We start from the raw sequence: 56412 nt of genomic DNA, 5'->3' as shown, positions 1-56412 counted from the left end.
AATCTTGATCGCCGCAGGCACCCGGCCCGCAGAGTTGGTTAATCCGTTTGCCTAGGCCATTGGGAATCAGGCGAAGAAAACGTTATTTAACGCAACAAAATTTCGCGGCGAAATCAACAACCCCCAAGTGCAATCCGCCTGCCATAAATATCCTGACGCAACGTAAGCCCCCTTCACGTACGGCGCCGAACACATTGAATACATTAGCAAACGCAAACAGTAATATAAATCGCAAAAAGTAGCCGTTGTGACACTTTTTTGACGAAGGCGGCGATCGTGCGGCGACGCTCCAATTTCCTGTTGAGCGGTTCGAAAAAAATTGATGCCGTGTCAGCTTTCGCTATTTAGCATCAGCTAAAATCTGTGGATAAGTGACGGAGGAAGGCAGGTGTGTTGCTTTCGCCACGCTTTTCGGCCGTTGCCGGAAGCACGCGTGACCACCGCCGATGAGCCAGTTTGGGACGGATCGAAGGTAAGGTGGAGCTTTTGTAGAACGATCGGGCTGCCTGCGATCACGCGGCGGCGGCCACGACCCGGTTCCGCCCGCCGCGCTTGGCCTCATAGAGCGCATTGTCGGCGCGCTTCAGCAGCGCCTCCGGACTGTCGCCCTGCGGCGATAGCGACGCGATACCCATCGATGCCGTTACCTGCAAGGGTACGGTGACATCGCCCAGGCGAAACGGTACCTGCTCGATCGCCATGCGCAGTCGCTCGGCCACGCCGGCTGCCGTTTCGGGCGGGGTATCCGGCATCACGAGCACGAATTCCTCGCCGCCGTAGCGGCAGGCAAGATCGGCGCCGCGCACGGCCGAACGCAGCCTGCTGGCGAATTCGCGCAACACCGCATCGCCGATATCGTGGCCATAGGTATCGTTGATCAGCTTGAACCGGTCGATATCGGTCATGCAGACCGACATCGACCTCCCCCGGGCGACGGAGCGGTCGATCAACAGCTTGAGGTGGCTGTCGAGGTAACGTCGATTGTGAAGCCCGGTCAGACCGTCGGTCACGGCAAGCTCGATCGACTGCTTGACGCTGGAGCGCAGGCGGTCGTTGTAGCGCTTGCGGCGGATCTGGGTGAGGCTGCGGGCCAGAAGCTCGTTGGGGTCGATCGGGCGGACGAGGTAGTCCGTCACGCCGAGGTCGAGTGCGCGGACGATCATGTCGTCATGGCCCTGCTCGGCGATCAGAAGGATCGGCAGATAGCGGGTGCGCTCAAGCGAACGCAGTTGCGAGCAGAGACGAAGCGGATCGTATTCGGCAAAATTCGCGTTGACGATCACCAGTTCGAACGGCTTCTCCGCGGCCTCGAAGAGCGCTGCCTGGGGATCCGACATGCAGGTGACGTCAGCGACGGGCTTCAGGGCGCGGACGATGCGTTCCTGCGAGCTGCCGCGCCCGTCCACCAACAGGATCGAGCCGGGTTCGTCCCCGAGTGCCCCGCCGAGCGAGGGGTCCATGCCGAGCGCTTCGGCGGCGGCGGCGCGCACGCGAAGCTCATCCGTGAGGGTCTTCAGCCGCACGAGGCTCTTGACGCGCGACATCAGCTGGAGGTCGTTGACGGGCTTAGTCAGGAAATCGTCCGCTCCGGCCTTCAGCCCCCGCACCCGGTCCGAAGGCTGGTCGAGCGCTGTGACCATCACCACGGGGATATGCGCCGTGCGCGGATTTTCCTTCAGCCGCTCGCAGACCTCGAAGCCGTCGATCCCCGGCATCATCACGTCGAGCAGGATGAGATCCACCTGTGTGCGCTCGCAGATCGCCAGCGCGTCGAAACCGTTTGCCGCCGTCAGCACGTCGAAATATTCCGCCAGGAGCCGCGCTTCCAGCAGCTTCACGTTTGCAGGAATATCATCGACGACGAGAATGCGTGCTGTCATGGGTGCGGATCCGGCCTCATGCGTCGCCCAGATAGGTCTTGATGGTCTCGATGAACTTCGGCACCGAGATCGGCTTGGAGACATAGGCCTCGCATCCCCCCTGGCGGATGCGCTCCTCGTCGCCCTTCATCGCGAATGCGGTAACGGCGATCACGGGGATGACATGAAGTTCGTCGTCCTCCTTCAGCCACTTCGTGACCTCGAGGCCCGACACTTCCGGCAGCTGGATGTCCATCAGGATCAGATCGGGGCGATAGCGGCGGGCAAGCTCAAGCGCCTCCATCCCGTTCCGGGTCTGGATGGTGCTGTAGCCGGAGGCCTCGATGAGGTCCCGGAAGAGCTTCATGTTCAGCTCGTTGTCCTCGACTATCATCACCTGTTTCGGCATCAGACGTCCTTGCCCCTCACTCCAGCTTTGCAACGCCCCTCGAGACATATAAGTTGCGACAATGCCGTATTCGCCCAGCGCGATCCCTGCGATAGTAGCGGCATTTGGTTGACTAAAAGGTAACTTTTCCGGGAAACTTCCATGCAAAGCCAAAAAGATACAACGGTTAACGACGCCGAATCGACGGCCGTGTCCGTTCTTGCCTGGCTGGCTGGCGAGCCCGAACATTTCTCGCGCTTCCTGTCGCTCACCGGCATGGCGCCGGCCGATCTGCGCGCGGCTGCGGGAAATCGCAGTTTTCTCGCCGGGCTCGTCGAATTCCTCATGGGCCACGAGCCGACGCTGATGGCCTTCTGCGCGGCGACGGAAACGAAGCCGGAAACGGTGGTGCGCGCCCATGCCATGCTCACGGGCGGTGCAAATGCAGGCGGCTGGTGATGAACGCGCCCGATTTCATGCCCCTTGAAAAGCTCCGCCTGGCGGACCGGCCGCTCATCGTCTGCGATGTCGACGAGGTCGTTCTGGAATATCTGACGCCCTTTACCGCCTTCCTGCGTTCGCGCGACCACGACCTCTTGCCGCGCTCCTTCCGCCTGCACGGCAATATCGTCGAGCGCGGCACGGGTAGCGTCGCCCTCGATGCCGTCGTCGATGCGCTGCAGGAGGAGTTCTTTGCGGCACAGGAGCATTGGCAAACGCCGGCGGCACTGGCCGTCGAGACGCTGATGGCGCTCGGGCGCGACGCGGACATCGTCTTCCTCACCGCCATGCCGCCGCGCCATGCCGAAGCGCGGCGCCGGTTGCTGCAGCGGATCGGCCTGACGTTCCCGATGGTGGCGACGGAGGCGGCGAAGGGACCCGTTGTCCAGGCCCTGCATGGCGACCGTCCGCTGCCGGTCGCCTTCATCGACGACATCCACTACAACCACCGCTCCGTCGGCGAGAGCGTGCCCGACGCCCTGCTCGTGCGCTTGATGGCGAACCAGGTCTTTCTCGCCATGGCGCCGGACCCGGGCGAACGGGTCCGCTGCGCCACGTGCTGGAACGAGGCTAATCGCCTGATCCGCACGCACTTCCAGGGCGTGCACCACTCCTGATGGGCGCACTGTGCGGGCGGGGAAGCGGAATGCGGCTGTGGCAGGCATGAGCTTCTCTTCTCGACGGGCTTGAGACTCGCAATCTTAGAAGCTAATGTGCAAATGTTCAACGTTTGTTCCGATCGATGCAGGCTGACGAGATACACCATCCGGGATTTTGTCGCGATTGCCTGGTCGGGCAGCCGCCAGCGCAGCGCCGTTGCCGGAAATGCGGCAGCCCCCGGCTGATCTATCACGACGAACTCTATGGCCTGACACTGGCGCATATCGACTGCGACGCCTTCTATGCCTCGATCGAGAAGCGGGACAACCCGGAACTCGCCGACAAGCCGGTGATCATCGGCGGGGGAAAACGCGGCGTCGTTTCCACCGCCTGCTATATCGCCCGCATTCATGGCGTGCGGTCGGCGATGCCCATGTTCAAGGCGCTCGAGGCCTGTCCGCAGGCCGTGGTCGTCAAGCCCGACATGGAAAAATACGTGCGCGTCGGCCGCCAGATCCGGACCATGATGGGGGATCTGACGCCGCTGGTGCAACCCCTTTCCATCGATGAGGCCTTCCTGGAGCTGAAAGGAACCGAACGCCTGCACCATGACCCGCCCGCCCGCGTGCTGGCGCGGTTTGCTCAGCGCGTCGAAAAGGAGGTGGGCATCACCATTTCCGTGGGCCTTTCCTACTGCAAGTTCCTTGCAAAGGTCGCATCCGACCTGCAGAAGCCGCGCGGCTTTTCCGTGATCGGTCAGGCGGAGGCGCTGGAATTCCTGCGGCCTCGCTCGGTGCGGCTGATCTGGGGCGTGGGCAAGGCGTTCGCCGAGACGCTCGAGCGGGACGGCATCCGTGAAATCGGCCAGTTGCAGACGATGGAGGAGACCGAGCTGATGCGCCGCTACGGCGTCATGGGCAAGCGGCTCTACAACCTCTCGCGTGGACAGGACGACCGGGAAGTGCACCTGAACGACGCAGCGAAGAGCGTGTCCTCCGAGACGACGTTTTTCGACGACATCTCCGCCTATGACGACCTCGTCACGCACCTGCGGCGCCTGGCCGAACAGGTGGCAGCGCGGCTGCGCAAGGCCGACATCGCCGGACAGACCGTGGTGCTGAAACTGAAGACGGCGGACTTCAAGAGCCGTACCCGCAATCGCAAGCTGGAAGATCCGACCATGCTGGCCGACCGCATCTTCCGCATCGGCATGGAGCTTCTGAAGAAGGAAGCGGACGGTACCAAGTTCCGTCTCATCGGCATCGGCGTCTCCGACCTCTGCGATCCGCAGCGCGCCGATCCACCCGACCTCGTCGATCCGCTGGCAAGCCGGCGGGCGGCCGCCGAGGCCGCCGTCAACGTTCTGCGCGACAAGTTCGGCAAGAAGAGCGTGGAGACCGGCTACACCTTCGGCAAGGACAGGCGATAGCAACCCAAAGCGCAGTGGCAACATGCGGAACTATGCAAATGCCACCAACCTGAAGCGATGCGGCGCCGGCAGCTTTGGGCCATTGGCGTATGTCGATCCATGTACCGCCTTAGTCGGCGCGGCACGGGTATGCTATGCTGGTCGGGAACGATCGGATCGCGTGAAGATTTGGTGAATGGCCAAGCCGTGAGGCCGTGGACGGATACAATCGCTATCGAGAGGAGAACGTCAAATGAACAGCTTCATCTCCAGCATCGCAGCCTGCACCCTGCTCGTCGCAATTTCCGCTGCAACGCCAATACATGCGGAAGACATGATGAAGTCCGACCTCCTGCCTGCCGAAACCACGAACGCCGACACGATGACGACGGCAGGAACGAAGGCCGATTGCGTGCACAAGGCCGAAATGGAGCAGGACGGCGTGAAGAAGGAAGAGATGCTGAAGGCTTGCGACGCAATGCAGTGAGCCATGCGGTGCCATCACCAGCGCAGCGAGTGCGACAACCACAGCGACGTGCGGGGAATGTCCGCTTTGCGCCAGAATCAGACACTGGTCGCATCTGCTAAATAATTCCGGAAATATGCAGTTACGCCCCCGAGCGGGCCTGCGCTTCCGCCGCGCGGCGGCGCTCGTCCATTTCGGCGAGCCAGCGTTTGCGCAGCACGGGCGGCCGCTCCGGGATAGGCTCTTCCTCGAAGACCGCAGCGCCGATCCGGTCCGTCCTGAAATGACGGAAGCCCTGGCGCAGCTCGCACCAGCCGACGAGAATGCGCGCTGTCTCCAGGAAGCCGAGCGTTATCGGCCAGATGGTGCGGCGGCTGCCGCGGCCCTGCTCGTCGCTGTAGCTGATCGTAATTTTCCGCCCCTCCCGGATCGCCTTTCGCACTGCTGTCAGATCGATGCGGTCCTGCGGCCCGCGGAAATCGGGTCTGGCGCGTGTCACCGGGTCTTCGATATAGCTGCGCAGCCGCGCCGGCACGGTGGCGTTGATCTTCGAGACCAGATCGCGCGCGGCTCTCGAAAGCGTGGGGTCGCCGCGGCTTGCCACCCACTGCGCGCCGAGCACGGCCGCCTCGACCTCGTCTTGGGTCAGCATCAGCGGCGGCATGTCGTAGCCGCCTTCCATGACGTAGCCGACACCGGCTTCACCGCGGATCGGCACCCGCTGGGCCATCAGGTCGGCGATGTCGCGATAGACCGTGCGCACGGAGGTTTCGAGTTCGGCGGCGATTTCGCCTGCCGTCAACGGTCGACGGTGGCGGCGAAATATCTGGATGATCTGGAACAGCCTGTCGGCCCGCCGCATGTCATCCCCCTTCCGAACCCGATCGATGCTGACACCATGTTGTCAGCAGGCTGGCAGTAGTCAAGCCCATCCGACAGGTTCGAAACGCAAGGAGACAATGATGATCACGCTTTATTCCGGCGGCCCGCAATTCGGCCTTCCCGAGGTCAGCCCCTACGTCACCAAGACGGAAGTCCAGCTCAGGATGGCCGGGCTGGCCTACGAGAAGAAACGGGCGATACCGGCGACTTCGCCCAAGGGGCAACTGCCCTACATTCTCGACGACGGTGAACTGATTGCCGACAGCACCTTCATACGGCTGCATCTGGAAAAGAAGTACGGGTTTGACTTCGACGCCGGCCTTTCTGCGCGCGAACGCGCCGAAGCCTGGGCGATCGAGCGCATGATCGAAAACCAGCTCGGCTGGGTTTCGTCCTACTACCGGTTTCTCGTTGCGGAGAATTTCGAGAAGGGCCCCGGCCGCTGGTTCGACCATATGGAGAGCGATCAGCGCGAGACAATGCGCGAATACCTCCGCAGCGAGGTGGCAACGAACATCAAGGCCGTGGGCGTCGGGCGACATGCGCCGGAGGAAATCCTGCTGCTCGGCAAGCGGTCGGTTGCAGCCCTCGCCGCCCTGCTCGGCGGCAACCGCTATCTGATGGGTAATCGCGCGAGCGGTGCGGATGCCATCGCGTTTTCGATGATCGCGGCAATTCGTGCACCGCTCTTCGATACGCCGTTGAAGCGGGTGGTCGAGCAAGACCGCACGCTCTGCAGCTATTGCGATCGGATGATGGCGGAGTTCTATCCGGACCATCCCTGGCCCGGCACGGCTTGCACGCAAGAACTCATCGACGCATGATCCTCGCAAGGTGCTGCCGCCGCTGCAAACGGCGGCGGCGCTTCCTTACTAAAACCTTCTTTACAATCTCCGTTATAAACTCGGCGCTTCCCATGTATTGCGTAAGGACGGGAACATGCTTTTGCGTTTCGCCGCCGGGTTCGGCCTCTTTGCCCTCACCACGACGACCGCACTTGCCGGCGCTATCGAAGGCCCGTTGCAGATCATCGTCTCGCGGGACCTCCAGACGCTGAGGGTCTATGACGGCGATACGGTCGTTGCCAGTTCCAACGTGTCCAGCGGCAAGGAAGGGCATACGACGCCGACCGGCATCTTCTCCATCCTGGAGAAGAAGCGCATGCACCATTCCAATCTCTATGACGACGCGCCCATGCCGTTCATGCAGCGGCTGACCTGGTCCGGCATCGCCCTGCACGCCTCCAACCACGTGCCGGCCTACCCGGCCTCGCATGGCTGCGTACGTATGCCCGACGCATTCGCCAAGACGCTCTACCGCCTGACCCAGCGCGGGGGCCATGTCCTGATCACCGGTGGCGATGCGGCGCCGCGCCGGATCGACCATCCCGGACTGTTTCGGCCGGAAGCGGCACCTGCGGACGAGCGAGAATTCCTCTCCGACGCCTCGCTGCGGCCGACGATCCCCAACGCATCCGAAGGCGCGGTCGAGGTTGCCATGCACATGCCGAAGCAGCCTTCGCCGCAGCCGCTGCTGCAACGGCCGGCAGGCGATCCGATCCGCATCCTGATCACGCGCGCGACGCCGCGCGACGCAATGAAGGACCTGCAGGCCGCACTGAACACGCTCGGTTTCGACGCGGGCATTGCCGATGGCGTGGCCGGCCAGAAGACGTCCGAGGCCATCCGTGCCTTCCAGACGGCGGAAGGGTTGCCGGTGGACGGCAAGGGGAGCACCGCCCTGATGGATACGGTATTGAAGAAGGCGGGGCGGGATGCGCCGTCCAATGGCAGGATCTCGGTGCGCAAGGAGTTCCAGACCATTCTGGAAGCGCCGGTCACGATCAAGGACCCCGCGGCGGAACTGGGAACCCAGTTCCTTCTCGCGCGCACAGCCGAGGGCGGCGACGATATCGAATGGTTTGCCGTCACGCTGGACAACCGGCTTCCCGCCGCGACGCGCAAGCGGCTGGGCATTGCCGAGGAAGGTTCGATTGCACAGCCATCGTCCGATCCCGTCGCAAGCGTTCTCGACCGCATCGAGGTGCCGGACGACATACGCGAGAAGATCGGCGCGATGATCGGCGACGGCGCATCGGTGACGATCGCTGACACGGGCTACGAAAGCGAGACCGGCAAGGGCACGGACTTCATCACCCTGACGCGGCCCGGCCCACCCGGCGCCTACTCCACTTCGAGCGTCCTGCGGAAGAAGGAATCCTCGATCGTCAGGATCGAGTGAGCCTATCCGCTCGTCAGCACTCCTCCAGCGCTGACATAACAGCCTCCTGGCCGCGTTCGTCTTGTCCGCACGGGACGCCGGTGCTACGCCACGGCCAGACATTCGCCATGGGAGAGAACCAGAGATGAGACACCGCCACTTCGGGCGTACCGCCTTCACCACCACCGATATCGGCTTCGGCGCCTGGCAGATTGGCGGTGCCTGGGGCGATGTCAGCGAAGCCGACGGGCGTGCGGCGCTGAACGCAGCGCTCGACGCCGGCATGACCTTCATCGACACTGCCGACGTCTATGGCGACGGCCGTTCGGAAAAGATCATCGCCGACGTGCTGAAGGCGCGCGGCGGCGTACGACCGATGGTCGCGACCAAGGCCGGCCGGCGGCTTTCGCCGCATGTGGCCGACGGCTACAACAAGGCCAACCTCGAAGCCTTCATCGACCGCAGCCTGAAGAACCTCGAAGTCGATTGCCTCGATCTCGTGCAGCTTCATTGCCCGCCGACCGAGGTCCTTTACAGGCCGGAAGTGTTTGCCGGGCTGGAGGAACTGAAGACCGCCGGCAAGATCGCCAACTACGGCGTCAGCGTCGAGAAGGTCGAGGAAGCGCTGAAGGCGATCGAGTATCCCGGCGTCGTCAGCATCCAGATCATCTACAATATCTTCCGGCAGCGTCCCGCCGACCTGTTCTTCAAGGAAGCGCAGAGGCGCAACGTTGCCGTCATCGCGCGCGTGCCGCTGGCAAGCGGCCTTCTGTCCGGCAAGATCACGCGCGACACCACATTCGCGGCCGACGACCACCGCAATTTCAACCGGCACGGCGAATCCTTCGACGTCGGCGAGACCTTTGCGGGTGTGCCGTTCGACGTCGGCCTGCAGGCGGTCGAGGAAATCCGCAAGCTGGTGCCGGCCGGCGTCGGCATGGCGGCGTTCGCGCTGCGCTGGATCCTGATGAACGACGCCGTCAGCGTCGTGATTCCCGGTGCCCGCAACGCCGCGCAGGCGCAGGCCAACGCGAAGGCCGCCGAGCTTGCACCGCTTTCGGCAGACGTGATGGCAGCCACCGCCGAGATCTACGGCCGCCTGATCGCGCCCCACGTGCACCAGCGCTGGTAGGCCGTTCCCCGCGCCTTTGCGGCATCGGCGCCTCGCCCGGTTGCGAGGCGCCGAACCTCGCATTATTCCGTCGACGATGCTCCCCTGAAACGGGAGGGGAATCGTCATGCGCGAACAATATCGCACATCAACCACAATGATATTCGCTATCACGCCTATCTATTTCGTTTATACTGAGTGCAGCGCTAGGCTTCCCATCAGCTTTCTCAGACAGCTCAAGATAAGGGGAACGACCATGAAAAAGAGCATTGCCGCACTGGCGTTTACGGTTGCGGGCCTGCTTGCCGCTTCCGCATCCGCGGAAACCTTGAAGATCGGCACCGAGGGGGCCTACCCGCCCTTCAACTACCAGGAGACCACCGGCAAGCTCGGCGGCTTCGACGTCGAGATCGGCCTTGCCCTGTGCGAGAAGATGAAGGTCGAATGCGAGGTCGTGGCGCAGGACTGGGACGGCATCATTCCGGGATTGCAGGCGAAGAAGTACGACATGATCATCGCTTCGATGTTCATCACCGAGGATCGCAAGAAGCAGGTGTCCTTCACCGACCCCTACTATCTCGCCGCGATGACGCACGCCGCCCCCAAGGGCGCCAACATCACCGATTTCACCAATGAAGGCATGAAGGGCAAGGCGATCGGTGCCCAATCCGGCACGACGCAGGCGGACTATGTCGCCGCCGTTTATCCGGACGCCGACATCAAGCTCTATCCGACCCAGGACGAGGTCAATCTCGACATGGCCAACGGCCGTCTCGACCTGCAGGTGGGCGACATGATCCCGCTTTTGGACTGGGTGACGAAGAACGATGACGGCAAGGCCTGCTGCGAACTGATCGGCGCCCCGATCACCGATCCGAAATTTGTCGGCGAAGGCGTCGGCATTGCCGTCCGCCAGGACGACAATGCGCTGCGCGAGCGCCTGAACCAGGCCCTGAAGGAAATCCGCGCAGACGGCACCTACCAGAAGATCAACGACAAGTACTTCTCGATCGACATCTACACGATGAAGTAAGTTACCCGGTCGTGCTTACAAGCTTGCTCGGCGGCGGGACCACGTGCCTTGCCGCCGGCGCGCGAGCCCCTGCAGATCGCGGCGACCTTCCCGCCAGAAGGTTCGCGCGAGATGCAGGCGGCCTGCCGGCCGCCAAAGCCGCCAATAGCGCTGCAGCCAGCACCTTGCCTTCTCCGCAGAAGCCGTCATAGCTGGTGCCATGCCCACCAATCGCCTCGAACGCTTCGCCCACAATCTCGACTGGAACCTGCTGCGCACCTTCGTGGTCGTGGTCGAGGAAGGCAGTATCACCAAGGCGGCGAACCGGCTCCTGCTGCAGCAACCGGCCGTCAGCATGGCACTGAAACGGCTGGAGCAGACCGTCGGCCACAAGCTGATCGACAGGCGGCCGGGGCGGTTCGATCTCACCGAGGCCGGCGCGCGGCTGCATGCGCTTTGCCGCGACATCTTCACCTCAGTCGTCCGACTGCCCGAAGCGATGGAATCGAGCGGCGAAGAGATTTCCGGCCACATTACCATCCACACAGTCAGCCACGCGCTGAACCCGGACTGGGACCGGGCACTGGCAAGCTTCTTCCGCCTTCATCCCCGGGTGACCGCCGGCGTCAAGGTCGAGACGACCTCCGACGTGATCCGTTCGGTCGAACGCGGCGTCGCAACGCTGGGCATCTCCGACGGCATCATCCCGGCAGGGCTCGATTGCGCCCCGTTCTGCATCGAGACCTATGCGCTCTACTGCGGCCGCGGCCACCGGCTGTTCGGTGCCGAAGGTATCCGCATCGAGGAACTGCGCGGCGAACCCTATGTCAGTTTCATTTCCGACGTGCTGGGTGGTCCGCACATGGGGCCGGTCACGGCGGTCCGTGCGATCGGCTCGTTCGGCCAGCAGGTGCGCGCCATCGCATTCAACGTCGAGGAAGTCCTTCGGCTGGTCATCGCGGATGCCGGTATCGGCATGCTGCCCGTGCATCTTGCCGCGATGTCGGCGGCCTCCGGCGACCTCTGGCAACTGCCGCCCTATGACAGCCTGCCGCAGACCGAAACTTTTCGCATCACCAATCCGGGTGCTGCCCTCAACCCCGCCGAACGCGCCTTCCTCGCACACATGGCAGACGTCCCGCTCTGGCAGCATCCGAGCGCATAAACCGCATTTATAGTCGCCTTCATGACTATAAATTTGAGCGACGGTGCCGTCTCCCCTACAAGATGCCGGCAACGCGGCCTGCCAAGCACGGCCGGATAGCGGACGGGGCAGACGAACATGCAGCACTACGACGTGGCCATTGTCGGTGGCGGAATTGCAGGATTGTCGCTTGCCTATTTCCTGGCGCCGCACCGCTCGATCGTCGTGCTGGAGCGCGAAAGCGCACATGGCTATCACAGCACAGGGCGTTCGGCCGCCGAGTTCACCCTGCGCGACAACGCGCCCGCCGTGAACGCGCTGGCCCGAATCAGCCACGCCTTCATGTCGGATCCGCCTGCGGAATTTGCCGCAGTCCCGCTGCTGACCCGGCGGGGCAGCCTCTGGATCGGAGAGGCCGGCAAGGCGACGGCCGTCGAAAACGCACGGCAAAAGGCGCAGGCGAGCGGGGCCGCCGTGGTCGCGCTCACCGTCGAAGAGGCAATCGCGCGCGCGCCTTTCCTCGATCCAGCCTATGTGGCGGCTGCCTATTTCGATCCGGACTACTGGGATATCGACGTCGACGCCCTGCTGCAGGGCTATGCGCGCGGCGCGCGGCGATCGGGAGCGGAGTTCCTGACCGGATCGGAACTCGTCCATGCCCGCCATGAAGACGGCCGCTGGCAGATCGAAACCACAGCGGGTCATCTGTCGGCAGGACTGCTGGTGAATGCCGGCGGCGGCTGGGCGGACGCGGTCGCGCAAATCTGCGGTGTGGCACCCGCCGGCATCGTCCCCCACCGGCGCACCGCGATTACCGTCGGCCTGCCGGATGGCATCGAAGCCTCGACGTTGCCGGAGATCAACGAGATCGACGAGACCTACTATTTCAAGCCGGATGCCGGACGCCTGCTCGCATCACCGGCGGACGAGACGCCCTGCGAGCCGGCCGACGTGCAGCCCGAAGAGATCGACATCGCCTATGCGGCGCACTACCTGCAGGAAGCGACGACGCTGACCATCGGCCGGATCGCCAGCAGTTGGGCGGGCATGCGCAGCTTCTCCGCCGACCGGCTGCCGGTGATCGGTCCGGCAAACGACAATCCCGCCTTTTTCTGGCTTGCCGGACAGGGCGGATACGGCATCCTGACCTCGCCTGCCCTCGGACGGCTTGCAGCCCATCTGCTGACCGGCATTCCGCTGCCGCCGGACTTTGCCCGCGAGGGCGTCGAGCCCGCCGCGTTTTCTCCCGCGCGCTTCGGCTGAGGCCGGACCGGCCACGGCAACGGGGAACGCCCTTCCCTCCCCGCGCGGCGTCATCCCCGCCTCGTGCCGGCGCCGCCGGCTTTTCCATGTGCCTTCGAGGCAGCGCTCAGCGTTCCAGCAGGTCGATCAGCTACGGCAGTAAAGCGAAAGGGGCGCCGTAGCGCCCCTTTCCTCATTTCTGTTCGATGACCTGGCCTTCCGGCGAAGCCGTCGGCAGGCGGCTGCCTTCGCGGTCCGTCCACCAGCGCGACAGGAACAGCAGGATCGGGCCGCCGATGTAGATCGACGAGGACGTGGCGACGATGACGCCGAAGACCATCGGCCAGGCGAACGGCTTGACCGTGTCCCCGCCCCAGATCGCCATCGGCAGCAGGGCCGCGGCCACCGCAACCGAGGTGAAGATGCATCGCATGATCACCTGGTTGATCGACAGGTCGATCAGCTCGGCAAACGGCATCGACTTGTACTTGCGCAGGTTCTCGCGCATGCGGTCGTAGACCACCACCTTGTCGTTGACCGAGTAACCGATCATCGTCAGCACGGCTGCGATGGCCGTCAGGTTGAAGTCGATCTGCATCAGCGCGAAGAAGCCGATCATCTTGGTGACGTCGAGGATCAGCGTCGCGATGGCGCCGACGGCGAAGTGCCATTCGAAACGCCACCAGATGTAGATCAGGATCGCCAGCATGCCGAGACCTACGGCGATGAAGCCGGAACGGGCGAGCTCGGTGCTGACGGTCGGGCCGACAACTTCGGTGCGCTCGAAGCTCGCGTCAGGAATGACCTCGAGCACGCCCTTCTGCATCTGCTCGAGCGCTGCCGTCTGCGCCTCTTCGCCGCCGGGCTGGCGCTGGACGCGAATGAGGACCGAGGTCCCCTGGCCGAATTCCTGCAGCGCGACCTCGCCGAGGTTCAGCCCTTCCATCTTCTCGCGCAGGGGCGCCAGCTCGATCGGCGTCTTGGACGTCGCCTCGACCTGGATACCGCCGATGAAGTCGATGCCGTAGTTGAGGCCCGGCTTGAGGAACAGGATGACCGAACTGATCGAAAGGAAGGCCGAGACGGCGATGGCGATGTAGCGCCGCCGCATGTAGGAGAAGTTCGGAATGCCCCACACCGCACCGAAGATCGAATGGATCTCGATCTTCTTCATCTTGCGGCGAATGACGACCTCACGCATCAGCAGTCGAACGACGGTGATGGAGGTGAACATGGAAATCGCCAGGCCGAGGATCATGGTGATCGCGAAGCCGCGCACCGGGCCGCTGCCGAACATGAACAGCAGGATCATGCCGACCATCGTCGTCATGTTGCCGTCGACGATGGTCGCGTAGGCCTTGTTGAAGCCGACATCGAGCGCCTTCATCGCACCGGAACCGGTGGCCGTTTCCTCGCGGATACGGGCGTTGATCAGGATGTTGGCATCCACCGCCATGCCGATGCCGAGGATGATGCCGGCGATGCCGGGCAGGGTCAGCGTCGAGCCGAGCAGGCCGAGAAAACCGATTGTCATGACCGTGTGCAGGACCAGACCGACGACGGCGATCAGGCCCCAGGCGCTATAGAGGCCGACCATCATGACGACGACGAGAGCGAGACCGGCAAGACCGGTGTAGAGGCCCATGCGGATCGAGTCGCTGCCGAGGTTCGGGCCTACGGTACGCTCCTCGATGATCGTCAGCGGCGCGGGCAGAGCGCCCGAACGCAGCAGCGCGGAGAGAACGGTGGCTTCCTGCGGGGTGAAGTTCCCGCTGATCTGTCCCTGGCCGCCGAGGATCGGCTCACGGATCACAGGCGCAGTCAGCACCTTGCCGTCAAGGACGATCGCAAAGGGACGGCCGACATTGGCCTTGGTGATTTCGCCGAACTGGCGCGCACCGGTCGAATCAAAGGTGAAGGAGACGATCGGCTCGTTGGTGCGCTGGTCGAAGCCGGCCTTGGCATCGGCAAGCCGGTCGCCGGAAATGGCGACGCGGTCCTCGATTGCATATTTGTTGCCGTCGTTGGCACCCGGCAGGATCGTCACGCCGCGCGGCGCTACCCCGTTGGGATCGACCGACGAATCCAGCATATGGAAGCTCATCTGTGCGGTGGAGCCGAGAAGCTGGCGCAACCGGGTAGGATCCTGCAGGCCGGGAAGCTGGACGAGGATGCGGTCGCTGCCGACGCGCTGGATCAGCGGCTCGGCCACGCCCACCTGGTCGACGCGGCGCCGGATGATCTCGAGGCTCTGGTCCACGGCCGCCGTCATCCGGTCGTTGAGGCCCGCCTCGGTGAGCTTGACGGTGATCGTCGTGCCGGACGTCTGGACGTCGATGTCGGACGTTCCGCCACCGAAGCCAAGCGTCCCCGTGGGGGCGGCGAGCTTGCGCACTTCGGGCAGGACCTTGTCGAAGGCCGCCTGGTCGGTAAGCGTGATGACCAGCGCGTCGCCGTTCAGGCGCGCCGCGGAGGCACGTTCGCCGGCGGTGCGCAAGATGCCGCGAACATCGTTCAGCAGCACGTCCATGCGCGCCTTCGTCAGCGCCGCCGAATCCACTTCCAGAACGAGGTGCGAGCCGCCCTTCAGGTCGAGGCCGAGGGTAACGGGCTTTGCCGGCAGGTATCCGCCGAAACGCTCAAGCTGCGATGGCGTCAGGATATTGGGTACGGCGGTCAGGACGCCGAAAAGGATGATGGCAATATAGGCCAGGAGGGCCCATTTGGATGTGCGCATGGAATAATCCGCTTCATGTGCGATGGAGCGCCGAGCCCTTGGCCGTTCCGCTCCGGTAACTGATGGAAAAATCGGCGCGCGCGCCGAAGCCGGCCTCAGAAGGCCGTCACAGGATCAGGGCTGGAGGCGCCCTGCCCTCGAACTGATGCCGCGGCGTGCCTGCCGGCACCGGACCGACGCGCGCCAGCACCTTGGCTTCTCCGGTCTTCGATAGACCGATGCCCGGGGCGTCCGTGGCCAGAAGGGCGACATCAGGGAAAGGATCCCCGCCAGTACCCGTCGGCTTCACCTTGAAGACGCGCCGATCCGTGCTGCTGCCGGCCATGTGCCAGTTGTCGCCGCTGCTCGTTCCGCCGCCGGCCGAACGCGGCAGCGGCGCGTTGCGTTGCGCCAGCTTTTCGGCTGCCGAGCGCGAAACGGACGGATCGGCCGATGACCGGAAGGAGATCTTGCGTTCCAGCGTGACGAACTGGCCGACGACGAGGGCAAGCATGAGGAGCAACGCACCGAGGAAACCCCGCTGCCGTTCCGTCACGCCGCTGTACTGCCCATTGGTCATGCCGTTCGCCCGTTGCCGCTTCGGTTCGGACCGAAGCACCGTGCCAAGAACCATCGGCGGTCCGTCAAGTCAACCCCGGCGCCTATCTCCGAGAGACGAAGGACCATGTTTCGGCCATCTGCATGTCGACAGCCATGCGGACAACACAAACGCCTGCGACAGAATCGCGCCACAGCCGGAGAAACGCAACTGTGATTTTGCGATTTGCGGAACAGGCCCCATATGCGGACCTCCGCAATCGACCGCCATCAGCCGTTACATTGCGGTCACTTCGCCGGCGTAACCTCGCAGCCGGCGCTGCCAGTACAAGGGTACCGATGATCGACGAAACGCCCGGAGACGAGTTCTCGAACGAGGCAGCAGGGGCCTCCGAACCGCCACGACGCCGTTTCTCGACCATCCTGAGCGAGCTTGCCGACGACACTGCACGCGAGAGGATATCCGTTGGCGACATCCTCGCCGCCATGGGCGATCGCGCCTTCGGCGCATTGATGCTGATCTTTGCGCTGCCGAACATCCTGCCGACGCCGCCCGGCACCTCGGCCATTCTCGGTGCTCCGCTGGTCGTGCTGACCGCGCAGATGACGGTCGGCCTGAAGCCCTGGCTGCCGCAAGTGATCTCCAACCGGTCGATGCTGACGAAGGACTTCGCAGCGATCGTCGGGCGGCTCCAGCCCTGGCTGCAGCGCGCCGAGCGCCTGCTTCGCCCGAGAATGAGCTATTTGACGACACCGCCCGCCGAGTATTTCGTCGGCGCGGTCTGTCTTGTGCTTGCGGTGATCCTCTTCCTGCCGATGCCGCTCGGCAACATCCTGCCGGCGCTGGCGATTTCGCTTGCCGCCTTCGGCATTCTGGAGCGCGACGGGGCGTGGGTGATCGCGGGCCTCATCTTCGCGGTCGTCGCGATCATCGTCGTGGGCGGCGCGATCGTTGCCGCAACCCTGGCGTTCCTGCTGCTCCTGCGGCAATTCATGCTCTGAGACGAGACGACGCCGACATGAACGCGAAGCGGCGAGTTCAAAGCTCGTGTATGACGACGTCCGGGCAAGCCTCACGGGCAATGTCGCGCAGATGCTGGTGGTGCGTGAGGTAGATCACCTGCCCCACCTTCGACATCTCCGCCATCAGACGGAAGGTGTTAAGCGACCGGCCGTCGTCGAAGGTCTCCATGATATCGTCGGCCACGAAGGGCAGGATCTCGCGATTGGCGGCGATCTCGTGATAGCCGGCGACACGCAGCGCCAGATAGAGCTGGAAGCGCGTCCCCTTGGAAAGCTCGCGCGCAAGCTTTGTGCCTCCGGCGGCTGCCGTCGCCACCAGAATTTCGTGATCCTTCTCCACGACGGTGGCGAGACCTGCATATTCCCCGCCGCTGATCGTGCGGAACGCGTCCGAGGCATGGCGCATCATCGCGCTGCGATGACGTTCGCGGTAGAGCCGCAGCGCGGCTTCGGCCGCAAGGATACCGGCGCGGCTTGCAAGGTAGCCCTTGGCTCTTTCTGCGAGGTCCTCAAGGAGTGTGCGGCGCTGTTCTTCCAGCATGGCCGCCGTGCCGTCGGCACCGATCGCGGCCAGCTGCTCATTCGCCTTGATCCTTGCGGCATGCGCCTCGCTAACCTCTGCATCCCTGTCCTCGTGGACGGCGCGCAGGCGATCCTTCTCGGCAAGGAGTTCAGCTTCGTCGGTGGCGATCAACGCCGCTTCGGCTTCCTCCGCGCTTCCCGCCAGCATCTGTCGGGCGAGATCGTGGGCGGTATCGTCGACGCGCTGCCTCAGTTCCTCGCGCTCCCTGTAGCGCTCCAGTGCAAACGAGGCCTCCGAAAGCGTCTCGCAACCGAGCGCGCCGCAGATATCGCGCGTACGCTGGTCATGGATCGCGCTTCGGTCCTCCACGGCCGCATGCTCCTTCTCCAGCCGCTCGAGCTCGGCATCGAGGGCCTTGCGGCGCGCCTGCATGTCCCGGGCGCGCTGGAGGCGATCGGAAAGCGCCTTGACCGTGCCGAGCGGATCGGCGGCCGGCTCGTCACCGGCCCGCGCCGCCAGATCGGTTGCACGGCGGCGATAGTCCGCCTCGTCGCGGCGCATGCCGTCGATGCGGCGGTCGAGATCGCGGCGCGCCTCCACCAGGCGCGAGAGCGCATGAATGAGCGGGAGGCGCTCGCCCGCGCGTGCGGCATCACCCTTGATGCCCGCCGCGGAAAGCCAGGTGTCCTCGCAGGCGGCGTCCCATGCCGCGCGCCAGTCCTCGACCGCAGCCTGCGCCACCCTCAGGGCCGCCGTGCGCTCCGCAAGACGCTGCTTCGCCGATCGATGTGCCTCGGCGGCCGCCTGCCTACGGGCGGTGCTGTCGGCAAGCGCATCGGCGCGTTCCTGCGCGAGATCGAGAAGCTCGTCCAGCACTGCCGTTGAGACCGCATCAGGCTCACGCACCCCGAGCGCGGCGGCAAGGCGATGCGCAAGCACCCTTGCCTCCCGCTCGGCGAGCTCGAAACCCGCCTCCCGCTCGGACGCGAGTTCGGCATCCGCCAGAGCAACGGCGCGGCGTTCAAGCCAGCGTTCGATCCTCTCCAGTTCACCAAGAGCGGTTTCCAGCGCACCGGCGACGGCATCCGGTTCCTCATCGACACTGTCTTCCGATCGGGAGACGGCGGCGGCACCGAGCGATGCGGTGGCAAGCCTGCCCGCACGGTTGCCCGCCGATGCTCCCCGGGTCAGATGTGTAACTGCGACCGGCAGGCCGCAGCGCGATATGATCGCTTCGGTCCGCGCAATTGCCGCGAAACCGTCGCTGGCGACGCGCCTAAGTTCGTCCTGCAGTGCTTCCAGCCGCGCCTCGCCCTCGGCAATCGTCTTTTCGGCCAGCCGCATCTCCGAAAGCCTGCCGGCCTGCGCCAGGCGTTGCGCGGCGGCGCGATCATCGTCCAGCATCACCGTCTCGAAGTGATGGGCCGAGGTCGCATCCAGGGCTGCACGATGCGCCCGCCAGGCCGCGTCGCGCCGCGCGCGCAAAACCATGGCATCCTCATCGCCGATCAGCGGCTCCGAGCGGCGCATGCGCTCCAGGCCCGCGCGTCGGCCGGACTGATCCCGCTCGGTCAAACGGATCTGCTCGTCAATCTGGGCGACCGTTTCGATATGGCGGCGGATCGCCTGCCGCAGGGTATCGATCATCTCGCGCCCCGGTACGTCGAGCGCGCGCAATGCCTCCAGATCAGCACGCCACGACAGATTGGCAAGCGCGGAAGATGACGCCTGCCTCGCGGCTGCGACGTCGCGTTCGGCCTCGCGCAGGCGCGCGGCATTCTGGCGCCCCAGCCGGATCAGCCTTGTCAGGCCGTCGCGCGCCGCGTCGCCGTCAGGCGCTTCATCGGAAGCGCCGGCATGTTCGGCCTTTTCCTCCGTCACCGCGAGGGCGCGAACTGCCTCCTCTTCCTCCCGCCTTGCCGCCGCGAGCCGTTCGTCGATGCCCGAGCGGGATGCGGCAAGGCTCGACAGCGCCTCCGCGCGATCCGCCGGCAGCATGAGGGAGAGCGTGTCGAGCCCCGAGGGAATGCCGAGCAGGATGCGCTTCTCGGCGATTTCCGCATCGATGCGTTCGCGTTCGCCGATCCGCCCGTCGAGATCGATGCGGGCGGTGCGGTAGCGCGCCTCCAGATCCGAACCCGCGAGATCGACGATATCGGCCTCGAGCAGCAGGACCGGCGGATCCGGAGGAAAGCCTTCCAGAGCCTGTCGCCGCTGTGCAAGCTCGGCAAGGAGGCTTTCGCGGCGGGCGGCCAATTCGGCCTCCTGCAGCATCAGCTGATTGACGGCCGCCGTCCACTCCCGCGGCGGCGTTTCTCCAAGATCGTAGGCATCCAGCTGGGCGCGAAAGGCGCGAAGCCGGTGCAGCAGCGGCATCGCGGCCAGCTTGCGCTCAATCTCGTCGAGCTGCCGCCTGGCCTCGCCGCGCTTTTGAAACGCATCGTCATAGGCTGCGGTGGAGGCTTCCAGCTGGCGGGTCAGGGCGCCGTATTCCCGCGCGGCGACATCGACGTGCCTGCGCTTTTCCTTGAGTTCCTCGATTTCCGCCTTCATCGCCGAAAGCCGGTGCTTGCGGCCCTGCGGCCGGAAAAAGGCGTCGGCCTCGGCCTTCAGGCGTTCCAGCCCCGCGCCGACGCCCGAAAGGCCGGAACTTGCCGAGAAGAGCAGCGCCCCCAGTTCGCCCTCGCTCTTGAGGATGCTTTCGCCACCCCGCTCGATGCTGTCGTCATCGAGCGAGAACATCAGCTGGTAGGCCTGACGGTCCATGCCCCCCAGCGCCGCGGCGAAGAGCGCGTCCGGCAAGGGCCTGTCATCCGCGGCGACGAGCGAGCCCTGCCGCCGCTTCAGCCGCGCCACCTCGTGGCGTTCCGTGCCGATCGTGAGGTCGCCGCCGACCCGCATCGTCGGATAGGGATGAAGGAAGCCGTAGGCGCTTTGCGTCTCGATGCCGAAGAGAAGATCGAGATAGGCGGAAAACAGCGTCGACTTGCCGGCCTCGTTCGGTCCGTAGACCAGGTGAAAATCGGATATCCCCGGTCGCGCCGGGCCGAAGTCCAGGCTCTTGTCGGTAAACTTGCCATAGCGGGCAAGATCGAGGCGGTTCAGGCGCATCAGGCGGTTTCCCCATCGCCGCCGGACGCCAGCTTCGGCAGGATCTCGGCCGCACCGCGCGCCGAGACGAGTGCCAGCAGCGCCTCTTCCCCTTCCTCGTCCGCCCCCAAGAGGTCGCGCACCTCCCGCGGCAGCTGCGCCATCAGGCCGGTCAGCGTCTCGCGCAACTCTGTCCTGTAAGCGTGCGTGGGAAGGATATCGCGCTCGATGATCGCCCCGAGTTCGGCAAGCGCGCCGACGTCCTCGCCGGATCGCTCTTCAATAGCGCGGCCTACGGCAAGCTCCACGGATTCGATCCAGCAGCCGCCGATACCGTCTGCGACCGCCTGCAATTCCGCCGCCAGCAGGTCCTGATCGCGCTGCAGGCGCCAGGCGAGCGGCGTCGTACCGGCAAGGGTCAGGCGGCAGACGAGGTGGTCCGCATGCACATCGTGCTTTGCCTGCGCCAGTTGCTGGCGCACCGCCCGCAACATGGCCTGCCATTCTTCGATACCGGCAATGTCCACCGTCACGCGCTCGAAGGCGGCGATCGCCAGAAAGCGCTCATCGAGAGAAAACGTGCCCTCCTCGTCTATCGTGACGAGGGTGACGGATTTCGAGCCGGCCTCGTTGATGTCACGTCCCTGCGGAATGCCTGGCATGACGACAAATGGTCGTTCCATATGGACGGCCCGCTGGTGGATATGCCCGAGTGCCCAGTAGTCGAAGCCGTGCGCCGCAAGGTCGGCGATGCTGGCGGGCGCATAGTTGTCGTGGCGGGCGGAACCGGCAAGGCTCGTATGCATCAGGCCGATATTGATCGCATCCGCGACCGGCGCGCGATAGGACGGCAGCAGGCTTGCGGGAGCGTGCGGCTGGCCGAAGCTGATACCGTGCATGTGGACCTCGCGGCCGTTCGCAAGCATGCCTGCCTTCACGGGCCGCCCTCGCCCATCGAAGACATGGACATTGTCCGGAAACGTCAGCTCCCGGGTGATTTGCGACTGGGCATCGTGATTGCCACGGATGATGAAGACGCGAATGCCCGCAGCCTGCAGCCGCCGCATCTGCGCGACGAGGAAAAGGGCTGTGGACATCGATGTCTGCGCACCGTCATAGAGATCGCCGGCGACGACGAGGGCATCAGCCTCCTCGCTGATGGCAAGGTCGACGATCCGTTCAAGCGTCCGCCGCGTCGCCCCCCGCACAAGCTCGGCCAGTTCGGCGTTGCGCAAGGCGAGCGAAGCGATCGGCGAATCCAGATGCAGGTCGGCGGTGTGCACGAAACGAAAGGGCATGACCGACCTTCCCGCAGGCATTGGCCGATGGTCAATGGCCTGCCGGAACAGTCACCAGCTTATTCACGCCCGAATATTGCAACACGCCGAGTCGCGATCTGAACCATTGTTCAATAAATCGATCCATTCTTCACGAAAGGCGCTTCAATTCTTTTGACATGGTCCCTCACTATATATACAGTGTCGCCATGACAGATACGCTGGAAATCTCGCAGGGAATGTTCAAGCTCTACCATCAGGTCAGCCGCCTGGTGAACGAATGCATGATGGATGAAGGCGTATCACTTGCGCGCAGCAAGTTTCTCTTCCTTCTCTCCTGCGAAGGCCCGCAGCGTTCCACCGATATCGCGGCTGCGCTGGGCTTTGCGCCGCGCACCGTGACAGAGGCGATCGACGGGCTGGAGCGGGACAAGCTGGTGGTGAGGGAGCCCGATCCGAAAGACCGGCGCGCGAAGATCGTGTCGATCACAGAGACGGGACGCACCGTGATGAACGCGGCGCTGGAACCCAAGCAGAAGATCATCCACTGCATCTTCGACGTTCTCAACGAGGATCAGAAAAGTCAGCTCGCCGAGATTCTCGAGTGTCTCAGCGCCCGGACGGTGGAACTGCAGCGCGAACGCGACGAGACGGCGAGCCAGATCCTCGAGCCACGTGTAGCCACAAACCCCTGATTGAATAAGCCACGACATCGGCAGACTCCAAATGCGAAGAGGCCGGAAGCGATGCTTCCGGCCTCTTGCCTATTCAACCCTGCAGGAGTTGATCACATCGCATTGACCGGGCCGACACCGAAGAACAGTGTCTCGCCGGACGAGCCATCCACCCCGTCATTGTCGGTCACGACATAGCCATTACCAGCCGCGTCGATGGTGAAGCCTTCGACCTTGTCGACGACATAACCGTTGAGCGCCTTCAGATCAGGAATGAGGTCGCGCACCTCTTCCTTCTTCACCACGGGCAATTCGCCGCCGAGCTTGGCCGGCTTGAGATCGGCCAGGGCGACGCGGTAAAGCTTCTTCAGCTTCGCATCCTTGCCGACCAGGTTGTCCCGCTCGATGACATAGGCATAGTCGCCGTTCACGGTGATTTCCGAGAGGCCGACCCAGCCGCCATCGGCCTTCTCCAGCGGATAGCGGACGGCGCCCCATTCCTCGGTCGAAGGCTTGTAGGAAACGAGCTTCACGGAGCCCTTCTCGTCGTCCTTCCACTCGCGCTGCACCGCCATCCAGAGAACCATGTCGTCGCCTTCGCCGACGGTGGTGACACCCTCGAAGCCAAAACGGGTTTCGCCGGCGCGAAGTTCGGCCGGAATGGCGATCTCCTTCTTGATCTCGCCCTTCTTGTTCACGTTGATGATGGCATGCGCATAAAGCTTGTCGGCATTGCCCTCGGAGGCGAGCCAGAAGCCGCCCTCTCCGTCATTGGCAATACCTTCGAGGTCCAGCTTCTGGGCCGGCGCACCGTCGCGGGTGATCGTCAGCTTCTCGGTGATGAGTGCCGGTGTCTGCGTGGCGTCGATCGTGAAGATTGCCGGATCGGACGAATAGAACGAGTCGCTGACGGCAAAGAGCTTGCCCGGCTCGTCCTTCGCGGCGGCAAGGCCCGACAGCGCGCCGAAGCCGACCGGCAGCCCGTCCTTGTCAGCGGAGCGGATCTGCGGATAGGCGGCGGTACCTTCGCCGCGCTCATAGATCATGACGTGAGAGCGGGGGCCACCGTCCTCGCCCAGATCGGTCTCGTTCGCCGTCACGAACAGGTTGCGGCCGGGAATGGCGACAGCGCCTTCCGGGCCGACGCCGGACGGCAGCAGTTGCAGCAGTTCCGGCTCGCCGCCGGTATCCTTGTAGACGCCGACGATCGAGGCCCGCTCCGACAGGACGAAGAACAGGTTATCGTCGCCGAACTTCGCTGCTTCCAGGCCTTCCGGCTCGACGCCCTTGGAGTTGCGCTTGTCGGGATAGTGGCCGATGGAGGCGATCGCATACTCCAAGGACGGGCCACTTTCGTAGAGCATCTTGCCGGTCTGGTCGAAGATGGTGAAGCCGCGGCTGCCGCCTTCCCAGTCGCCCTCATTGGCAATCACGAGGCGATCATCGTCGAGCCACTTGACCGCGTCGGGCTCGCGCTTCTGTGCATCCTTCTTGCCGGTGAAGGCGATTGCGCCGTCCTTCTTCGTGTCGATGTTCTTCAGATCGACCGTGCCGGCGGAGAAATGCGACTTCACCGTGCCGGACTTGCCGTCGACGATCACGATATGGTTGTTTTCCTGCAGCGTGACGACGATCTCGTCGCGGCTGTTGAAGGAGACGAATTCGGGCTCCGGGTCCTCCGGCGCGATTTCGGTCAGGCCGGTCAGCGCGACATGCTTGATCGAGGCGCAGTCGGGAGCACCGTCCTTCAGCGACACGATCACCAGTTCGCCGGCCGGCATCTGCGGCAGGGCACCGTCGTTGACATCCTCGTCGCGCTCGTTCTCGATGGCGATGGCGGCAAGCGTCGCGTCCTTGTTGATGGCGATGGAGTCCGGCTGACCGCCGAGATCGCAGCTCGCGTCGATCTTCCTGCCGGCGATATCGACGGTTGCCAGAATGCCGGACGGCTTGACGTAGCTCTCGCGTGTATTGACGGCGACCAGCGCCTTGCCACCGACGATGGCAACGGAGGTCGGCTCGCCCTCGAACGAAACCGTACCGCCGGCCTTCGGCGCACGGGCATCGGTGATGTCGATGAAGCCGATCGCCTTCAGCGGGCTGTCGGAATAGACGAGCGTGTTTCCGTCGGCCGTGGCAGCGATGATCTCGGACGACGTCGGCGCCTTCCGGTCAACGCCGTCGGGGAGATTGTCAGCCACGGCGAAGGAAGCAATGCGATTGAAGACTTGCTCGGCATGGGCGGCAGGCGCCACCGATGCAGCGAGCGCGGCGGCGAGGCCGGCTATGAGAGAATGCGATTTCATCTGAACCTCCGAAGTGTGCGTCAACGAATTCCGGGGTTCTGATGGCTCACCGTTACAGCGCGATGACGATCGGATGACAGATTGACGACGGTCCGCAGCAAAGAAAAAGGGCCCGGAAAACCGGGCCCCATTACGCCGACCGAAATCGGAACTAGCTTGCGCAATCAGCCGTTGACGGCGTCCTTCAGACCCTTGCCGGCCGAGAACTTCGGCACGTTGCGCGCCGGAATGTCGATCTCTGCGCCGGTCGAAAGGTTACGGCCCTTCGAAGCTTCGCGACGCGATACGGAAAAATTGCCAAAACCGACGAGGCGAACGTCACCGCCGCTCTTCAGTTCGCCCTGGATCGTCTCGAATACAGCATCGACAGCCGATGCGGCATCCGTCTTCGACAGGCCGGACTTCTCAGCTACTGCGGAGACCAGTTCGTTCTTGTTCATGTTTCCACCCCTTTCATACGGTTCGAAACGACTCATACCAAGTCGAGGGCAGAATACGCATCGACCTTCCCGCCGCAACCGGATTTCACCGGCAAACGCTGAAATTCCGGGCTTTTCACAGGCTTTTACATGAAAAAGGCCGGCATCGCTGCCGGCCTTCCGCTTCATTTAGCTGCGAGAAGACGAATCTCCCGCGCTGGCTCCAACGTCAATGAGCGACGGCGGAACCGGCGTCGTCGGTCGATTCGACCGGTGCGACCGCCTTCGTATCGGCGGTCGTCGGATCCCATTCGATCGGCTCCGGCTTGCGAACGAGGGCGTGTTCGATCACCTCGCCCATCCGCGAGACCGGAATGATCTCCATGTTGTTCTTCACGTTGTCCGGAATCTCCGCCAGATCCTTGGCGTTTTCTTCCGGGATCAGCACCTTCTTGATGCCGCCGCGAAGGGCCGCGAGCAGCTTTTCCTTCAGGCCGCCGATCGGCAGCACCCGGCCGCGCAGCGTTACCTCGCCCGTCATCGCCACATCCTTCGAGACCGGGATGCCGGTCATGATGGAGACGATGGCGGTTGCCATGGCTATACCGGCCGACGGACCGTCCTTCGGCGTCGCACCTTCCGGCACGTGCACGTGGATGTCGGTCTTGTCGAAGCGCGGCGGCTCGATGCCGAAATCGATGGCGCGCGAGCGAACATAGGATGCCGCCGCCGAAATCGATTCCTTCATGACGTCCTTCAGGTTGCCCGTGACCGTCATGCGGCCCTTGCCACCCGGCAGGCTCACGCCTTCGATCGTCAGCAGTTCGCCGCCGACCTCGGTCCAGGCAAGCCCAGTGACCACGCCGACCTGGTCGTCGCGTTCGGCCTCGCCGTGACGGAAGCGCGGTACACCCAGGAAATCGTGGATGTTGTCCGCCGTCACCTCGACCTTGGTCGTCTTGCCCTTGATGATCTCGGTGACCGCCTTGCGGGCGAGCTTCATCAATTCGCGCTCGAAGTTACGGACACCGGCCTCGCGGGTGTACTGCTGGATCACCGCCATCAGCGCGCCGTCGGTAACGGAGAATTCCTTCTCCTGCAGCGCATGATCGCGGATCGCCTTCGGCAGAAGGTGACGCTTGGCGATCTCCCGTTTCTCGTCTTCAGTATAGCCGGCGATACGGATGACTTCCATGCGGTCCATTAGCGGCGCAGGGATGTTCAGCGTATTCGCCGTCGTCACGAACATCACGTTCGACAGGTCGTATTCGACCTCGAGGTAATGGTCCATGAAGGTCGAGTTCTGTTCCGGATCGAGCACCTCGAGCAGGGCCGAAGACGGATCGCCACGGAAATCCATGCCCATCTTGTCGATCTCGTCGAGCAGGAAGAGCGGGTTGGACTTCTTCGCCTTCTTCATCGACTGGATGACCTTGCCGGGCATCGAGCCGATGTAGGTGCGGCGGTGACCGCGGATCTCGGCCTCGTCACGCACGCCGCCGAGCGCCATGCGGATATATTCGCGGCCGGTTGCCTTGGCGATCGACTTGGCGAGCGAGGTCTTGCCGACGCCCGGAGGACCGACGAGGCACAGGATTGGCCCCTTGATCTTGGTCGAACGGGCCTGCACGGCGAGATATTCGACGATGCGTTCCTTGACCTTGTCGAGACCGAAATGATCCTCGTCGAGAATCTTTTCCGCGGCGTTGAGGTCGGTCTTGATCTTCGACTTCTTGCCCCACGGAATTCCGGTCAGCCAGTCGAGATAGTTGCGCACGACGGTGGCTTCCGCCGACATCGGGCTCATCTGCCGCAGCTTCTTCAGCTCGGCATCCGCCTTCTCGCGGGCTTCCTTGGAGAGCTTGGCCTTGGCGATCTTCTCTTCCAGTTCGGCCATCTCGTCGCGGCCGTCCTCGCCGTCGCCGAGTTCCTTCTGGATCGCCTTCATCTGTTCGTTCAGATAGTACTCGCGCTGGGTCTTCTCCATCTGGCGCTTTACGCGCGAGCGGATGCGCTTTTCGACCTGCAGAACGGAAATCTCGCCTTCCATGAAGCCGAGCGCCTTCTCCAGACGCAGCTTGACGCTGGTCGTCTCGAGCATCTCCTGCTTCTCGGTGATCTTGATCGAAAGGTGCGAGGCAACCGTATCGGCCAGCTTCGAGTAATCCTCGATCTGGCTTGCAGCGCCAACAACTTCCGGCGAGATCTTCTTGTTCAGCTTTACGTAGTTCTCGAACTCGGAGACGACCGAGCGCGACAGCGCCTCGATCTCGACCGGATCCTCTTCGGGTTCCGGCAGCACATGCGCCATCGCCTCGTAGAAGTCCTCGCGGTCGGTGTAGCTTTCGATTTCGGCGCGTGCGCGGCCCTCGACCAGCACCTTCACGGTACCGTCGGGAAGCTTGAGCAGCTGCAATACGTTCGCAACCGTGCCGACCTTGTAGATCGCATCGGGCTCCGGATCGTCGTCACCGGCGTTGATCTGGGTGGCAAGCATGATCTGCTTGTCCGTCCCCATCACCTCTTCCAGCGCGCGGATGGACTTCTCGCGGCCAACGAACAGCGGCACGATCATGTGCGGAAACACCACGATGTCGCGCAGCGGCAGGACCGGGAATGCCATGTTTTCGTTCGCGCCAGACGTTTTCTTCGTCATGTCATGTCCTTTCCAACTTCCCGTTGCCGGGAGCTGATGCCGGAGCGCCCTGTTGCGCCAATCCGGCTAACTTTTCTTCCACCAACAAGTGGACTTCGATCGACTGCTTTTCAAGGCTGCAGCCAGGCCCGATGGATTTCCTCACCCTAGGGAAGTCACGGTAGAACCGGCACCTGTCGCGGGGCTTGCGTCCGCGTCCGCGCACCAGCCTTGGTACGGCAACTTCCTGATATCGTACACATTCGGGCGGCGGTCACAATTGCCAAGGTGTAGCCGGGACGCTTTTCGCGACGGCCGGGAGCGTTGTCCCGGGCGAGACCGGCAATTGCTGCAGCCGTGCCATGCGATAATGCTGCATCTTGCCGGACCGCGTCTTGGACGCCAATCGCGAATAGTCACTACAACCCAAAGACTGCGGTCGAGCGAACGGCTTCAAACCCTTCGCCTTGGCGCAGGCCCGCAAGGTGCGGGCCCACGGTCTTGCGATCGGCATCAGGCCGATACGTTCGCCTTCTCCTCCGAACGATCGGAGTAGATGTAGAGCGGACGGGCGGCACCCTTGACCACCTCGTCGGAGATGACGACCTCGCGCACGCCTTCCAGCGTCGGCAGTTCGAACATGGTATCGAGCAGGATCTTTTCCATGATCGAGCGCAGGCCGCGCGCACCGGTCTTGCGGATGATGGCACGCTTGGCGATCTCGCGCAGCGCGTCCTCGTGGAAGGTCAGTTCTACGTCCTCCATCTCGAACAGGCGCTGGTACTGCTTGACGAGCGCGTTCTTCGGCTCCGAAAGGATCTGGATCAGCGCGTCCTCGTCCAGGTCCTCCAGCGTCGCCAGAACCGGCAGACGGCCGATGAATTCCGGGATCAGGCCGAACTTGACGAGATCCTCCGGCTCCAGCTCGCGCAGCACTTCGCCGACGCGACGGTCTTCCGGCGCACGCACCATCGCGCCGAAGCCGATCGAGGTCTTCTCGCCGCGGGCGGAGATGATCTTGTCGAGACCGGCAAACGCGCCGCCGCAGATGAACAGGATGTTCGTCGTGTCGACCTGCAGGAATTCCTGCTGCGGGTGCTTGCGGCCGCCCTGCGGTGGAACCGAGGCAACCGTGCCTTCCATGATCTTCAGAAGCGCCTGCTGCACGCCCTCGCCCGACACGTCGCGGGTGATCGACGGGTTGTCGGACTTGCGCGAGATCTTGTCGACCTCGTCGATATAGACGATGCCGCGCTGGGCGCGCTCGACGTTGTAGTCGGCAGCCTGCAAAAGCTTCAGGATGATGTTCTCGACGTCCTCACCGACATAGCCGGCTTCGGTCAGCGTCGTGGCGTCGGCCATCGTGAAAGGTACGTCGATGATGCGGGCGAGCGTCTGGGCGAGATAGGTCTTGCCGCAACCGGTCGGACCGACGAGCATGATGTTGGACTTCGCCAGTTCGACGTCGGAGCCCTTTGCCGCATGCGCCAGGCGCTTGTAGTGATTGTGCACGGCGACCGAAAGGATGCGCTTGGCCTGCTGCTGGCCGATGACGTATTCGTCGAGAACCTTGATGATGTCCTGGGGCGTGGGAACGCCGTCGCGGGACTTGACCATCGAGGTCTTGTTCTCCTCGCGGATGATGTCCATGCACAATTCGACGCATTCATCGCAGATGAACACGGTCGGCCCCGCAATCAGCTTGCGGACCTCGTGCTGGCTCTTGCCGCAGAATGAACAATAGAGAGTGTTCTTGGAGTCGCCGCCGTTGCTGCCGCTGACCTTGCTCATATCACTTTCCTTCCGGCACGCCGCACGAACCATCAGGTCGCGCGGACCACTCAACCCGCCCCGCGGTCCGGCTTCCACGCCGGCCCATCCGGGCCCTTCGGGGTACTGACCGGCCGAAACGATCTCTTTCGACCGGTGGCAACGAATCCCCCACCAAACCGACTGTCACGTGGTTCAAGCCCAGCATGACTGGCGGTCATTATTAACGTCTTTGGCGCGCGGATAAAGCCCTTGGACCATTACAATTCCGTCACAACGGAGTTGATCCACCGCCAAAGCCCTCGGATCAGCCGGCCTGCGGCCCTTCGACCGCCTCGCGCGTCGTGATCACCTTGTCGATCAGGCCCCAATCCAGAGCCTCGTCCGAGCTCATGAAATGGTCGCGATCGAGCGTCTGCTCCACCTCTTCATAGGTGCGGCCGCAATGCTTCACATAGACCTCGTTGAGGCGGCGCTTCATCTTGATGATGTCCTTGGCGTGGCGCTCGATGTCCGAGGCCTGGCCCTGGAAGCCGCCCGAGGGCTGGTGCACCATGATGCGCGAATTCGGCGTGGCGAAGCGCATGTCCTTGTGGCCGGCGGCGAGCAACAGCGAGCCCATCGAGGCGGCCTGGCCGATGCACAGCGTCGAAACGGCCGGCTTGATGAACTGCATGGTGTCGTAGATCGCCATGCCGGACGTGACGACGCCACCCGGGGAGTTGATGTAGAGTGCGATCTCCTTCTTCGGGTTTTCGGCCTCGAGGAAGAGAAGCTGTGCGCAGACGAGGGTAGCCATCGAGTCTTCCACCGGCCCGGTCAGGAAGATGATGCGTTCCTTGAGCAGGCGGGAAAAGATGTCGTAGGAGCGCTCGCCGCGGTTGGTCTGTTCGACGACCATGGGCACGAGGCCCAGTGCGGTATCAACGGGATTTCTCATATCCACCCTTTTCAATGTGCCCGAAACCTTTGCGAAGCGCCGGGAATCAACAATTCTTCATATTCCCTACATAGAGTGTCCCAGTGCCCTACTTCAAGACGCACAGGAACTTTGAGCCCGGTCAATGGCAGATTGCAGTTAACCGGCGAAGCAGCGGACCCGATATCCACAACGCAATGGGCCACGAGCGTAAAGGAAGGGTGAAAACCACCTCACCCGCATCGCTTTGCGACCGTCCCCTGCCTGCCGATTGCCAGCCCGGGCGCAGCCAGCCATAGTATTGCGGCCATTTCGAGGGAGGTCCTATGCAAAGGAACCTTTTCGCCTGCGCGCTTGCGGCACTCGTGCTCGCCACGCCCGCATGGTCACAACAGGCCTCGGACGCGACGGCGCCCGAAGCTTCCACCGCGACGTCGACCGCCCGGCTGGTGACGGCAAAATCCTACATGGTGGCGGCCGCAAACCCGATCGCGGCCGCCACCGGCGCCGAGGTTCTCAAGCAGGGCGGCAGCGCCATCGATGCCGCGGTCGTCGTGCAGACGATGCTGGGCCTGGTAGAGCCGCAGTCCTCCGGACTGGGCGGCGGCGCCTTCCTCGTCTACTACGACGCCGGCAGGAAGCGGCTGACCACGCTCGACGGCCGCGAGACCGCACCGCAAATGGCGACGCCGAAGCTGTTCCTGGACAAGGACGGGCAACCGCTGAAGTTCATGGATGCCGTCATCGGCGGGCGTTCGGTCGGCACGCCGGGCACGGTGCGCCTGCTGCAGGAGGCCCACAACCGATGGGGCCGGCAGGACTGGAACCGCCTGCTGGAACCCGCCGCGGCGCTTGCCGATGCCGGTTTCGCCGTATCGCCACGGCTCGCCGCGCTGATCGCCGAGGCGGGCGACGGTCTGAAGAAATACGAGGCAACAAGGAACTACTTCTTCGACACGTCCGGTGCGCCGCTCAAGGCGGGCGCGCTCCTGAAGAACGCGGCCTACGCCGAAACACTGCGGCTGATCGGAGAACGGGGCGCGGACGCCTTCTACACCGGCAGGATCGCCGAGGCGATCGTCGACACGGTACGGATGGCCGCCGGCAATCCGGGCGTACTGGTTCTGAACGATCTGGCCGACTACCGGGTGCGCGAGCGGCAGCCGGTCTGCATCAGCTACCGCGCGCTCGATGTCTGCGGCATGGGGTCGCCGTCTTCCGGCGCCGTCGCGGTCGGCCAGACGCTCGGCATGATCGAGAACTTCGACATCAAGGGGCTCGGACCGGACAATCCGCAGAGCTGGCGGATCATCGGCGATGCGCAGCGGCTCGCGTTTGCCGATCGCGGCCGCTACCTTGCCGACACCGACTTCGTGCCTGCGCCGATCAAGGGGCTGATGGAGAAAGACTACCTCGGCAAGCGCGCAGCGCTACTGGACGGCGACAAGGCGCTTGCCGATGATGCGGTGAAGGCGGGCGAACCGGAATGGGACCACGCGCTCCTGTTCGGCCGCGACAAGGCGCTGGAACTTCCCTCCACCAGCCACTTCGTCATCGTCGACCGCGACGGCAACGTCGTGTCGATGACGACGACGATCGAGAACGGCTTCGGCTCGCGGCTGATGACGAACGGCTTTCTGCTCAACAACGAGCTCACCGACTTCTCCTTCGAGACGCACGACAACGGCGTGCCGATCGCAAACCGCGTCGAGCCCGGCAAGCGGCCACGATCCTCCATGTCACCGACGATCGTGATGAAGGACGGCAAGCCGCTGCTTGCGATCGGCTCGCCGGGTGGCAGCCAGATCATCGGCTACGTCACCCAGGCGCTGATCGCCTATATCGACTGGGGCAAGGACGTCAGCCAGATCGTCGCCATGCCGCACCTTCTCAACCGCTTCGGCACCTTCGAGATCGAGGCCGGGACGCAAGCGGAAAAGCTTGCCGATCCGCTGAAGGCGCTCGGCTACGAGGTGAAGATCGGCGACATGAACTCCGGACTGCAGGCCATCGAGATCACCGCAGACGGGTTGAAGGGCAGTGCCGATCCGCGGCGGGAAGGCGTTGCGATCGGAGAGTGAGGCGCGGTTCGCGAACGGCGATGCAGGCGTAGCAGCGGGGAGCGCCCGCGTGCCGCATCGACGCCGTCTGACAGGCTGGCAGGCTGGCAGGCACGGCACACGCATCACCCATAGATGAAGCCGGTCTTCGTTGCGCCGAGCGGGTCGCCCCATGGGCTTGCAGCGACGTCCCTCAGCGCGCGCCATGCGCCTCGCGCGACCTTCGGATTTGTCCTCCCCTCCTCCAGTTCGAAACGGAAGCTGAATTCCGCGGCGACCGGCATCTTCGGCTCGCCGTCGCGCCACCACAGGATCAACGCACACGGTGCCGTAACAGTATCGGAAAACACGATGCTCAAGCCTTCGAATACGTGTTCCACGATCATGTTGCCGCCGACCGCGAGTACTTCCGTTTCAAGGCTCGGGAGGTTCAAGTCACCGATATCGTCGAACAGAGCCAGGCAATCGCCGAGCGTGCGCAAGTCGTCTGCGCTCTTGACCTTCGCCTGCGCGGAGCGGCTGAACAGCGCCCAGAACGAGGCGCCCATCGCGCCCGGAACCGGTTTCACGTCCTCCTCGAATTTCAGTTCGCCCTTGCCCGATGGCCGGAAATCTTCCGCATCGGCCAGCAGCCTGTCTCCGTGACGGAATTTCAGCGTCGCCGACCAGTCACCCTTGCTCGCGATCGGCCGGCGCAGGCGAAACAACAGCCCCCGTCCGCCGAAGAGATCCAGATCCCTGGTATCGAGAAAGTGAAGGTTTCGTTGCTTGGCCGGATCCGTGGTCTTTGCCGCACCCTGCACCGGCAGTCCGCCCTCCTGGAGAATCTGCGCCAGATCTCGCCAGCACTCCGCGACTGCCGCCGTCGACGTTTCGCCGATCGCGCCGAAGCGACCCGCCTGCAGACCGACCTTGTATTCGCGGGACGTTATCTCCACGGCACCGCCTCATGCAATCCATAGATACACAAACAGGATACGCTCCACCTATAGGTGAGTCAATTCAAGCTGCACTTTTCACCTTCGGCGAAATCGAATAGGTCTGGCCGCATGAGCCAGCATTTCCCATTTTTGTCCATCGACGCCGCCGCCCGGCGCGTCTCTCTCGATGCCCGCGATCCCGCCTTCTATAGCGATCCGAATCCGGTCTATGCGGAGCTGCACGCCCACGCGCCCACCTTCTACTGGGAACAGCAGAAGCAATGGTATTTCACCGGCTACGACCAGGTGAACGCGCTTTTGCGCGACCGCCGCTTCGGCCGGCAGATCCTGCACGTGGTCAGCCGCGAGGAGCTTGGCATGCCCGCACCGCTGCCGCATCTGAAGCATTTCGACGCCGCGGAAGCCTGGTCGCTGCTGGAGATCGAACCGCCGGAGCACACGCGGCTGCGCACGCTCGTCAACCGCGCCTTCGTCTCACGCCAGATCGATCGCCTGCGGCCGGAGATCACCGAACTGACCGACCGGCTGATCGACGGCTTCGAGAAGGACGGACAGGTGGAGTTGCTGTCGGCGCTCGCCGATATCGTGCCGGTGACGATGATCGCGCGGATGATCGGCATTCCCGACGACATGGGGCCGCAACTCCTGAAATGGAGCCACGCCTATGTGCGCATGTACATGTTCGGGCGGACCGAAGCCGACGAGCATGCCGCCGACAAGGCGGCCGCCGAATTCGCCGACTACGTGCGCTCGATCATCGCCGAACGCCGCGCAGAACCCCGCGACGACCTTCTGACCCACATGATCCACACGGAGCACAAGGGGCAGCTGCTGAGCGATGACGAGCTGATCTCGACGACGATCGTGCTCTTGAATGCCGGCCACGAGGCGACCGTGCACCAGATCGGCAACGCCGTGCGCGTGATCCTGGACAGCAGAATCCCGGCCGAGACGATGTTTTCCGACGAGAAGGCGATCGAACGGACGGTGGAGGAATGTCTGCGCATCTGTGCGCCGGTCCACATCTTCCAGCGCTATGCGCTAGACGACATCAATTTCGACGGCCTTTCGTTCAAGCGCGGCGACAAGGTCGCACTGATCCTTGCGGCCGCCAACCTCGACCCGAAGAAGTTCAGCGATCCCCTCGCCTTCCGGCCGGATCGCGACGAAGGCCCGAACCTTTCGTTCGGCGCCGGCATCCACTTCTGCATCGGGGCGCCGCTGGCGCGCCTGGAGCTCAACATCGTCCTGCCGATCCTGTTCAGGCGACTGGCGGGCATGCGGCTTGCCGGGACACCTGTTGTGAAGGACGTCTACCATTTCCACGGGCTGGAGCGCCTGGATCTGGAATGGTGAGAAGACGAGGCTTCTGAAACGCGCTGGCTCAGAGCCGGATCACATAGTCCTTGCGAGTCGTTTCAACGACTTCCCAGGTTCCCTTGAAGCCGGGCCTGAGGACGAGCCGGTCGCCGGCCTTCAGATCAAACACCTCTCCTTCGTCCGAGGTGACGATCGAATGGCCGGAGAGAATGTTGAAATATTCCCACTCGTCATAGACGATCCGCCACCTGCCCGGCGTCGCCTCCCAGACGCCGCAATAGATCCCACCTTCGGCCTCCTCCAGATTCCAGGTGCGAAACTGAGGATCGCCGGAAATCAGGCGATCCTCCGCCGGCCGGCCGATTTCCGGGGCGATGGCTGCGAAGTCGAAACGAAGGGCTTTTGTCATATCCCACCCTGTTGGAAGTTTGCGCCCGCGGGCGCCGCCATTGGTAAGGTTCGGCAGCAACCGCCGCGCCGTGAGATCGCGATGCGCGCCAGGCGCAATTTCCCAGGTCCATCCGCGATCCGCGCAGAGCAGTATCGAATTCGCTGCACGATTCGACAAGCGTCGCCGGACGGGCCTGACATTTTCTGTACCCTGGCACGGGCTGCCTGTGAGACCCCGTCAGGTCCCATCGCGTTGTCACGGATCAGCCCCACAATCGAGCGCGGAGAACTGAGCAGCCTCGACCTCGGTCGAGGAAGGGGCGGACATCCGCGCGAGATGACGGTTTTGTCCAAACGGCACTTGCCATCCTGCCGTTCTGCACCTATCCTTCATTTCAATATTTATAGGATTATTGCAATATGGATGATCATCAGGCCCTCGCTTCCTTCGCCGCGCTATCCCAGGAAACCCGGCTCGCCATCGTAAGGACCCTGGTCGTCGCCGGTCCTGAAGGGCTGGCTGCTGGTGCTATTGCGGAACGCATGGGCGTCTCTCCGTCGAACGTTTCGTTCCACCTCAAGGAACTCGAACGCTCCGGACTCATTTGCCAGCGGCGGGAGTCACGCTCCATCGTCTACAGCGCAAGCTACGACACACTGGCCGACCTCGTGACGTTCCTGATGGAGGATTGCTGCGCGGGACATCCCGGCATCCGGGGCGCGGTCGAGCGATCCGCGGGTTGCTGCCCGAGCGACGCATAGGTGGCCTGAGGAAACCGTGTTGCATACGACCAAGGTTCCGGCGGGAATTGTCTCCGCCCTCGGTGTCACGCAGATCATCGGCTACGGCACCCTCTACTATTCCTTCAGCATCCTGGCGCCCGGCATGGCCAAGGACCTGGGCATCAGCCTGGAGCGGGTCTTCGCCGTCTTCTCCGTCTCGCTGTTCATCGGCGGCCTGTCCGCTCCATTCATCGGCAGGCATATGGACAGGATCGGCGCGGCGACGGTGATGACGCTGGGATCGGCCCTGGCGGCGTTCACCCTCGCGATGTGTGCGTGGTCGCCGTCCGTAGCCCTCTTCGCCCTTGCGATCGTCCTGCTGGAGGTGTCATCCGGGATGGTCCAGTACCAGGCAGCCTTCGCCACGCTGGTCGAAAGCGAACCCCGGACGGCCTCGCGCAGCATCACCTTTCTGACGCTGATCGGCGGCTTTGCCTCCACCATCTTCTGGCCGATCGCCGCGAGCCTGACCGGGTATCTGTCCTGGCGGGAAATCTATCTGGTGTTCGCCGCGCTGAACCTTCTCGTCTGCATGCCATTGCACTACTGGATCATGCGAACCGGAAGGGTCGCTTCCAAGCCGGACGAGACAAGAGGCCGCGAGGTCGTCATCGGCGCTCTCGAGCCGCAGGCGCGCCGGCGCGGCATGCTGCTGGTCTCCTTTGCCTTCGCTCTTTCGGGCTTCACTCTCGCCGCGATCCTTGCCCACATGGTGCCGATGCTGGGCGCGATCGGCCTTGGCAGTGCGGCGGTGGTGATCGGCTCCTTGTTCGGTCCGGCGCAGGTCATGAGCCGCCTGATCAACATGGTCTTCGGAAAGAGCCTGTCTCCGCCCGCGCTTGCGATTGTCTCCGCAGCGCTCATGGTCCTCGGTGCGGTGATACTAGGGTTGTCGGGTGATTGGTTGCCTGGTGCGGTGGCCTTCGCGGTCTGCCTTGGCCTCGGGTCAGGGATCAACAGCATCGCTCAGGGGAGCCTGCCGCTCTATCTCTTCGGGTCCGCTGGCTACGGCGCGATCACGGGCAAGATGGCTGCGGCAAGGTTGGCGACTGGCGCGGCCGCCCCGTTTGCGTTCGCGGCCGCGATGAACCAGTTCGGGCCAACCATTTCGCTTTTCGTCATCGCCGCGCTGGGTACGCTCGGAATCGTGGCGTTCGTCGCGGTCGCCTCATTGGTGCGTCGCGACCGCGTTGCCTGATGATGGAAGAGCGTACAGAAGAGTGCGCGGATCACCGTCATGAAAGCCAAGCCTCCGTGAACACTCCGATCAAATCCACGACGTCACGCAGTCACCTGGCCGGTTTCGGCGGCGGAGCCATCATCGGCACACTCGGCGGGTTGATCGGGCTTGGCGGCGCGGAATTCCGTCTGCCGCTGCTCATCGGCGCATTCAATTTCGTGGCTCTTGAGGCAGTGATCCTGAACAAGGCAATGAGCCCTGTCGTCGTGTCTTCCCCCCTGCCGTTTCGAGCCGGCACGATCCCTTTCACCCAGATCGCATCGAATTGGCCAATCATACTGAACCTTCTAGCAGGAAGCCTAATCGGTGCCTGGTTCGGCGCAGGATGGGCGACACGGTTGAAATCTAAGACGCTCTACAGGGTGATATCCGTTCTTCTTGTCGCGATCGCCGTCGTGCTGGTGCTTGGCCATGGCACGTCGGCGGGGCAATCGCTTCTGACCGGAAACTGGCAGATTGTCGGCGGAATATCCGCCGGCCTCGTGATCGGCATCGTTGCGTCGCTATTGGGCGTCGCCGGGGGGCGAGTTGCTCATTCCGACGCTTGTTCTGCTCTTCGGCGCGGACATCAAGCTCGCCGGTAGCCTTTCACTGGCGGTGAGCCTTCCCACCATGCTCCTAGGCTTTACCCGCTACAGCCGCGACCAAAGCTTTTCGGTTCTGGGGCGCAACAGGGTGTTCGTCCTCATAATGGCCGCGGGATCGGTCGTAGGGACGTTTGTTGGTGGATTGCTACTCGGCATTGTCCTGAATTCGGTCCTTCTCCCCGCGCTGGCCGTGATCTTGTTGCTGTCAGCCGTAAAAGTTTGGCGGCACGGCTGACAGCATTTCTCGTCAGATCGACTTGAGGTGAACCCGCTTTTCCAGTTCGGCCGCCTGTTCCTTTCGCTCGCTGTAGCGGTCTGTCAGGTGGGCCGAGGCGTCCCTCGTCAGCAGCGTGAACTTCACCAGTTCCTCGCAGACGTCCACGACGCGGTCATAGTAGGAAGAGGGCTTCATCCTGCCGTCGGCATCAAATTCCTGGTAGGCCTTGGCGACGGACGACTGGTTGGGGATCGTGATCATCCGCATCCAGCGGCCGAGCACGCGCATCTGGTTCAAAGCGTTGAAGGACTGGCTGCCGCCGGAGACCTCCATGACGGCCAGCGTCTTTCCCTGCGTCGGGCGGATTGATCCGAGCGACAGGGGAATCCAGTCGATCTGGGCCTTCATGATACCCGTCATCGCACCGTGCCGCTCGGGGCTGACCCACACCTGGCCTTCAGACCATTGCGATAGCTCGCGCAGCTCCTGCACTTTCGGATGGCTGGCGGGAGCTTCGTCGGGCAGCGGCAATCCTCTCGGGTCGAACATCCGCACCTCGCACCCCAGACGCTCCAGAAGACGTCTGGCTTCGTGCGCGAGCAGCCGGCTGTAGGACACCTCCCGAAGCGAGCCGTGGAGGATCAGGATGCGCGGCTTGTGCGTCGAAAAGGCTGGGCGCAACGCGTCGAGTTCAGGCTGGCGAAGATGCCGCTCCTGCAAGGCGGGGAAGGTCTCAGACAATCCGCTTGCCCTCCTGATCGAGGACCTGCTCGCCGTCCTCCTTGAAGAAGGCGCCCTTGAAGGCATCGGGCAGGATGGCGAGTACAACCTCCGAGGGGCGCGCGAGTCTGGTGCCGAGCGGCGTGACGACGAACGGACGGTTGATGAGGATCGGGTCCTTCAGCATCGCGTCGAGCAACTGCTCGTCGGTCAGCTTCGGATCGTCGAGGCCCAGATCCGCATATGGCGTCCCCTTCTCGCGGATCGCCTGCCGGACGGACAATCCCGCATCGGCGATCATCTTCGCCAGCTCCCCGCGCGAGGGCGGAGTAGCAAGATACTCGATCACGGTCGGCTCGATCCCGGCGGCGCGGATCATTTCCAGCGTGTTGCGGGACGTGCCGCAGGCGGGGTTGTGATAGATGGTGACGTCCATTGTCATGTCCTTTCGGTGATGGTGTTCCGGGAGACGGCGGGGGCCGCCTCGTACCAGCCCTTGGTGCGGTTCACGGCCCAGACGACCGTGAGCATCACGGGAACCTCGATGAGCACGCCCACGACCGTCGCCAGTGCTGCGCCGGACTGGAAGCCGAACAGGCTGATGGCAGCCGCGACCGCGAGTTCGAAGAAGTTGCTGGCGCCGATCAGTGCCGAGGGCCCGGCGACGCAATGGCGCTCGCCCGACATCCGGTTCAGGAGATAGGCGAGCCCCGAGTTGAAATAGACCTGGATCAGGATAGGAACCGCCAGCAACGCGATGATCGTCGGCTGCGCGATGATCTGCTCGCCCTGGAAGCCGAAGAGGAGGATGAGCGTCGCCAGCAGCGCCACAAGCGAAAGCGGCTGCAGTTTCGCAAGCATGGCGTCCAGCGCCTTCGTCGTCCCGTCGGCGGTCAGGCGCCTTCTCAGGACCTGCGCGATGATGACGGGGACGACGATGTAGAGGACGACCGACAGAACGAGCGTGTCCCACGGCACGGTGATCGCCGACAGCCCGAGCAGCAGCCCGACGATCGGCGCGAAGGCGACGACCATGATCGCATCGTTGAGGGCGACCTGCGACAGCGTGAACAGCGGCTCGCCGCGCGTCAGGTTGCTCCAGACGAACACCATCGCGGTACAGGGTGCAGCCGCAAGGATGATCAGGCCCGCGATGTAGGAGTCGATCTGGTCGGCAGGCAGATAGGGACGAAACAGCCATCCGATGAACAGCCATCCGAGCAGCGCCATGGAAAACGGCTTGACCGCCCAGTTGATGAACAGGGTGACGCCGATGCCACGCCAATAGGTGCTCACCTGCGAAAGCGAGCGGAAATCGATCCTGACGAGCATCGGGATGATCATCAGCCAGATCAGGATGGCGACGGGCAAGTTGACCTTCGCGATCTCGGCCGCGCCGATGAGCTGGAAAACACCGGGCATCAAATGGCCGAGGGCGACGCCGACGACGATGCAGAGAAAGACCCAGATGGTCAGGTAGCGTTCAAACGCGGACATCAGGCGGACTTCCCCTGGCTTGTCGTCGAGCCTTCCATAGTGCCGATCTGGCGGAGCTTCGTTTCGAGCGCCAGGCGGTCGATCGAAGCCAGCGGAAGGCTCAAGAAGACCATGATGCGGTTCTTCAGGAAGCGCGCGGTTTGGGCGAAGGCCCGCTGGATTTCCACTTCCGAGCCGGTAACGGCGGCGGGATCTTCGACACCCCAGTGCGCCGTCATCGGATGCCCGATCCAGACCGGGCAGGCCTCGCCGTGCGCGCTGTCACAGACGGTGAAGATGAAATCCATTTCGGGCGCGCCGGGCTTGGCAAAGACGTCCCAGCTCTTGGAGGAGAAACCTTCGGCCGGATAGCCAAGGGCCTTCAGTTCCTTCAGCGCGTGAGGATTGACTTCGCCCTTCGGCTGGCTGCCTGCCGAATAGGCTTTGAACCGTCCGCCGCCTTCCTTGGTGCGGATGGATTCGGCGAGAATGGAGCGAGCGGAGTTGCCCGTGCACAAGAAGAGCTCGTTGTAGGTCTTGTCGATCATGGTCGTGGTCCGTGGTTAGATCGGAGGTCTGCTGAGCTTCATGATGGTGGCCGATGCCGGACAGATGGCTGAAAGCTGCCGGGTTGCGAGAACGGCAGGTGGGACATCGCCTCGCTCGACCACGACAAAGCCGAGCTTTTTGAAGAACGCGACTGCGGTCGTCGTCGCCAGAAAGACTGCCGCGCCGTCCGTGACGGCTTTCAGCGTTTCCCTCGTCAGCGATCTGCCGAATGCCTTGCGGCGATGTTCGGGTAGGATGACCATCGACCTGATCAGGACCGCGTCGCCGCATCCCTCCATGCCCGCGTAGCCAACCGTGCCGCCGTCGGAGGAAACCGCCCTGAAAAACGTGCGCCCCGGAAACTCGAGGTCTTCCGTCGGCAGACCGGAAATCGACAGCGCCAGCTTCAGTCCGACATCGCTACCCGGGACTGGCTCCAGCCGGATCTCGCTCATGACGGCTTTACCTCGGGCGCACAGCAAGGCGTGAGTTCAGCGATCAGGGGCGCACAGAGTTCGGTCGAGCCGCCGCAACAGTCCTTCAAAAGGAAGAGCGTCAGCTCGCGCAATCCCTGGAGGTCCGCCCGGTAGATGATCGAGCGGCTGTGCCGCTCGCTTGTCACGAGGCCCGAGCGCGACAGCGTCGCAAGATGCGCGGACATCGTGTTCTGCGGAACGTCGAGAAGCCGGGCGAGTTCGCCGGCAGGCACGCCTTCGGGCTCGTGCCGGACGAGAAGCCGGAACGTCTCGAGTCTCGTGGACTGGGCGAGTGCGGCGAGCGCCGCGATTGCTGTGATGCTATCCATATATCCAGAATAACGGATATTAAATCGCTGTCAATGGTCACCTCGATCAACCCGCTGGATGGGCTGTTCGGAGAACGGAGGCTGAATGAACCGTTCGTTCGCACCTTGAAACCGGACGACGGCGGCCATACCCCGGAAGCCTTCGCTGGCAGGTGGATACCCCGACAAGACGACGCTTGTCGGGGTAAGGACGCCAACGATCTCCGGCTGCGTCCAGAGCGTCGGCATAACGAGATGGATCGCCTCAAATGCCGACGTTATTGGCGAATTGCATCAGGCCTTCGCCAGGGCCTGCTCGATATCCGCGATGATGTCGGCCGCGTCCTCGATGCCGATCGACAAGCGGACGACATCGGGGCCGGCGCCGGCTGCCGTCTGCTGTTCCGGCGAGAGCTGGCGGTGGGTGGTGGAGGCCGGATGGATCACAAGGGAGCGGGTATCACCGATATTGGCGAGATGCGAGATCATCTCCAGCCCCTCGACGAAGCGCTTGCCCGCGTCGTAGCCGCCCTTCAGACCGAAGGTGAAGACGGCGCCGGCGCCGTTCGGCGCGTAGCGCTTCTGCAGGGCGTGGTTGGGGTCGCTCTCAAGGCCGGAATAGTTGACCCAGGAGACCTTGTCGTTCGTCTTCAACCATTTCGCCACGGCCAGCGCGTTGTCGCAGTGGCGCTGCATGCGCAGCGGCAGCGTCTCAATGCCGGTGATGATCTGGAAGGCGTTGAAGGGCGAGATCGCCGGGCCGAGATCGCGCAGGCCGAGCACGCGGCAGGCGATGGCAAACGCGAAATTGCCGAAGGTCTGGTGCAGCACGATGCCGGCATATTCTGGGCGCGGTTCGGAAAGGGCCGGATACTTACCCGAAGTCGACCAGTCGAAGGTGCCGCCATCGACTATGATGCCGCCCATCGAATTACCGTGGCCGCCGAGGAACTTGGTCAGCGAATGAACGACGATGTCGGCCCCGTGTTCGAACGGGCGGACGAGATACGGCGTCGCCATGGTGTTGTCGACCACCAGCGGCAGGCCATGCCTGTGAGCGATTTCGGCAATCGCCGCGATATCGACGAAGGTGCCGCCCGGATTTGCGAGGCTCTCGATGAAGATCGCCTTCGTCCGTTCGTCGATCTGGCTCTCGAAGGTCTCGAGCTTGTCGGTATCGGCCCAGCGCACGTGCCAGTCGAAGTTTGCGAAGGAATGGCCGAACTGGTTGATGGAGCCGCCATAGAGCTTGCGGGCGGCGACGAAATTGTCACCCGGACGCATCAGCGTGTGGAAGACCAGCAGTTGCGCGGCATGGCCGGATGCGACGGCGAGCGCTGCAGTGCCGCCCTCGAGCGCGGCGACGCGCTCCTCCAGAACCGCCTGCGTCGGGTTCATGATGCGCGTATAGATATTGCCGAACGCCTGCAGGCCGAAGAGCGAGGCGGCATGATCGGTATCGTTGAAGACGAAGCTCGTGGTCTGGTAGATCGGCGTCGCACGTGCACCGGTCGTGGGATCTGGTGCTGCACCTGCATGGATTGCGAGCGTCGAGAAGCCCGGCTTGTTCTTCGTCATGTAAACCTCCCGTATGGCGCGATCCTCCACCGGTAAAACGCGCCTTTTTCAAAACCTTAGCCAGCGCCCGGAGCATACTTGGCCAGCAACCCGGGCGTCCGGACCGGCACTATTCCAGAGCAATCAATGGCGGTCAAAGAAAGAATTTGTCGAATGTGGGCCGCAACCGGAAACAGCTTTCCGCTCCACATCCACAACCCGCACGCACCGGAGCGAGCCTCGAGCGATTTACGTTGGCCGCTCCGCCGCAGCGTCAGCCGATCAGCCGATCAGCCGGGGATATTCGATGGCCGGGCAGCGGTCCATGACCACCTTGATGCCGGCAGCCTCCGCGCGTTCGGCAGCACGGTCGTCGCGAACGGACAACTGCCCCCAGATGACCTTCGGCAGCGGGTTCAAGGCCAGCACTTCATCGACGAGGGCGGGCAGCGCGCTCGCGGCCCGGAAGACGTCCACCATGTCGATCGGCTCGGAAATATCCGCAAGGCGCGCATGGACCAGCTGGCCGTGAATCTCCTTGCCGGCCTGGCCCGGATTGACGGGAATCACCCGATAGCCCTTGCGCAGAAGGAAGGCCATGACGCGGTTGCTGGGGCGCTCCGGATTGGGTGAGGCGCCGACCAGCGCAATCACGCGCATGTCACGCAGGATATCGGCCAGGTAGTAGTCGGCGTAGCTGTCGTGATTCATCCGGCCTCCGTCATGCTGACAGCAACATGGAACGGCAGGCGGACTTGTCAATACGCGATTGACGTCGGGTCAGGCGGACATCGCTGCGACGCGCGTCCGCGCCGGAAACTCGGCGACCGGCGAACGATCCATCACCACCTGCAGGCCGGCAGCCTCCGCCTTTTCGGCCGCCGCATCGTCGCGAACGCCAAACTCGCCCCATATCACCGCCGGGCGACGATCAAGCGCAAGCACCTCGTCCACCACCGCGGAAAGTTGCGAGGGAGCGCGGAAGACGTCGACCATGTCGACGGGCTCCTCGATGTCGCACAGGTGCGCCACCACCGTCTGGCCGAGGATTTCCTTGCCGGCATGCCCGGGGTTGACCGGTATCACGCGGTACCCCTTGGCGATCAGGAAATCCATGGCACTGTGGCTTGGGCGCGACCGGTTGGGCGAGGCACCGACGACGGCGATCGTGTGCACCGAGCGCAAGATCTTGCGGGTGTAGCCGCTTGCGTAATGATCGTGGTTCATCGAAGCCTCCCGGGGCTATCGTGACGGCGAGGCGCCCCGTGCCCGCACTCCCGATCCGTTTCGTCCGTACATGATACGTTATTTCCGCCACGATTGCGACCGTGCGGCGCAACCACGCGCACCAGCCCGTCCCGGTGCGGAGAGGTGGGCATTTTTTCTGCGGCATCGGCTGCGCACTCCGTTGCAAATGCGTCCGTTTCGGCAGATGAAGTGTCTGCCGCCCGTCGCCTTTCCAGCCCCAACCGAACAGACCGAGGTTCTTCCGTGCCGATAGACGTGATTGCGCTTGTGCTGCTCGGCGCGGCGCTCCATGCGACCTGGAATGCGATGGTCAAGGCTGGTACCGACAAGTCGCTGGATGCGGCGATGATCGCCCTCGGCGCTGGCGTCTTCGGCCTTGCCTTCCTGCCCTTCGTTCCGCTGCCGGCCCCGGCCTCCTGGCCCTTCATCGCCGTTTCGGCAGTCTTCCAGTTCGCCTATTTCCAGCTGGTTGCTGCGGCATACCGGGCCGGCGACATCGGCCTCGTCTACCCGCTGATGCGCGGTGCTGCCCCGCTGATCGTCGCCTCGACCAGCGGCTTCGTGCTCGGCGAACATCTCTCCCCCGGCGCGATGACAGGAATCCTCATCATCTGCGGCGGGGTGCTGACGCTGGCCTTCGAAAGCCGTCACGGCGGAAAGCATGCCTTCATCCTGGCGCTGGCCAATGCCTGCGTCATCGCCTGCTACACCTTCGTCGACGGCGCGGGCGCGCGCGCCTCCGGCAACGCGATCTCCTATACGCTGTGGATGGCGCTCCTGCCGCCGGTGCTTCTGTTTTCGTGGGCAATCTGGAAGCGCGGGCTCGACGTCGTGACGAACCATGTCCGGCGGAACTGGAAACGCGGGCTGATCGGCGGCGGCGGGTCGATCGCCTCCTACGGCCTGGCGCTCTGGGCGATGACGAAGGCGCCGGTGGCGACGGTCGCAGCACTACGCGAGACCGCGATCCTCTTCGCCCTCATCATCTCCGTCGTCTTCCTGAAGGAAAAGGCGAGCATCTGGCGCTACATTGCCGGAGCGACGATCGCCGCCGGCGTGCTGGTGCTGCGGCTGGGCTAGTCGTTGCACCTGGAACCCAATCCCTGCATGTACAAAGATACGTACAGGATCCGCGACATGAAAATCGTCAGCCTTTCCGAGCTGCGCGCCAACATCGCCAAGCACTTCGACCAGATCGAAAACGACCACGACGAACTGATCGTCACCCGACAGAACCGCGAACCCATGGTCGTGATGTCGCTCGCCGATTTCGAGAGCTGGAAAGAAACGATGCACCTGCTCGCCAGTCCGGCAAACCGCGACCGGCTTCTACAATCGGTGAAGGAGCTCGATTACGACAGGGGAACGCCCCGGACCATGGACGTGCTTGTGGCGGCCGCGCGCCGGTGAAGCCCTGCTTTTCGACGCGGGGATGGGAAGACCTCACGAACACGATCGAAAGACGCTTGGAAAGCTCCTCGTATTGATCCGCGAGTGCCAACGAACGCCGTTCTCCGGCCTTGGCAAGCCAGAACCGCTAAGCGGCGAACTGAAAGGGTTCTGGTCACGCCGGATCACGCAGGAGCACCGGCTCGTCTATCGTATCACCTGCTCCGAAGCGAACCAGCAAATCGAAATTGCCGCCTGCCGGTACCGCTACGGGTAGTCAGGTCACCTTCCAGTCCGGCATCCGCTTTTCCAGAAACGCGCCGATGCCTTCCCGGGCGTCGTCGCGCAGCATGTTGTCGACCATGATGGAAATGGCCTTGTCGTAGGCCTCGGGCAAGGGCAAACCGGCCTGAGCGCGGTAGGCGGCTTTGCCGATCCGCAGCGCCTCGGGCGACTTCGAGGCGATGACAGCCGCATATTTGTCGACCACCTGGCGCAGATACTGTTTCGGCACGATGCGATTGACGAGACCGAAATCCTTTGCGGTCGACGCGTCGATCGTCTCCCCGGTCAAAAGCATCTCCATCGCCTGCTTGGGATGGGCCGCGCGTGTCACCGCCACCATCGGGGTCGAGCAGAAAAGGCCGATATTGACGCCGGGCGTGCAGAAGGTGGATGTGTCGGTGCAGATCGCCAGATCGGCCGTTGCCACAAGCTGGCAACCGGCCGCCGTGGCCAGCCCGTCGATTTCGGCGATCACCGGCTGCGGCAGCCCGGCGATCTTCAGCATCAGGTCGGCGCACATGCGCATCGTCTTTTCGAAGAAGGCCCGGCCGCCGTCGGCATCCGCGCGATGCGCCGTCATTTCCTTCAGATCGTGGCCGGCGGAGAAGAGGCTGCCTGTCGCCGCCAGCACCACCACGCGAATGCCATCGTCGGTCGCAGCCTTGTCCAGCGCGCCTGAAAGGGCCTCCATCAGGGCAATCGAGAGAGCATTTGCCGGCGGATTGGCAAGCGTCAGGCGCAGGACCGCGTCATGGCGCTCCTCCGACAGCAAGCTGTTGCCCTCGGATTTGTGCAACTGGACCACATCAGCCATGGCGACACTCCCATCCTGTTTCATCTGCATTCCGGAATCTTGTCTTCGTCCGCCTCGTGGTACGCGCGCCGCAGGCCAGTTTCAAGACTGTGGCCGCACCATGCGCGACCTTAGACTTTCCGGCAATTGCACTGCCAAGCCTTTCGGCTCTATCACATTTGCCGTGGCGGAGGACGGATGAGATCACGATGGCGAACGAACATATCCCGGTCATGACCGTCGAAGAGCTGAACCGGTTTTTGGAGACCGATTTCCCCGAGATTCATACCGACGGCAAGGTGTTCGAGGTGACCGCCGTCGCGCCCGGCACCGTCGCCATGCGGCTGGCGCCTTCGGAAAAACATCTGCGCCCCGGCGGCACCGTTTCCGGGCCGACCATGTTCGCCCTTGCCGACGTGACCGCCTATTGTACGGTGCTGGCGCATGTCGGACCGGTGGCGCTGGCGGTGACGACCAACCTCAACATCAACTTCCTGCGAAAGCCACAGCCCGGCCCGCTGACCTGCGACTGCCGGCTTCTGAAACTCGGCAAGCGGCTGGCCGTGATCGAAGCGTCGATCTCGGCGGGGACGGAAGGCGATCTGGTCGCCCATGCGACTGCGACCTATTCGATTCCGCCGCGATAAATTGTGGTATTATACCACCACAAAAACAAATAATTGATTTTACAGCGTTTTTATTCTCGCCGCTCGAAACACGTCGCTTGACGCCCTGAAAGCCCTCCCTTATAAGCCGGCACAGATCGCGGTCCGTTCGGGCCGCTTTCGTTTTTGGCCGGCTTACGCCTGCCAAACCAAGCAACAAGAAACGCCCCGGGCGCCTGGCGCCTCGGGTCCAAACGAAAAGAGTTTTACCATGGCAACCTTCTCTCAGAAGCCCGCCGAGGTGGAAAAGAAGTGGATCCTCATCGACGCCGAAGGCCTCGTTGTCGGTCGTCTCGCTTCCATCATCGCAAACCACCTGCGCGGCAAGCATAAGGCTACCTACACCCCCCACGTCGACGACGGCGACAACGTCATCGTCATCAACGCCGAGAAGGTCGCTCTGACCGGCAAGAAGTACTCCGACAAGAAGTACTACTGGCACACCGGCTACCCGGGCGGCATCAAGGAGCGCACCGCGCGCCAGATCATCGAAGGCCGCTTCCCGGAGCGCGTCATCGAGAAGGCAGTCGAACGCATGGTTCCGCGCGGCCCGCTCGGCCGTCGCCAGATGAAGAACCTGCGCGTCTACGCCGGTGCCAACCATCCGCATGAAGCACAGCAGCCGACCGTCCTCGACGTCGCCAAGCTGAACAGCAAGAACGTAAGGAGCGCCTGATAATGGCTGACCTCTCTTCCCTGAAGGATCTGGGTACGGCTGCTGCCGCTCCGGCTTCCTCCGCCCCGGTTCACGTCAAGAAGGTTGACGCCCAGGGCCGCTCCTACGCCACCGGCAAGCGCAAGGACGCCGTCGCCCGCGTATGGCTCAAGCCGGGCTCCGGCAAGATCACCGTCAACGGCAAGTCGTTCGAAGCCTATTTCGCCCGTCCGGTCCTGCAGATGATCCTGCAGCAGCCGATCGTCGCTGCTGCCCGCGAAGGCCAGTTCGACATCGTCGCCACCGTTGCCGGCGGCGGTCTCTCCGGCCAGGCCGGTGCCGTCCGTCACGGTCTGTCCAAGGCGCTCACCTACTTCGAGCCGGGCCTGCGCCCGGTCCTGAAGAAGGGCGGCTTCCTGACCCGCGACTCGCGCGTCGTCGAACGCAAGAAGTACGGCAAGGCAAAGGCCCGCCGTTCGTTCCAGTTCTCGAAGCGCTAATCGCTTCACGAACTCTGCGGAATATCTGGAAGGCCGGGCTCGTCCCGGCCTTTTCTCGTTTCAGCTGCCTCGACGGTCAACGTTCCGCACTTTTGCGCGCAAGGACTTGCGCGCGCTGGATGCCGGATCAAGTCCGGCATGACGGACCCGGTGGACCTCATTGCGACGGTAAAGCGCTCGGTGCAGCACGCAGCCAGGTGTTAGCCGACGACAATGGGGGGGGCGACAAGGTTTGAATAGCCGCAGTCCTACTCAGGCACATACCATTCCCCGTCATGCCGGACTTGATCCGGTATCCAGCCGCGTCGAGTCCGCCGCGCAGAAAAGCCCTTTTCCCGACTTTTATCGCGACTGCGCCGGGAAGCCCTTCAGATCGGCAGTTCCGTCGAGGCCTTCATCTCGCGCAGGACGAAGCTGGAGACGACGTTGCGGACGTGGGGGTTGCGCAGCAGGTGGCGCGTCATGAAGGCCTCGTAGCTTTCGACGTCGGCAGCGCGGATCTTCAGCATGTAGTCGAAGGCCCCCGACAGGGCGTAGCACTCCATGATCTCCGGATGGTTCCTGACGACGGCGGAGAAGGAGGCGATCGCCTCCTCATGATGATCGTCGAGCGTCACATGCGCAATGACGCAGAGCTTCAGATCCAGCTTGCGTGCGTCCAGCAACGCCACGCGCGCGCGGATGACGCCCGCCGCCTCCAGGTCCTGCACCTTGCGCCAGGCGGAACTCTGCGACATGCCGGCGCGCTCGGCGAGATCCGCAAGCGCAAGGCTGCAATCCTGCTGCAGCAGCCGCAGAAGGCGGATACCTGCCTGATCAATTTCTTTCATGAAACCCGCCCTCCCCGCGATTTTCATTCAGACTCCGAGTATCCGGCCACCAGAATGAAAAGTCTATCCGCAGCCTTCGACTACAATTTTTCGAAGTAAGAGGATGCGGGCAGGCCCGCATGGCGACGGGAGGCCAGGATGCCGAAGGAAAGCACATACATCGCGAAGCTGCCGGACGCGGACGGCATCTACGCCTACACCGCCGAGGAGGATGCGATCTGGAGCGAGCTCTATGCACGCCAGATCGCCCTTCTCGCCGACAAGGCCTGCGACGAATATCTCCACGGCGTGAAGACGCTCGGACTGGATGCGCCGCGGGTCCCGCAACTGAAGGACGTCAACGCGCGGCTGATGCAGGCGACCGGTTTCGGCGTCGAGGGTGTGCCGGCGCTCATCGCGCCGTCGAAGTTCTTCCAGTTGCTCTCGGAGGGCAAGTTCCCGCTCGCCACCTTCATCCGCCGGCGCGAGCATATCGACTACATCGAAGAGCCAGACATCTTCCATGAGGTGTTCGGCCATTGCCCGCTTTTGACGAATGCCGCCTATGCCAGCTTCGTCCACCGCTTCGGGGAAAACGCCGTGGCGCTCGGCAAGGACTATTCCTGGCACCTGTTCCGCATCTTCTGGTTCACCGTCGAATTCGGGCTGATCAACACTGACAAGGGCCGCCGCTGCTACGGTGCCGGCATCGTTTCGTCGCCGAACGAGACACGGGCGGCGATGGTGGAGAAGACAAGCGAATTCAGACCCTTCGACCTGATGACGGTGCTGCGCACACCCTACCGGATCGATATCGTCCAGCCGATCTACTACGTCATCGACAGCTTCGCCGATCTTGACGCCATCAACGACGAGGACATCGGTGCTGCGATCCGCGACGCCAAGGCGCTCGGCGACTTCCCGCCGGTCTTCGCGGCCAAGGCGTCCTGACCGCAGCTCCGCCGGGGGATCCCGGATGGCGGATGACGGATGACGGATGACGGTGGAAATCGCCGTCCCGCCCCCTTGCCTTCGCACTGCCGATTGGCCAACGTCCTGCAACCCAAGGAGGACGGCTGATGGCAAACAAGACGATCGACCATGCGGTCACGGCGAAATCCCTGAAGAGCGCGGCATCCGACCCGACGCATGCGGGCGTGCTTTCCTTCATGCGCCGGCGCTACACCAAGAACCTCAGGGACGTCGACGCCGTCGTCTGGGGCATTCCCTTCGACGCCGCCACGTCGAACAGGCCGGGCGCGCGCTTCGGACCGCAGGCAATCCGCCGTGCGTCCGCCATCATGGACAACGACCCGCAATACCCCTTCCAGCAGGACCTGTTCGCAAACATGGCCGTCATCGACTACGGCGACTGCCTGCTCGACTACGGCAACCACCAGAAGACGCCGGCGACGATCGAGCGGGAAGCGGCGAAAATCCTGAAATCCGGCGCCTTCCTGTTGACGCTTGGCGGCGACCACTTCGTCACCTGGCCGGTGCTGAAGGCGCATGCGGCGATCCACGGGCCGCTGTCACTGGTGCAGTTCGACGCCCACCAGGACACCTGGCCGGACGAAAAGGGCCGGATCGACCACGGTTCGTTCGTGGCGCGCGCCGTCAAGGACGGCGTGATCGATCCCGACACCTCGATCCAGATCGGCATCCGCACGCATGCGCCCGACGATTGCGGCATCCGCATCGTCTATGGCTACGAGGTCGAGGAGATGTCCGCTTCCGAGATCGCCGACGCTATCATCCGGCATGTCGGCGACAAGCCCTGCTACCTGACCTTCGACATCGACTGCCTCGACCCCGCCTATGCGCCCGGTACCGGCACGCCCGTAGCCGGCGGTCCGTCGAGCGCCAAGATCCTTTCCGTGCTGCGCCATCTCGGTGCCCTGCACATCAAGGGCGCCGACGTCGTCGAAGTGGCACCCGCCTATGACCACGCCGACATCACCGCCATCGCCGGCTCGACCATCGCCATGTACATGCTCGGCCTGCACGCCGGCTGGCTGGCGGAGCGACGGTAGCCCGCCACCTTGGCACCCGCACCTTCTCCCACCTGCGGGAGAAGGTGCGGGCAGGTCAGATCGCGGTCCGAGGCGACGCGGGCAGTATCAAGCCGGTCGCGAGTTCTCGGCGCCAACCAAGCCAACGCTTTGCATTGAAAGCGTCATGCCGAGGCGGTATAGCGGGCCGAAGGCCGTCCGGCGTTGCGCGATGCAGCGCGCGGCCTGCGGTGCCCCTAACCGGCAGAACGAAAGGCAGTCCCATGAAACCGAAGATCTTCATCGATGGCGAACACGGCACAACGGGCCTGCAGATCCGCACGCGCATGGCCGGCCGCGCAGATGTCGAGCTTTTGTCAATCCCGGAAGCCGAGCGCCGAAACAACAAGATGCGCGAGGATCTGCTGAATACGGCCGATATCGCGATCCTCTGCCTGCCAGACGATGCGGCGAAGGAAGCGGTCGCCATGGTCGCCGGCAACAATTCCGTGCGCATCATCGACACCTCCACCGCCCACCGGGTCGATCCCGCCTGGGCCTATGGCTTCGCCGAGATGGACCGCGCGCAGGCCGGCAAGATCGCGGCCGCCCGCCACGTCGCAAATCCCGGCTGCTATCCGACCGGCGCGATCGGCCTGATCCGGCCGCTGCGCGCCGCCGGCCTCCTGCCGGAGGACTACCCCGTCACCGTCAACGCCGTTTCCGGCTATACCGGCGGCGGCAAGCAGCTGATCGCGCAGATGGAGGATGCCGGCCATCCCGAGCATATCGATGCGCCGCACTTCCTCTACGGCCTGCCGCTGAAGCACAAGCACGTGCCGGAGATGCAGGTACACGCGCTGCTCGCGCGCGCACCGCTGTTCTCGCCGTCCGTCGGCAAGTTCGCGCAGGGCATGATCGTCCAGGTGCCGCTCTATCTGGCTGATCTGAACGACAACGCCTCGCTCGGCTCGATCCACGCGGCCCTTGCCGACCACTATGCCGGCCAGGACATCGTCGAGGTCGTCGATCTCAAGCAAAGCGCCGCGCTGCCCCGGGTCAACGCGGTGGAACTGGCCGACACCGACCGGATGAAGCTCTTCGTCTTCGGCACCGCCGGTGCGCCGCACGTCAACCTCGTCGCGCTGCTCGACAATCTCGGCAAGGGCGCGTCCGGTGCGGCCGTACAGAACATGGACCTGATGCTGCGCGGATAAGGCGTGGCGACAGGACGGCCTGTCCTTGCAAAGGGGCTACGTCCCGAAAGGACGCGGGCCAACGACAAAGGGCATGATCCACTTCCGGACCATGCTCTTTGTCGTTTCCGGCAAGACCCGCTTCGCCCGTCTCCGTTATTCCCGAACTTCGATCGCCACCGGCTTCGGATATTCGCCGACGAAGCCGCGCCAGTGGGCGACGGCGAAACCAAGCACGACGAGCGCGCCACCCTGGTGCGCCAGCGCCCAGTCGAGCGGCACCTGCCAGATCAGCGTCAGGATGCCAATCAGCGCCTGCAGACAGACCAGAATGAATAGCACCACCGTGCGGCGTGCATGGGTGGTCCCGGGGGCGGCGCGCAGCGAGGCGATCATGTGGACGAGCACCATCGCCCACAGCACATAGGCGCCGCAGCGATGGACGAACTGCACGGTCTTTACGTTCTCGAACAGGTTGATCCACCAGGGCTCCTGGATGAAAAGATCGCCCGGCACGATGGCGCCGTCCATCAGCGGCCAGGTGTTGTAGGCGAGGCCTGCGTCGAGACCGGCGACCAGCGCGCCGAGATAGATCTGGAAAAGCGCCATGCAGGCGATCGCCGCTGCCCACCTCTTAGAATTCTCCGCCGGCGCCGGATCGTCGCTGTGCGGCGAAAGCCCGCGCATGATCCACGTGCAGGCGGCAAAGATCAGACAGGCGATGACGAGGTGGGTCGCGAGCCGGTACTGGCTGACCGAGACCAGTTCCGTCAGGCCCGACGACACCATCCACCAGCCGATGAAGCCCTGGAAGCCGCCGAGCGCCAGCACGCCGACGAGCGGCCAGCGAAGCCGCCGCTCGATCCGTCCGGTCGCCCAGAAATAAAGAAGCGGCACGGCGAAGACGATGCCGATCGATCGTGCCAGCAGTCGGTGCGCCCATTCCCACCAGAAGATCGACTTGAAGCTTTCGACCGTCATGTCCGAATTCAGCTGTTCGTATTGCGGGATGCGCTTGTAGAGCTCGAACTCCTCCTGCCATTCGGCATCATTCAGCGGCGGGATGACGCCGTGGATAGGCTTCCACTGGGTGATCGACAGGCCGGAACCGGTCAGCCGCGTCGCGCCGCCGACGAGCACCAGCGCGAACAGCGTGAGCAGCACGACGAAAAGCCAGCCGCGTACGGCCCGGCGATTGCGGTCGATGCGATCGAGGTCGCTCAAGAGCTGGCGTTCGGTCACGGCGGCGGTACTGGTCATGATGGCTCCTGTCTCGTCGGCGTTGATTTGCATCACGATGCCATGCAAAACAAGCCCGGAGCCTTTGCGGCATCGGGTCGCGGCAGAAGCCCGCCCCGAAGCGGATAAAACAAACGAGATTTCAGATGCCCCCTCGCCTGCGCAAACTGATCGGCACCGTCCTGATCATCATCCTCGTCATCGTCTACGCGCTCGTGGCCACGACGGTCGCGTCGCTGACGCTCGGCACCTCGCCGTGGTGGGTGCACATGCTGTACTTCTTCTTCAGCGGGCTGCTCTGGATCCTGCCGGCCATGCTGATCATCAAGTGGATGGAAAAACCGGCAAGGCCGAAGGAGTAACGCGATGCGGATCGCAGCCATCGCCGATATCCACGGAAACGACCTGGCGCTTGCGGCGGTGCTGTCGGACATCGCCAGCCGCAGCGTGGACATGGTGGTCAATCTCGGCGACCACCTCAGCGGCGCCCTTAACGCCACACGCACCGCAGATCTCCTGATCGAACACGACTTCCCGTCCATCTGCGGCAACCACGACCGCTGGCTGCTGGAGAAAAGCATCGCCGACATGGGCGAATGGGACCGGATCGCGCACGCGCAGCTGTCGCCGCGGCATTTCGAGTGGCTGCGATCGCTTCCCGCCACGCGGATCGTCGCCGGAAGCGTCTTCCTCTGTCACGGCACGCCGGCCAGCGACACGACCTACTGGCTGGACGATGTCACGCCGGGCGGAGCGATGCGGATTTCGCCGCGCGAGCGCATCGAACGCTTCGCCGAAGGCATCGGATTTCCAGTCATTCTCTGCGGCCATACCCACATCCCCCGCTGCGTCACGCTGGCCGACGGCCGGCTGGTGGTCAATCCTGGAAGCGTCGGTTGCCCCGCCTATGACGACGACGAGCCCCGTCCGCACAAGGTGGAGAACGGCTCGCCGCACGCGCGCTATGCGATCCTGGAAGAACGCATGACGGGCTGGAGCGTCGATTTCCGCCTCGTCGGATACGACCACAACACGATGTCGCGCCTTGCAGCAGAACGCGGGATGGGCGGTTACGCGCTCGGCCTTGCAACCGGCTGGCTTGAATAGGCGCTACGCGCCTCTGGCGGACCAGACCTGGATCGCCATGTTAGCGCGATGCTAACCTTGATTGCGGATTTCACTCCTTCAGCCGGACATCGGGCACAGGAATTAAACCAGTCTCCCCTCATGCCGTCGTAAGGTGCACCAATCCCGGCGCAACCCTGACCTGGACACGACGGTATCGGACGCGGAGGCAATGCAGCTCGATTTCCAGATCATGCCCACGGATGGCGATGTCCTCGGCCGGTTCGCGCGCTACGTTCCCGGCGGCGCGCGACGTCCGAGCACCATCTCGTTCTCCATCCAGCTGCACAACCGCATGGAGCCGCTGGAGGCAAGCTGGCGGTCGCTGGAGAAGGACGACAACCTTTCCCTTCACCAGGGCTACGACTGGTGCCGCGCCTGGGCGGCCACCCATCGCAGCCGACTTTTGATCGTCGAGGGCGTCCATGCGGGGCGCACGGAGATGATCCTGCCGCTGGAGATCGTGCGCCACGGCCCGATCCGCATCGCGCGGTTCCTCGCGTCACGCTTCAGCAACATCAATACCGGTCTCTACAGCGAGGCCTTTCGCACGCTGGCCCCTGCACCGGTCCTCAGGCGTGCGCTCGACCAGGCGCGCGGCCAGTTCGCGCGCTACTTCGACCTCTTCATGCTGGAAAACATTCCGCTGCACTGGCGGGGGCAGGAACATCCCCTCTCGCAGCTGCCGGCGGTGCTGAACCAGAACGCATCGTTCCAGCTGTCACTGCACAGGGATTTCGCGCAGACGCTCGCCCAGCTCAACGCCAAGCGGCGGCGGAAGAAGTTTCGCCAATGCGAGCGCCGTCTGGAAGCGCTCGGCGGCCATGAGCACGTCATCGCGGAAAGCGGAGACGAAGCCTGCCGCACACTGACCCTGTTCTTCCAGCAAAAGGCCGTGCGGTTCGAAGCGCTGGGCCTGCCGAACGTCTTTCGCGAGGAAGAGACGCAGGCCTTCTTCCGTGCGCTTGCCCGCGTTTCAAATCGGGAAGACAACTATCCGCTGAGGTTGCATACGCTGCGGATCCGAAGCGGTGACGATGCGGGACGGATCATCGCGATTGCCGGCCTGTCGCGCAAGGGCGACCATGTGCTCTGCCAGTTCGGCTCGATCGACGAAGGCTTCGCGCCTGAAGCCAGCCCAGGCGAATTC

At 63.6% G+C, this 56412-nt stretch carries 54 protein-coding genes and 1 pseudogene (1 of these 55 cut by a window edge); 29 read left to right on the top strand and 26 right to left on the bottom strand.

All coding sequences use genetic code 11. From position 1 onward, the window contains the following. Positions 1-512: 512 nt before the first annotated feature. The gene (locus HV823_RS04710) at positions 513-1880 is read right to left on the bottom strand and encodes a PleD family two-component system response regulator (protein ID WP_176948565.1); all 1368 of its coding nucleotides are present in this window, start codon (positions 1878-1880) and stop codon (positions 513-515) included. Between the two features lie 16 nt (positions 1881-1896). Then, positions 1897-2268, bottom strand: a complete 372-nt coding sequence (locus HV823_RS04705; RefSeq protein WP_176948564.1) for a response regulator — start codon at positions 2266-2268, stop codon at positions 1897-1899. A gap of 141 nt (positions 2269-2409) precedes the next feature. Between HV823_RS04705 and HV823_RS04700 the strand changes: the two genes are divergently transcribed. The 4 genes from HV823_RS04700 (at position 2410) to HV823_RS04685 (ending at position 5243) form a co-directional block, all read left to right on the top strand. Next, the gene (locus HV823_RS04700; RefSeq protein WP_176948563.1) at positions 2410-2706 is read left to right on the top strand and encodes a DUF3572 domain-containing protein; all 297 of its coding nucleotides are present in this window, start codon (positions 2410-2412) and stop codon (positions 2704-2706) included. Beyond that, a complete protein-coding gene (locus HV823_RS04695; protein ID WP_246300894.1) occupies positions 2706-3365 on the top strand; it encodes a hypothetical protein in 660 nt (219 codons plus the stop codon). Before HV823_RS04700 ends, HV823_RS04695 begins: the two co-directional genes overlap by 1 nt. 125 nt (positions 3366-3490) lie before the next feature. Continuing rightward, positions 3491-4777 carry a DNA polymerase IV gene (locus HV823_RS04690; RefSeq protein ID WP_176948688.1) on the top strand — a complete coding sequence of 429 codons (1287 nt, stop codon included), beginning with the start codon at positions 3491-3493 and terminating at the stop codon, positions 4775-4777. Between the two features lie 232 nt (positions 4778-5009). Beyond that, positions 5010-5243, top strand: a complete 234-nt coding sequence (locus HV823_RS04685) for a hypothetical protein (RefSeq protein WP_176948562.1) — start codon at positions 5010-5012, stop codon at positions 5241-5243. 121 nt (positions 5244-5364) lie between these two features. Here HV823_RS04685 and HV823_RS04680 read toward each other — a convergent pair whose 3' ends face one another. Further along, positions 5365-6084, bottom strand: a complete 720-nt coding sequence (locus tag HV823_RS04680; protein ID WP_176948561.1) for a helix-turn-helix transcriptional regulator — start codon at positions 6082-6084, stop codon at positions 5365-5367. A 100-nt stretch (positions 6085-6184) separates the two neighbouring features. On the opposite strand from HV823_RS04680, the gene HV823_RS04675 reads away from it, so the two are divergent. The 6 genes from HV823_RS04675 (at position 6185) to HV823_RS04650 (ending at position 12854) form a co-directional block, all read left to right on the top strand. Continuing rightward, positions 6185-6928: a glutathione S-transferase family protein gene (locus HV823_RS04675; protein ID WP_176948560.1), complete on the top strand. Its 744-nt coding sequence runs from the start codon at positions 6185-6187 to the stop codon at positions 6926-6928. A 121-nt stretch (positions 6929-7049) separates the two neighbouring features. Continuing rightward, on the top strand, positions 7050-8345 hold the full coding sequence (locus HV823_RS04670; protein ID WP_176948687.1) for a L,D-transpeptidase family protein: 1296 nt from the start codon (positions 7050-7052) through the stop codon (positions 8343-8345). 124 nt (positions 8346-8469) lie between these two features. Beyond that, positions 8470-9456 carry an aldo/keto reductase gene (locus tag HV823_RS04665; protein WP_176948559.1) on the top strand — a complete coding sequence of 329 codons (987 nt, stop codon included), beginning with the start codon at positions 8470-8472 and terminating at the stop codon, positions 9454-9456. A 235-nt stretch (positions 9457-9691) separates the two neighbouring features. After that, the gene (locus tag HV823_RS04660; RefSeq protein WP_176948558.1) at positions 9692-10468 is read left to right on the top strand and encodes an ABC transporter substrate-binding protein; all 777 of its coding nucleotides are present in this window, start codon (positions 9692-9694) and stop codon (positions 10466-10468) included. Positions 10469-10667: 199 nt separating this feature from the next. After that, a complete protein-coding gene (locus tag HV823_RS04655) occupies positions 10668-11612 on the top strand; it encodes a LysR family transcriptional regulator (protein WP_176948557.1) in 945 nt (314 codons plus the stop codon). Positions 11613-11729: 117 nt separating this feature from the next. Next, positions 11730-12854, top strand: a complete 1125-nt coding sequence (locus HV823_RS04650; protein WP_176948556.1) for an NAD(P)/FAD-dependent oxidoreductase — start codon at positions 11730-11732, stop codon at positions 12852-12854. 172 nt (positions 12855-13026) lie between these two features. Here HV823_RS04650 and secD read toward each other — a convergent pair whose 3' ends face one another. Together secD and HV823_RS04640 are read right to left on the bottom strand one after the other, a co-directional pair. After that, a complete protein-coding gene (gene secD, locus HV823_RS04645) occupies positions 13027-15570 on the bottom strand; it encodes a protein translocase subunit SecD (RefSeq protein WP_176948555.1) in 2544 nt (847 codons plus the stop codon). A gap of 106 nt (positions 15571-15676) precedes the next feature. Continuing rightward, the gene (locus tag HV823_RS04640) at positions 15677-16129 is read right to left on the bottom strand and encodes a hypothetical protein (RefSeq protein ID WP_176948554.1); all 453 of its coding nucleotides are present in this window, start codon (positions 16127-16129) and stop codon (positions 15677-15679) included. Positions 16130-16530: 401 nt separating this feature from the next. On the opposite strand from HV823_RS04640, the gene HV823_RS04635 reads away from it, so the two are divergent. Next, positions 16531-17109 carry an exopolysaccharide biosynthesis protein gene (locus tag HV823_RS04635; protein WP_210270707.1) on the top strand — a complete coding sequence of 193 codons (579 nt, stop codon included), beginning with the start codon at positions 16531-16533 and terminating at the stop codon, positions 17107-17109. Positions 17110-17146: 37 nt separating this feature from the next. On the opposite strand, the gene HV823_RS04630 is transcribed toward HV823_RS04635, so the two are convergent. Both HV823_RS04630 and HV823_RS04625 read right to left on the bottom strand, forming a co-directional pair. Then, positions 17147-20764 (bottom strand): ATP-binding protein, encoded by a 3618-nt coding sequence (locus HV823_RS04630; protein ID WP_176948552.1) that lies wholly within the window; start codon positions 20762-20764, stop codon positions 17147-17149. Continuing rightward, on the bottom strand, positions 20764-22041 hold the full coding sequence (locus HV823_RS04625) for a DNA repair exonuclease (protein ID WP_176948551.1): 1278 nt from the start codon (positions 22039-22041) through the stop codon (positions 20764-20766). The genes HV823_RS04630 and HV823_RS04625 overlap by 1 nt, the downstream gene beginning before the upstream one ends. Before the next feature lie 188 nt (positions 22042-22229). Here HV823_RS04625 and HV823_RS04620 point away from each other — a divergent pair, with 188 nt between their 5' ends. Next, entirely contained in the window at positions 22230-22715 is a 486-nt protein-coding gene (locus HV823_RS04620) for a MarR family winged helix-turn-helix transcriptional regulator (RefSeq protein WP_176948550.1), read from the top strand. 92 nt (positions 22716-22807) lie between these two features. On the opposite strand, the gene HV823_RS04615 is transcribed toward HV823_RS04620, so the two are convergent. From HV823_RS04615 to HV823_RS04595, 5 genes are all read right to left on the bottom strand, one after another. Next, entirely contained in the window at positions 22808-25000 is a 2193-nt protein-coding gene (locus HV823_RS04615) for an esterase-like activity of phytase family protein (protein ID WP_176948549.1), read from the bottom strand. Positions 25001-25164: 164 nt separating this feature from the next. Continuing rightward, a complete protein-coding gene (gene hupB / locus HV823_RS04610) occupies positions 25165-25440 on the bottom strand; it encodes a DNA-binding protein HupB (protein ID WP_097138904.1) in 276 nt (91 codons plus the stop codon). 208 nt (positions 25441-25648) lie between these two features. Beyond that, a complete protein-coding gene (lon, locus tag HV823_RS04605; RefSeq protein ID WP_176948548.1) occupies positions 25649-28075 on the bottom strand; it encodes an endopeptidase La in 2427 nt (808 codons plus the stop codon). A 492-nt stretch (positions 28076-28567) separates the two neighbouring features. After that, positions 28568-29845, bottom strand: coding sequence for an ATP-dependent Clp protease ATP-binding subunit ClpX (gene clpX, locus HV823_RS04600; protein ID WP_176948547.1), 1278 nt, complete (start codon positions 29843-29845; stop codon positions 28568-28570). Between the two features lie 286 nt (positions 29846-30131). Further along, positions 30132-30764 (bottom strand): ATP-dependent Clp protease proteolytic subunit, encoded by a 633-nt coding sequence (locus HV823_RS04595; RefSeq protein ID WP_176948546.1) that lies wholly within the window; start codon positions 30762-30764, stop codon positions 30132-30134. 305 nt (positions 30765-31069) lie between these two features. Here HV823_RS04595 and ggt point away from each other — a divergent pair, with 305 nt between their 5' ends. Then, entirely contained in the window at positions 31070-32824 is a 1755-nt protein-coding gene (gene ggt, locus HV823_RS04590) for a gamma-glutamyltransferase (RefSeq protein ID WP_176948545.1), read from the top strand. A 104-nt stretch (positions 32825-32928) separates the two neighbouring features. Here ggt and HV823_RS04585 read toward each other — a convergent pair whose 3' ends face one another. Continuing rightward, on the bottom strand, positions 32929-33741 hold the full coding sequence (locus tag HV823_RS04585; protein WP_176948544.1) for a hypothetical protein: 813 nt from the start codon (positions 33739-33741) through the stop codon (positions 32929-32931). 111 nt (positions 33742-33852) lie between these two features. Here HV823_RS04585 and HV823_RS04580 point away from each other — a divergent pair, with 111 nt between their 5' ends. Further along, positions 33853-35100 (top strand): cytochrome P450, encoded by a 1248-nt coding sequence (locus HV823_RS04580; protein ID WP_176948543.1) that lies wholly within the window; start codon positions 33853-33855, stop codon positions 35098-35100. A 28-nt stretch (positions 35101-35128) separates the two neighbouring features. Here HV823_RS04580 and HV823_RS04575 read toward each other — a convergent pair whose 3' ends face one another. Continuing rightward, positions 35129-35473 carry a cupin domain-containing protein gene (locus HV823_RS04575; RefSeq protein ID WP_176948542.1) on the bottom strand — a complete coding sequence of 115 codons (345 nt, stop codon included), beginning with the start codon at positions 35471-35473 and terminating at the stop codon, positions 35129-35131. Between the two features lie 401 nt (positions 35474-35874). On the opposite strand from HV823_RS04575, the gene HV823_RS04570 reads away from it, so the two are divergent. From HV823_RS04570 to HV823_RS04560, 3 genes and pseudogenes are all read left to right on the top strand, one after another. Continuing rightward, entirely contained in the window at positions 35875-36216 is a 342-nt protein-coding gene (locus tag HV823_RS04570) for an ArsR/SmtB family transcription factor (RefSeq protein ID WP_176948541.1), read from the top strand. Between the two features lie 19 nt (positions 36217-36235). After that, positions 36236-37435 carry an arsenite efflux MFS transporter ArsK gene (gene arsK, locus HV823_RS04565; protein WP_176948540.1) on the top strand — a complete coding sequence of 400 codons (1200 nt, stop codon included), beginning with the start codon at positions 36236-36238 and terminating at the stop codon, positions 37433-37435. A 140-nt stretch (positions 37436-37575) separates the two neighbouring features. Continuing rightward, positions 37576-38299, top strand: a pseudogene (locus HV823_RS04560) (sulfite exporter TauE/SafE family protein). A 12-nt stretch (positions 38300-38311) separates the two neighbouring features. On the opposite strand, the gene arsH reads toward HV823_RS04560, so the two are convergent. The 9 genes from arsH to HV823_RS04515 form a co-directional block, all read right to left on the bottom strand. Beyond that, positions 38312-39040, bottom strand: a complete 729-nt coding sequence (gene arsH / locus HV823_RS04555) for an arsenical resistance protein ArsH (RefSeq protein WP_343051759.1) — start codon at positions 39038-39040, stop codon at positions 38312-38314. Then, positions 39015-39437: an arsenate reductase (glutaredoxin) gene (gene arsC, locus HV823_RS04550; RefSeq protein ID WP_176948538.1), complete on the bottom strand. Its 423-nt coding sequence runs from the start codon at positions 39435-39437 to the stop codon at positions 39015-39017. The genes arsH and arsC overlap by 26 nt, the downstream gene beginning before the upstream one ends. Positions 39438-39439: 2 nt before the next feature. Beyond that, positions 39440-40498 carry an ACR3 family arsenite efflux transporter gene (gene arsB, locus HV823_RS04545; RefSeq protein ID WP_176948537.1) on the bottom strand — a complete coding sequence of 353 codons (1059 nt, stop codon included), beginning with the start codon at positions 40496-40498 and terminating at the stop codon, positions 39440-39442. After that, a complete protein-coding gene (locus HV823_RS04540; RefSeq protein WP_176948536.1) occupies positions 40498-41025 on the bottom strand; it encodes an arsenate reductase ArsC in 528 nt (175 codons plus the stop codon). Before HV823_RS04540 ends, arsB begins: the two co-directional genes overlap by 1 nt. A gap of 15 nt (positions 41026-41040) precedes the next feature. After that, a complete protein-coding gene (gene arsN2, locus HV823_RS04535) occupies positions 41041-41481 on the bottom strand; it encodes an arsenic resistance N-acetyltransferase ArsN2 (RefSeq protein ID WP_176948535.1) in 441 nt (146 codons plus the stop codon). Beyond that, the gene (locus HV823_RS04530) at positions 41478-41831 is read right to left on the bottom strand and encodes an ArsR/SmtB family transcription factor (protein ID WP_176948534.1); all 354 of its coding nucleotides are present in this window, start codon (positions 41829-41831) and stop codon (positions 41478-41480) included. The genes arsN2 and HV823_RS04530 overlap by 4 nt, the downstream gene beginning before the upstream one ends. 273 nt (positions 41832-42104) lie before the next feature. Beyond that, entirely contained in the window at positions 42105-43388 is a 1284-nt protein-coding gene (locus tag HV823_RS04525) for an O-acetylhomoserine aminocarboxypropyltransferase (protein ID WP_176948533.1), read from the bottom strand. A gap of 261 nt (positions 43389-43649) precedes the next feature. Beyond that, positions 43650-44078, bottom strand: coding sequence for a CoA-binding protein (locus HV823_RS04520; RefSeq protein WP_176948532.1), 429 nt, complete (start codon positions 44076-44078; stop codon positions 43650-43652). Between the two features lie 69 nt (positions 44079-44147). Next, entirely contained in the window at positions 44148-44594 is a 447-nt protein-coding gene (locus HV823_RS04515; RefSeq protein ID WP_176948531.1) for a CoA-binding protein, read from the bottom strand. Between the two features lie 264 nt (positions 44595-44858). On the opposite strand from HV823_RS04515, the gene HV823_RS04510 reads away from it, so the two are divergent. The 3 genes from HV823_RS04510 to HV823_RS04500 are packed head-to-tail and all read left to right on the top strand — an operon-like array spanning position 44859 to position 46281. Next, entirely contained in the window at positions 44859-45695 is an 837-nt protein-coding gene (locus HV823_RS04510; RefSeq protein WP_176948530.1) for an EamA family transporter, read from the top strand. Positions 45696-45752: 57 nt separating this feature from the next. Further along, complete coding sequence (locus tag HV823_RS04505; RefSeq protein WP_176948529.1) at positions 45753-46025, top strand: type II toxin-antitoxin system Phd/YefM family antitoxin; 273 nt, start codon at positions 45753-45755, stop codon at positions 46023-46025. 22 nt (positions 46026-46047) lie between these two features. Further along, positions 46048-46281, top strand: a complete 234-nt coding sequence (locus HV823_RS04500) for a Txe/YoeB family addiction module toxin (RefSeq protein WP_176948528.1) — start codon at positions 46048-46050, stop codon at positions 46279-46281. Here HV823_RS04500 and HV823_RS04495 read toward each other — a convergent pair whose 3' ends face one another. Then, positions 46282-47103 carry an enoyl-CoA hydratase gene (locus tag HV823_RS04495; protein WP_176948527.1) on the bottom strand — a complete coding sequence of 274 codons (822 nt, stop codon included), beginning with the start codon at positions 47101-47103 and terminating at the stop codon, positions 46282-46284. A gap of 188 nt (positions 47104-47291) precedes the next feature. Here HV823_RS04495 and HV823_RS04490 point away from each other — a divergent pair, with 188 nt between their 5' ends. The 3 genes from HV823_RS04490 (at position 47292) to rpsI (ending at position 48902) form a co-directional block, all read left to right on the top strand. Next, the gene (locus tag HV823_RS04490) at positions 47292-47729 is read left to right on the top strand and encodes a PaaI family thioesterase (protein ID WP_176948526.1); all 438 of its coding nucleotides are present in this window, start codon (positions 47292-47294) and stop codon (positions 47727-47729) included. 229 nt (positions 47730-47958) lie between these two features. After that, complete coding sequence (gene rplM / locus HV823_RS04485) at positions 47959-48423, top strand: 50S ribosomal protein L13 (protein WP_176948525.1); 465 nt, start codon at positions 47959-47961, stop codon at positions 48421-48423. 2 nt (positions 48424-48425) lie between these two features. Next, positions 48426-48902, top strand: a complete 477-nt coding sequence (gene rpsI, locus HV823_RS04480; RefSeq protein WP_176948524.1) for a 30S ribosomal protein S9 — start codon at positions 48426-48428, stop codon at positions 48900-48902. Between the two features lie 368 nt (positions 48903-49270). On the opposite strand, the gene HV823_RS04475 is transcribed toward rpsI, so the two are convergent. Continuing rightward, complete coding sequence (locus HV823_RS04475; protein ID WP_176948523.1) at positions 49271-49732, bottom strand: Lrp/AsnC family transcriptional regulator; 462 nt, start codon at positions 49730-49732, stop codon at positions 49271-49273. A gap of 138 nt (positions 49733-49870) precedes the next feature. Here HV823_RS04475 and HV823_RS04470 point away from each other — a divergent pair, with 138 nt between their 5' ends. From HV823_RS04470 to argC, 3 genes are all read left to right on the top strand, one after another. After that, on the top strand, positions 49871-50662 hold the full coding sequence (locus HV823_RS04470; RefSeq protein WP_176948522.1) for a phenylalanine 4-monooxygenase: 792 nt from the start codon (positions 49871-49873) through the stop codon (positions 50660-50662). Between the two features lie 128 nt (positions 50663-50790). After that, a complete protein-coding gene (gene speB, locus HV823_RS04465; RefSeq protein ID WP_176948521.1) occupies positions 50791-51744 on the top strand; it encodes an agmatinase in 954 nt (317 codons plus the stop codon). A 242-nt stretch (positions 51745-51986) separates the two neighbouring features. Next, positions 51987-52919 (top strand): N-acetyl-gamma-glutamyl-phosphate reductase, encoded by a 933-nt coding sequence (gene argC, locus HV823_RS04460; RefSeq protein ID WP_176948520.1) that lies wholly within the window; start codon positions 51987-51989, stop codon positions 52917-52919. Positions 52920-53054: 135 nt separating this feature from the next. Here the strand turns inward: argC and HV823_RS04455 are convergent, their stop codons facing one another. Next, positions 53055-54158 (bottom strand): COX15/CtaA family protein, encoded by a 1104-nt coding sequence (locus HV823_RS04455; protein ID WP_176948519.1) that lies wholly within the window; start codon positions 54156-54158, stop codon positions 53055-53057. Between the two features lie 125 nt (positions 54159-54283). On the opposite strand from HV823_RS04455, the gene HV823_RS04450 reads away from it, so the two are divergent. From HV823_RS04450 to HV823_RS04440, 3 genes are all read left to right on the top strand, one after another. Continuing rightward, positions 54284-54499 carry a DUF2842 domain-containing protein gene (locus HV823_RS04450; RefSeq protein WP_176948518.1) on the top strand — a complete coding sequence of 72 codons (216 nt, stop codon included), beginning with the start codon at positions 54284-54286 and terminating at the stop codon, positions 54497-54499. A 4-nt stretch (positions 54500-54503) separates the two neighbouring features. Further along, positions 54504-55244, top strand: a complete 741-nt coding sequence (locus HV823_RS04445; RefSeq protein ID WP_176948517.1) for a metallophosphoesterase family protein — start codon at positions 54504-54506, stop codon at positions 55242-55244. A 190-nt stretch (positions 55245-55434) separates the two neighbouring features. Next, a protein-coding gene (locus tag HV823_RS04440; protein WP_176948516.1) for a GNAT family N-acetyltransferase crosses the window boundary here: on the top strand, positions 55435-56412 show its 5' portion. The gene runs 288 nt beyond the window's last position; only the first 978 of its 1266 coding nucleotides appear in the window; the start codon lies at positions 55435-55437; its stop codon lies beyond the right edge, outside the window.

The organism is Mycoplana rhizolycopersici, assembly GCF_013378445.1.
In the GTDB taxonomy this organism is placed as follows: domain Bacteria; phylum Pseudomonadota; class Alphaproteobacteria; order Rhizobiales; family Rhizobiaceae; genus Mycoplana; species Mycoplana rhizolycopersici.
The sequence above is the reverse complement of the archived record's forward strand: the minus strand, read 5'-3'. Positions and strand labels throughout refer to the sequence as shown.

Bases quoted from the DNA above. Each gene is read 5' to 3' on its own strand.
- rplM (WP_176948525.1), top strand. From the start codon at position 47,959: ATGGCAACCTTCTCTCAGAAGCCCGCCGAGGTGGAAAAGAAGTGGATC.
- HV823_RS04595 (WP_176948546.1), bottom strand. From the start codon at position 30,764: ATGAGAAATCCCGTTGATACCGCACTGGGCCTCGTGCCCATGGTCGTC.
- HV823_RS04505 (WP_176948529.1), top strand. From the start codon at position 45,753: ATGAAAATCGTCAGCCTTTCCGAGCTGCGCGCCAACATCGCCAAGCAC.
- HV823_RS04500 (WP_176948528.1), top strand. From the start codon at position 46,048: ATGGGAAGACCTCACGAACACGATCGAAAGACGCTTGGAAAGCTCCTC.
- HV823_RS04530 (WP_176948534.1), bottom strand. From the start codon at position 41,831: ATGGATAGCATCACAGCAATCGCGGCGCTCGCCGCACTCGCCCAGTCC.
- argC (WP_176948520.1), top strand. From the start codon at position 51,987: ATGAAACCGAAGATCTTCATCGATGGCGAACACGGCACAACGGGCCTG.
- HV823_RS04615 (WP_176948549.1), bottom strand. From the start codon at position 25,000: ATGAAATCGCATTCTCTCATAGCCGGCCTCGCCGCCGCGCTCGCTGCA.
- HV823_RS04520 (WP_176948532.1), bottom strand. From the start codon at position 44,078: ATGAATCACGACAGCTACGCCGACTACTACCTGGCCGATATCCTGCGT.
- HV823_RS04680 (WP_176948561.1), bottom strand. From the start codon at position 6,084: ATGCGGCGGGCCGACAGGCTGTTCCAGATCATCCAGATATTTCGCCGC.
- HV823_RS04705 (WP_176948564.1), bottom strand. From the start codon at position 2,268: ATGCCGAAACAGGTGATGATAGTCGAGGACAACGAGCTGAACATGAAG.
- HV823_RS04665 (WP_176948559.1), top strand. From the start codon at position 8,470: ATGAGACACCGCCACTTCGGGCGTACCGCCTTCACCACCACCGATATC.
- HV823_RS04570 (WP_176948541.1), top strand. From the start codon at position 35,875: ATGGATGATCATCAGGCCCTCGCTTCCTTCGCCGCGCTATCCCAGGAA.
- ggt (WP_176948545.1), top strand. From the start codon at position 31,070: ATGCAAAGGAACCTTTTCGCCTGCGCGCTTGCGGCACTCGTGCTCGCC.
- HV823_RS04695 (WP_246300894.1), top strand. From the start codon at position 2,706: ATGAACGCGCCCGATTTCATGCCCCTTGAAAAGCTCCGCCTGGCGGAC.
- clpX (WP_176948547.1), bottom strand. From the start codon at position 29,845: ATGAGCAAGGTCAGCGGCAGCAACGGCGGCGACTCCAAGAACACTCTC.
- HV823_RS04685 (WP_176948562.1), top strand. From the start codon at position 5,010: ATGAACAGCTTCATCTCCAGCATCGCAGCCTGCACCCTGCTCGTCGCA.
- arsN2 (WP_176948535.1), bottom strand. From the start codon at position 41,481: ATGAGCGAGATCCGGCTGGAGCCAGTCCCGGGTAGCGATGTCGGACTG.
- HV823_RS04515 (WP_176948531.1), bottom strand. From the start codon at position 44,594: ATGAACCACGATCATTACGCAAGCGGCTACACCCGCAAGATCTTGCGC.
- HV823_RS04630 (WP_176948552.1), bottom strand. From the start codon at position 20,764: ATGCGCCTGAACCGCCTCGATCTTGCCCGCTATGGCAAGTTTACCGAC.
- HV823_RS04475 (WP_176948523.1), bottom strand. From the start codon at position 49,732: ATGAAAGAAATTGATCAGGCAGGTATCCGCCTTCTGCGGCTGCTGCAG.
- lon (WP_176948548.1), bottom strand. From the start codon at position 28,075: ATGACGAAGAAAACGTCTGGCGCGAACGAAAACATGGCATTCCCGGTC.
- HV823_RS04710 (WP_176948565.1), bottom strand. From the start codon at position 1,880: ATGACAGCACGCATTCTCGTCGTCGATGATATTCCTGCAAACGTGAAG.
- HV823_RS04445 (WP_176948517.1), top strand. From the start codon at position 54,504: ATGCGGATCGCAGCCATCGCCGATATCCACGGAAACGACCTGGCGCTT.
- HV823_RS04580 (WP_176948543.1), top strand. From the start codon at position 33,853: ATGAGCCAGCATTTCCCATTTTTGTCCATCGACGCCGCCGCCCGGCGC.
- HV823_RS04625 (WP_176948551.1), bottom strand. From the start codon at position 22,041: ATGCCCTTTCGTTTCGTGCACACCGCCGACCTGCATCTGGATTCGCCG.
- HV823_RS04700 (WP_176948563.1), top strand. From the start codon at position 2,410: ATGCAAAGCCAAAAAGATACAACGGTTAACGACGCCGAATCGACGGCC.
- hupB (WP_097138904.1), bottom strand. From the start codon at position 25,440: ATGAACAAGAACGAACTGGTCTCCGCAGTAGCTGAGAAGTCCGGCCTG.
- HV823_RS04655 (WP_176948557.1), top strand. From the start codon at position 10,668: ATGCCCACCAATCGCCTCGAACGCTTCGCCCACAATCTCGACTGGAAC.
- HV823_RS04650 (WP_176948556.1), top strand. From the start codon at position 11,730: ATGCAGCACTACGACGTGGCCATTGTCGGTGGCGGAATTGCAGGATTG.
- HV823_RS04690 (WP_176948688.1), top strand. From the start codon at position 3,491: ATGCAGGCTGACGAGATACACCATCCGGGATTTTGTCGCGATTGCCTG.
- HV823_RS04455 (WP_176948519.1), bottom strand. From the start codon at position 54,158: ATGACCAGTACCGCCGCCGTGACCGAACGCCAGCTCTTGAGCGACCTC.
- HV823_RS04620 (WP_176948550.1), top strand. From the start codon at position 22,230: ATGACAGATACGCTGGAAATCTCGCAGGGAATGTTCAAGCTCTACCAT.
- HV823_RS04540 (WP_176948536.1), bottom strand. From the start codon at position 41,025: ATGATCGACAAGACCTACAACGAGCTCTTCTTGTGCACGGGCAACTCC.
- HV823_RS04450 (WP_176948518.1), top strand. From the start codon at position 54,284: ATGCCCCCTCGCCTGCGCAAACTGATCGGCACCGTCCTGATCATCATC.
- HV823_RS04495 (WP_176948527.1), bottom strand. From the start codon at position 47,103: ATGGCTGATGTGGTCCAGTTGCACAAATCCGAGGGCAACAGCTTGCTG.
- speB (WP_176948521.1), top strand. From the start codon at position 50,791: ATGGCAAACAAGACGATCGACCATGCGGTCACGGCGAAATCCCTGAAG.
- HV823_RS04640 (WP_176948554.1), bottom strand. From the start codon at position 16,129: ATGACCAATGGGCAGTACAGCGGCGTGACGGAACGGCAGCGGGGTTTC.
- HV823_RS04470 (WP_176948522.1), top strand. From the start codon at position 49,871: ATGCCGAAGGAAAGCACATACATCGCGAAGCTGCCGGACGCGGACGGC.
- secD (WP_176948555.1), bottom strand. From the start codon at position 15,570: ATGCGCACATCCAAATGGGCCCTCCTGGCCTATATTGCCATCATCCTT.
- HV823_RS04490 (WP_176948526.1), top strand. From the start codon at position 47,292: ATGGCGAACGAACATATCCCGGTCATGACCGTCGAAGAGCTGAACCGG.
- HV823_RS04575 (WP_176948542.1), bottom strand. From the start codon at position 35,473: ATGACAAAAGCCCTTCGTTTCGACTTCGCAGCCATCGCCCCGGAAATC.
- HV823_RS04675 (WP_176948560.1), top strand. From the start codon at position 6,185: ATGATCACGCTTTATTCCGGCGGCCCGCAATTCGGCCTTCCCGAGGTC.
- HV823_RS04660 (WP_176948558.1), top strand. From the start codon at position 9,692: ATGAAAAAGAGCATTGCCGCACTGGCGTTTACGGTTGCGGGCCTGCTT.
- HV823_RS04525 (WP_176948533.1), bottom strand. From the start codon at position 43,388: ATGACGAAGAACAAGCCGGGCTTCTCGACGCTCGCAATCCATGCAGGT.
- arsC (WP_176948538.1), bottom strand. From the start codon at position 39,437: ATGGACGTCACCATCTATCACAACCCCGCCTGCGGCACGTCCCGCAAC.
- rpsI (WP_176948524.1), top strand. From the start codon at position 48,426: ATGGCTGACCTCTCTTCCCTGAAGGATCTGGGTACGGCTGCTGCCGCT.
- arsB (WP_176948537.1), bottom strand. From the start codon at position 40,498: ATGTCCGCGTTTGAACGCTACCTGACCATCTGGGTCTTTCTCTGCATC.